General features: G+C 27.8%; 60 protein-coding genes (2 of these 60 cut by a window edge). 43 read left to right on the forward strand and 17 right to left on the reverse strand.

The genetic code is table 11. From position 1 onward, the window contains the following. Window positions 1-1,013 carry the 3' portion of a UvrD-helicase domain-containing protein gene (locus tag IR151_RS09310; protein WP_227434241.1) on the forward strand. 775 nt of this gene lie to the left of the window's left edge, so only the last 1,013 of its 1,788 coding nucleotides appear in the window; its start codon lies off the left edge, out of view; it ends in the stop codon at window positions 1,011-1,013. A 77-nt stretch (window positions 1,014-1,090) separates the two neighbouring features. Here IR151_RS09310 and lepB read toward each other — a convergent pair whose 3' ends face one another. Together lepB and IR151_RS09320 are read right to left on the reverse strand one after the other, a co-directional pair. After that, window positions 1,091-1,621, reverse strand: coding sequence for a signal peptidase I (lepB, locus tag IR151_RS09315; RefSeq protein WP_227434242.1), 531 nt, complete (start codon window positions 1,619-1,621; stop codon window positions 1,091-1,093). A 39-nt stretch (window positions 1,622-1,660) separates the two neighbouring features. Beyond that, window positions 1,661-2,485 carry an undecaprenyl-diphosphate phosphatase gene (locus tag IR151_RS09320; protein WP_227434243.1) on the reverse strand — a complete coding sequence of 275 codons (825 nt, stop codon included), beginning with the start codon at window positions 2,483-2,485 and terminating at the stop codon, window positions 1,661-1,663. A 255-nt stretch (window positions 2,486-2,740) separates the two neighbouring features. On the opposite strand from IR151_RS09320, the gene IR151_RS09325 reads away from it, so the two are divergent. The 3 genes from IR151_RS09325 to IR151_RS09335 all read left to right on the forward strand — a co-directional run bounded on the left by IR151_RS09325 (window position 2,741) and on the right by IR151_RS09335 (window position 6,000). Beyond that, window positions 2,741-3,652 (forward strand): tyrosine-type recombinase/integrase, encoded by a 912-nt coding sequence (locus IR151_RS09325; protein WP_227434244.1) that lies wholly within the window; start codon window positions 2,741-2,743, stop codon window positions 3,650-3,652. A 140-nt stretch (window positions 3,653-3,792) separates the two neighbouring features. Continuing rightward, a complete protein-coding gene (gene purB / locus IR151_RS09330; RefSeq protein ID WP_227434245.1) occupies window positions 3,793-5,238 on the forward strand; it encodes an adenylosuccinate lyase in 1,446 nt (481 codons plus the stop codon). Between the two features lie 309 nt (window positions 5,239-5,547). Continuing rightward, window positions 5,548-6,000, forward strand: coding sequence for a MarR family winged helix-turn-helix transcriptional regulator (locus tag IR151_RS09335; RefSeq protein WP_227434246.1), 453 nt, complete (start codon window positions 5,548-5,550; stop codon window positions 5,998-6,000). A gap of 87 nt (window positions 6,001-6,087) precedes the next feature. On the opposite strand, the gene IR151_RS09340 is transcribed toward IR151_RS09335, so the two are convergent. Further along, window positions 6,088-7,284, reverse strand: coding sequence for a pyridoxal phosphate-dependent aminotransferase (locus tag IR151_RS09340; RefSeq protein WP_227434247.1), 1,197 nt, complete (start codon window positions 7,282-7,284; stop codon window positions 6,088-6,090). 374 nt (window positions 7,285-7,658) lie between these two features. On the opposite strand from IR151_RS09340, the gene galT reads away from it, so the two are divergent. After that, complete coding sequence (gene galT / locus IR151_RS09345; RefSeq protein ID WP_227434248.1) at window positions 7,659-8,609, forward strand: galactose-1-phosphate uridylyltransferase; 951 nt, start codon at window positions 7,659-7,661, stop codon at window positions 8,607-8,609. Between the two features lie 135 nt (window positions 8,610-8,744). Next, complete coding sequence (locus IR151_RS09350) at window positions 8,745-9,497, forward strand: exodeoxyribonuclease III (RefSeq protein ID WP_227434249.1); 753 nt, start codon at window positions 8,745-8,747, stop codon at window positions 9,495-9,497. A 92-nt stretch (window positions 9,498-9,589) separates the two neighbouring features. On the opposite strand, the gene IR151_RS09355 is transcribed toward IR151_RS09350, so the two are convergent. Further along, window positions 9,590-10,366 (reverse strand): 3'-5' exonuclease, encoded by a 777-nt coding sequence (locus IR151_RS09355; RefSeq protein WP_227434250.1) that lies wholly within the window; start codon window positions 10,364-10,366, stop codon window positions 9,590-9,592. Between the two features lie 313 nt (window positions 10,367-10,679). Here IR151_RS09355 and IR151_RS09360 point away from each other — a divergent pair, with 313 nt between their 5' ends. Next, a complete protein-coding gene (locus IR151_RS09360) occupies window positions 10,680-12,578 on the forward strand; it encodes a glutamine synthetase (RefSeq protein ID WP_227434251.1) in 1,899 nt (632 codons plus the stop codon). Between the two features lie 144 nt (window positions 12,579-12,722). Here IR151_RS09360 and IR151_RS09365 read toward each other — a convergent pair whose 3' ends face one another. Next, window positions 12,723-13,853 carry an MGDG synthase family glycosyltransferase gene (locus tag IR151_RS09365; RefSeq protein WP_227434252.1) on the reverse strand — a complete coding sequence of 377 codons (1,131 nt, stop codon included), beginning with the start codon at window positions 13,851-13,853 and terminating at the stop codon, window positions 12,723-12,725. 189 nt (window positions 13,854-14,042) lie between these two features. Here IR151_RS09365 and IR151_RS09370 point away from each other — a divergent pair, with 189 nt between their 5' ends. The 8 genes from IR151_RS09370 to IR151_RS09405 all read left to right on the forward strand — a co-directional run bounded on the left by IR151_RS09370 (window position 14,043) and on the right by IR151_RS09405 (window position 20,824). Beyond that, complete coding sequence (locus IR151_RS09370) at window positions 14,043-14,375, forward strand: PadR family transcriptional regulator (protein ID WP_009889116.1); 333 nt, start codon at window positions 14,043-14,045, stop codon at window positions 14,373-14,375. Beyond that, window positions 14,362-15,291, forward strand: a complete 930-nt coding sequence (locus IR151_RS09375) for an HAAS signaling domain-containing protein (protein ID WP_227434253.1) — start codon at window positions 14,362-14,364, stop codon at window positions 15,289-15,291. Before IR151_RS09370 ends, IR151_RS09375 begins: the two co-directional genes overlap by 14 nt. After that, on the forward strand, window positions 15,284-16,357 hold the full coding sequence (locus IR151_RS09380; RefSeq protein WP_227434254.1) for a DUF4097 family beta strand repeat-containing protein: 1,074 nt from the start codon (window positions 15,284-15,286) through the stop codon (window positions 16,355-16,357). The genes IR151_RS09375 and IR151_RS09380 overlap by 8 nt, the downstream gene beginning before the upstream one ends. A 101-nt stretch (window positions 16,358-16,458) precedes the next feature. Then, complete coding sequence (locus IR151_RS09385; protein ID WP_227434255.1) at window positions 16,459-16,989, forward strand: hypothetical protein; 531 nt, start codon at window positions 16,459-16,461, stop codon at window positions 16,987-16,989. Window positions 16,990-17,114: 125 nt separating this feature from the next. Beyond that, window positions 17,115-17,822, forward strand: coding sequence for a lantibiotic protection ABC transporter ATP-binding protein (locus IR151_RS09390; RefSeq protein WP_227434256.1), 708 nt, complete (start codon window positions 17,115-17,117; stop codon window positions 17,820-17,822). A 1-nt stretch (window position 17,823) separates the two neighbouring features. Next, window positions 17,824-18,543 carry a lantibiotic immunity ABC transporter MutE/EpiE family permease subunit gene (locus IR151_RS09395; protein ID WP_227434257.1) on the forward strand — a complete coding sequence of 240 codons (720 nt, stop codon included), beginning with the start codon at window positions 17,824-17,826 and terminating at the stop codon, window positions 18,541-18,543. A 1-nt stretch (window position 18,544) separates the two neighbouring features. After that, window positions 18,545-19,300, forward strand: a complete 756-nt coding sequence (locus IR151_RS09400; RefSeq protein WP_227434258.1) for a lantibiotic immunity ABC transporter MutG family permease subunit — start codon at window positions 18,545-18,547, stop codon at window positions 19,298-19,300. 132 nt (window positions 19,301-19,432) lie between these two features. Beyond that, a complete protein-coding gene (locus IR151_RS09405) occupies window positions 19,433-20,824 on the forward strand; it encodes a sensor histidine kinase (RefSeq protein ID WP_227434259.1) in 1,392 nt (463 codons plus the stop codon). 80 nt (window positions 20,825-20,904) lie between these two features. Here the strand turns inward: IR151_RS09405 and IR151_RS09410 are convergent, their stop codons facing one another. Next, the gene (locus IR151_RS09410) at window positions 20,905-21,726 is read right to left on the reverse strand and encodes a pyridoxamine kinase (protein ID WP_227434260.1); all 822 of its coding nucleotides are present in this window, start codon (window positions 21,724-21,726) and stop codon (window positions 20,905-20,907) included. A gap of 250 nt (window positions 21,727-21,976) precedes the next feature. Between IR151_RS09410 and IR151_RS09415 the strand changes: the two genes are divergently transcribed. The 3 genes from IR151_RS09415 to IR151_RS09425 all read left to right on the forward strand — a co-directional run bounded on the left by IR151_RS09415 (window position 21,977) and on the right by IR151_RS09425 (window position 24,365). Beyond that, on the forward strand, window positions 21,977-23,131 hold the full coding sequence (locus tag IR151_RS09415; RefSeq protein ID WP_227434261.1) for an amidase domain-containing protein: 1,155 nt from the start codon (window positions 21,977-21,979) through the stop codon (window positions 23,129-23,131). A gap of 182 nt (window positions 23,132-23,313) precedes the next feature. Then, entirely contained in the window at window positions 23,314-23,514 is a 201-nt protein-coding gene (locus IR151_RS09420; RefSeq protein ID WP_227434262.1) for a cold-shock protein, read from the forward strand. Window positions 23,515-23,936: 422 nt separating this feature from the next. After that, window positions 23,937-24,365 carry a CBS domain-containing protein gene (locus tag IR151_RS09425; protein WP_227434263.1) on the forward strand — a complete coding sequence of 143 codons (429 nt, stop codon included), beginning with the start codon at window positions 23,937-23,939 and terminating at the stop codon, window positions 24,363-24,365. Window positions 24,366-24,513: 148 nt separating this feature from the next. Here the strand turns inward: IR151_RS09425 and IR151_RS09430 are convergent, their stop codons facing one another. The 3 genes from IR151_RS09430 to IR151_RS09440 all read right to left on the reverse strand — a co-directional run bounded on the left by IR151_RS09430 (window position 24,514) and on the right by IR151_RS09440 (window position 26,888). Continuing rightward, window positions 24,514-25,269: a peptidylprolyl isomerase gene (locus IR151_RS09430; RefSeq protein ID WP_227434332.1), complete on the reverse strand. Its 756-nt coding sequence runs from the start codon at window positions 25,267-25,269 to the stop codon at window positions 24,514-24,516. A 709-nt stretch (window positions 25,270-25,978) separates the two neighbouring features. Continuing rightward, window positions 25,979-26,485 (reverse strand): ImmA/IrrE family metallo-endopeptidase, encoded by a 507-nt coding sequence (locus IR151_RS09435; protein ID WP_227434264.1) that lies wholly within the window; start codon window positions 26,483-26,485, stop codon window positions 25,979-25,981. A gap of 82 nt (window positions 26,486-26,567) precedes the next feature. After that, window positions 26,568-26,888, reverse strand: a complete 321-nt coding sequence (locus IR151_RS09440) for an XRE family transcriptional regulator (protein ID WP_227434265.1) — start codon at window positions 26,886-26,888, stop codon at window positions 26,568-26,570. A 467-nt stretch (window positions 26,889-27,355) separates the two neighbouring features. Between IR151_RS09440 and IR151_RS09445 the strand changes: the two genes are divergently transcribed. The 14 genes from IR151_RS09445 to IR151_RS09510 all read left to right on the forward strand — a co-directional run bounded on the left by IR151_RS09445 (window position 27,356) and on the right by IR151_RS09510 (window position 38,462). After that, complete coding sequence (locus IR151_RS09445; protein WP_227434266.1) at window positions 27,356-27,796, forward strand: hypothetical protein; 441 nt, start codon at window positions 27,356-27,358, stop codon at window positions 27,794-27,796. A 251-nt stretch (window positions 27,797-28,047) separates the two neighbouring features. Further along, window positions 28,048-28,491: a DUF6838 family protein gene (locus IR151_RS09450; RefSeq protein ID WP_227434267.1), complete on the forward strand. Its 444-nt coding sequence runs from the start codon at window positions 28,048-28,050 to the stop codon at window positions 28,489-28,491. A 4-nt stretch (window positions 28,492-28,495) separates the two neighbouring features. After that, window positions 28,496-29,560 (forward strand): phage tail sheath subtilisin-like domain-containing protein, encoded by a 1,065-nt coding sequence (locus IR151_RS09455; protein ID WP_227434268.1) that lies wholly within the window; start codon window positions 28,496-28,498, stop codon window positions 29,558-29,560. A gap of 13 nt (window positions 29,561-29,573) precedes the next feature. Next, window positions 29,574-30,002, forward strand: coding sequence for a phage tail tube protein (locus tag IR151_RS09460; protein ID WP_009896262.1), 429 nt, complete (start codon window positions 29,574-29,576; stop codon window positions 30,000-30,002). 81 nt (window positions 30,003-30,083) lie between these two features. Next, the gene (locus IR151_RS09465) at window positions 30,084-30,530 is read left to right on the forward strand and encodes a phage tail assembly chaperone (RefSeq protein ID WP_227434269.1); all 447 of its coding nucleotides are present in this window, start codon (window positions 30,084-30,086) and stop codon (window positions 30,528-30,530) included. A 26-nt stretch (window positions 30,531-30,556) separates the two neighbouring features. Then, window positions 30,557-30,724, forward strand: a complete 168-nt coding sequence (locus tag IR151_RS09470; protein WP_227434270.1) for a hypothetical protein — start codon at window positions 30,557-30,559, stop codon at window positions 30,722-30,724. Then, window positions 30,724-33,039 carry a hypothetical protein gene (locus IR151_RS09475; RefSeq protein ID WP_227434271.1) on the forward strand — a complete coding sequence of 772 codons (2,316 nt, stop codon included), beginning with the start codon at window positions 30,724-30,726 and terminating at the stop codon, window positions 33,037-33,039. The genes IR151_RS09470 and IR151_RS09475 overlap by 1 nt, the downstream gene beginning before the upstream one ends. After that, window positions 33,039-33,461, forward strand: coding sequence for a hypothetical protein (locus IR151_RS09480; protein ID WP_227434272.1), 423 nt, complete (start codon window positions 33,039-33,041; stop codon window positions 33,459-33,461). The genes IR151_RS09475 and IR151_RS09480 overlap by 1 nt, the downstream gene beginning before the upstream one ends. A gap of 271 nt (window positions 33,462-33,732) precedes the next feature. Next, window positions 33,733-35,217 (forward strand): NlpC/P60 family protein, encoded by a 1,485-nt coding sequence (locus tag IR151_RS09485; protein ID WP_227434273.1) that lies wholly within the window; start codon window positions 33,733-33,735, stop codon window positions 35,215-35,217. Window positions 35,218-35,231: 14 nt separating this feature from the next. Continuing rightward, window positions 35,232-35,558: a DUF2577 family protein gene (locus IR151_RS09490; protein WP_227434274.1), complete on the forward strand. Its 327-nt coding sequence runs from the start codon at window positions 35,232-35,234 to the stop codon at window positions 35,556-35,558. Then, window positions 35,558-35,989, forward strand: coding sequence for a DUF2634 domain-containing protein (locus IR151_RS09495; RefSeq protein WP_227434275.1), 432 nt, complete (start codon window positions 35,558-35,560; stop codon window positions 35,987-35,989). Before IR151_RS09490 ends, IR151_RS09495 begins: the two co-directional genes overlap by 1 nt. Then, complete coding sequence (locus tag IR151_RS09500; protein ID WP_227434276.1) at window positions 35,982-37,034, forward strand: baseplate J/gp47 family protein; 1,053 nt, start codon at window positions 35,982-35,984, stop codon at window positions 37,032-37,034. Before IR151_RS09495 ends, IR151_RS09500 begins: the two co-directional genes overlap by 8 nt. Then, on the forward strand, window positions 37,031-37,648 hold the full coding sequence (locus IR151_RS09505) for a putative phage tail protein (RefSeq protein WP_227434277.1): 618 nt from the start codon (window positions 37,031-37,033) through the stop codon (window positions 37,646-37,648). The genes IR151_RS09500 and IR151_RS09505 overlap by 4 nt, the downstream gene beginning before the upstream one ends. A gap of 1 nt (window position 37,649) precedes the next feature. Next, window positions 37,650-38,462, forward strand: coding sequence for a phage tail protein (locus tag IR151_RS09510; RefSeq protein ID WP_227434278.1), 813 nt, complete (start codon window positions 37,650-37,652; stop codon window positions 38,460-38,462). 129 nt (window positions 38,463-38,591) lie between these two features. On the opposite strand, the gene IR151_RS09515 is transcribed toward IR151_RS09510, so the two are convergent. Beyond that, window positions 38,592-39,047, reverse strand: a complete 456-nt coding sequence (locus tag IR151_RS09515) for a hypothetical protein (RefSeq protein ID WP_227434279.1) — start codon at window positions 39,045-39,047, stop codon at window positions 38,592-38,594. Window positions 39,048-39,282: 235 nt separating this feature from the next. Next, window positions 39,283-39,693: a helix-turn-helix domain-containing protein gene (locus tag IR151_RS09520; protein ID WP_227434280.1), complete on the reverse strand. Its 411-nt coding sequence runs from the start codon at window positions 39,691-39,693 to the stop codon at window positions 39,283-39,285. A gap of 298 nt (window positions 39,694-39,991) precedes the next feature. Between IR151_RS09520 and IR151_RS09525 the strand changes: the two genes are divergently transcribed. Continuing rightward, entirely contained in the window at window positions 39,992-40,201 is a 210-nt protein-coding gene (locus IR151_RS09525) for a helix-turn-helix transcriptional regulator (protein WP_227434281.1), read from the forward strand. A gap of 37 nt (window positions 40,202-40,238) precedes the next feature. After that, a complete protein-coding gene (locus tag IR151_RS09530) occupies window positions 40,239-40,448 on the forward strand; it encodes a hypothetical protein (protein WP_227434282.1) in 210 nt (69 codons plus the stop codon). Between the two features lie 231 nt (window positions 40,449-40,679). Here the strand turns inward: IR151_RS09530 and IR151_RS09535 are convergent, their stop codons facing one another. The 3 genes from IR151_RS09535 to IR151_RS09545 all read right to left on the reverse strand — a co-directional run bounded on the left by IR151_RS09535 (window position 40,680) and on the right by IR151_RS09545 (window position 44,574). Beyond that, window positions 40,680-41,087 carry a helix-turn-helix domain-containing protein gene (locus tag IR151_RS09535; protein WP_227434283.1) on the reverse strand — a complete coding sequence of 136 codons (408 nt, stop codon included), beginning with the start codon at window positions 41,085-41,087 and terminating at the stop codon, window positions 40,680-40,682. A gap of 432 nt (window positions 41,088-41,519) precedes the next feature. Next, the gene (locus IR151_RS09540) at window positions 41,520-44,018 is read right to left on the reverse strand and encodes an MFS transporter (RefSeq protein WP_255621563.1); all 2,499 of its coding nucleotides are present in this window, start codon (window positions 44,016-44,018) and stop codon (window positions 41,520-41,522) included. Window positions 44,019-44,031: 13 nt separating this feature from the next. Next, window positions 44,032-44,574 carry a TetR/AcrR family transcriptional regulator gene (locus IR151_RS09545; protein ID WP_227434285.1) on the reverse strand — a complete coding sequence of 181 codons (543 nt, stop codon included), beginning with the start codon at window positions 44,572-44,574 and terminating at the stop codon, window positions 44,032-44,034. 260 nt (window positions 44,575-44,834) lie between these two features. Between IR151_RS09545 and glpK the strand changes: the two genes are divergently transcribed. Then, on the forward strand, window positions 44,835-46,349 hold the full coding sequence (gene glpK, locus IR151_RS09550) for a glycerol kinase GlpK (protein WP_227434286.1): 1,515 nt from the start codon (window positions 44,835-44,837) through the stop codon (window positions 46,347-46,349). A 113-nt stretch (window positions 46,350-46,462) separates the two neighbouring features. Here glpK and IR151_RS09555 read toward each other — a convergent pair whose 3' ends face one another. Next, the gene (locus tag IR151_RS09555; RefSeq protein WP_227434287.1) at window positions 46,463-47,092 is read right to left on the reverse strand and encodes a TrkA C-terminal domain-containing protein; all 630 of its coding nucleotides are present in this window, start codon (window positions 47,090-47,092) and stop codon (window positions 46,463-46,465) included. A 585-nt stretch (window positions 47,093-47,677) separates the two neighbouring features. Between IR151_RS09555 and IR151_RS09560 the strand changes: the two genes are divergently transcribed. Genes IR151_RS09560 through IR151_RS09575 form a run of 4 tightly spaced genes read left to right on the forward strand, consistent with a single transcriptional unit; the run spans window position 47,678 to window position 51,449 of the window. Next, entirely contained in the window at window positions 47,678-48,469 is a 792-nt protein-coding gene (locus IR151_RS09560) for a LamB/YcsF family protein (RefSeq protein WP_227434288.1), read from the forward strand. Between the two features lie 28 nt (window positions 48,470-48,497). Beyond that, a complete protein-coding gene (locus IR151_RS09565) occupies window positions 48,498-49,718 on the forward strand; it encodes an NRAMP family divalent metal transporter (protein ID WP_227434289.1) in 1,221 nt (406 codons plus the stop codon). Window positions 49,719-49,737: 19 nt separating this feature from the next. After that, window positions 49,738-50,433, forward strand: a complete 696-nt coding sequence (gene pxpB / locus IR151_RS09570) for a 5-oxoprolinase subunit PxpB (protein ID WP_227434290.1) — start codon at window positions 49,738-49,740, stop codon at window positions 50,431-50,433. Window positions 50,434-50,462: 29 nt separating this feature from the next. Next, window positions 50,463-51,449 (forward strand): biotin-dependent carboxyltransferase family protein, encoded by a 987-nt coding sequence (locus IR151_RS09575; protein ID WP_227434291.1) that lies wholly within the window; start codon window positions 50,463-50,465, stop codon window positions 51,447-51,449. A 202-nt stretch (window positions 51,450-51,651) separates the two neighbouring features. Here the strand turns inward: IR151_RS09575 and IR151_RS09580 are convergent, their stop codons facing one another. Then, a complete protein-coding gene (locus tag IR151_RS09580; protein WP_227434292.1) occupies window positions 51,652-52,218 on the reverse strand; it encodes a helix-turn-helix domain-containing protein in 567 nt (188 codons plus the stop codon). A 341-nt stretch (window positions 52,219-52,559) separates the two neighbouring features. Between IR151_RS09580 and IR151_RS09585 the strand changes: the two genes are divergently transcribed. The 3 genes from IR151_RS09585 to IR151_RS09595 are packed head-to-tail and all read left to right on the forward strand — an operon-like array spanning window position 52,560 to window position 56,917. Next, entirely contained in the window at window positions 52,560-53,627 is a 1,068-nt protein-coding gene (locus IR151_RS09585) for a mandelate racemase/muconate lactonizing enzyme family protein (RefSeq protein WP_227434293.1), read from the forward strand. A 19-nt stretch (window positions 53,628-53,646) separates the two neighbouring features. Next, window positions 53,647-54,807 carry a DUF819 domain-containing protein gene (locus tag IR151_RS09590; RefSeq protein WP_227434294.1) on the forward strand — a complete coding sequence of 387 codons (1,161 nt, stop codon included), beginning with the start codon at window positions 53,647-53,649 and terminating at the stop codon, window positions 54,805-54,807. A 13-nt stretch (window positions 54,808-54,820) separates the two neighbouring features. Then, on the forward strand, window positions 54,821-56,917 hold the full coding sequence (locus IR151_RS09595) for a CocE/NonD family hydrolase (RefSeq protein WP_227434295.1): 2,097 nt from the start codon (window positions 54,821-54,823) through the stop codon (window positions 56,915-56,917). Between the two features lie 96 nt (window positions 56,918-57,013). Here IR151_RS09595 and IR151_RS09600 read toward each other — a convergent pair whose 3' ends face one another. Next, window positions 57,014-57,358 (reverse strand): RidA family protein, encoded by a 345-nt coding sequence (locus IR151_RS09600; RefSeq protein WP_227434296.1) that lies wholly within the window; start codon window positions 57,356-57,358, stop codon window positions 57,014-57,016. A 301-nt stretch (window positions 57,359-57,659) separates the two neighbouring features. Here IR151_RS09600 and IR151_RS09605 point away from each other — a divergent pair, with 301 nt between their 5' ends. Further along, on the forward strand, window positions 57,660-57,671 hold the 5' end (the start) of the coding sequence (locus tag IR151_RS09605; RefSeq protein WP_227434297.1) for a DMT family transporter. Its footprint extends 888 nt past the window's final position; only the first 12 of its 900 coding nucleotides appear in the window; the start codon lies at window positions 57,660-57,662; its stop codon lies off the right edge, out of view.

A 57,671-nucleotide genomic window follows, 5' to 3' on the forward strand; every position in this document is an offset into this window, starting at 1 on the left:
TATATAAAGACAATAACAATTTAGAAGTTCATACATTTAGTTCCTTTATATTTAAATTAGCTAAAAAATATAATCTAATTATTGACTATAATATGTTAAAAAATGATTATGAAAAAACATTTAATAATCTTGTAAAGCAAGCACAAAACATTATAAAGAATAAAAATATGTTTAAGGCTATTTTTATTGATGAAGCAGAAAGTTTTTTAGATTATGAAATAGATTTTATAAGAGAGTTTTTATATAAAACAAAATTCATATTTAATGTGTATTCTTGTAACTCTTTAAATATCTTTAATAGACTAAATATATTTAGGAAACTATACAGCAATATAGAGTTTGATGATAAAATAATATTAAATAAAAATTATAGGCAAGCTAAAGAAATTGTTGATTTTACAAATAATTTTTCCAATAATTCTAACGCTTATATTAATGAATTAAGACCTAATACAAAGTTTAATACTTTTTTTAATACAAAAGCACTTAGAGGTGGTAATAAGTCGGTTGATATAATAAAAGTAAGTGATTTAGATGACCAAATAAGTTCTGTAATATGGGAAATCGAATATTTAATAAGCAAAAAAGGTCTTGATTATTCTGAAGTTGCTATTGTATATCCTTATAATAAGAAGAAATTAAAAAGTGGAAAAACTATTTATTTTCAATACATGTTAAAAAAGGCATTAGAAGAAGCACAAATTCCTTATATATGCGCAGAAGATAACTTAACAAACATAAGTAAGAAGATAGGAACGACAATAGCAAATATATATACAATAAAGAATTTAGAATATAAAGCGATAATAATATGTGAGTTAGAAATGTTGTATAATCAAACAATAAATGATACAGAGCAAGATTATCAAGTAAATGACTTTGTAGGTGATTTAAATAAGGTTTATTTGGCTATGAGCAGGGCCACTGACTATCTAAGTATAGTAACAACCTTTAATGAAGATGCAAGTGATATAATAAGAATTATTACAGAATCAAAAGAAGATAGGGAATAAAACATATTTTGAATTCAAAAAATTAAAAGAGACTGAATTGTGTAGAATAAATATTACCAACTCAGTCTCTTATTTTTTTAACTTACTTTTCCAATATTATCAAAAGGTAATAACCTTACCATGACCTTACCAAGAATTTCGTCTTCATCAACCATACCTACATCTGGGAATCTACTATCATTACTATTTTCTCTGTTATCACCCATTGCAAATAACTTTCCTTCTGGAACAACTGTGTCTATATCTCCAGAAGTATAATTATTATGTATATATGGTTCGGTTAGTAATTTGCCATTTACATATACTTTAGAATTTGATATTTTTATACTGTCACCTTCAGTAGCTATAACTCTCTTTATTAAATCTTTTTTCTTTCCAGTATCTCCATCAACTAAATTAGTTTTAAAAACTACAATATCACCTTTTTCAGGTTTACCAACTTTATATGATATTCTATTTAAAATTAGATAGTCTTTATCATCTAAAGTAGGATACATTGATTCTCCACTAACAATAGAAGGTCTTATAAATTGTAATATTACAAATGCAAGTACAATAGCCATGGCTATTGACTTAATCCAATCAAATATTTCCTTTTTAACACTCATAATTTTTCTCCTTATCATTTGTCATTAAATTAAAATACTCTAGAATAAAAAGAAATAACCAAGAACAACTATACCCAAAATTATTCTATAATAGCCAAAGACTTTGAAATCGTGTTTTTTGATATAATCCATAAAAAACTTAATAACTACGATTGAAACTATAAAAGCTACTACAGAGCCAACACCTAAAATAAGCCATTCAAATCCAGTAAATCCAAACCCAGCTTTTAAAAGTTTTAATGCACTAGCTCCAAGCATTGTAGGAATAGCTAAGAAGAATGAAAATTCTGCTGCTACGTATCTAGAAGTACCAAGTAATACTGCACCGATTATAGTTGAACCAGATCTAGATGTACCTGGAATAAGAGCTAGACATTGGAATAAACCTATACAAAGAGCTAGTTTATATGTAACTTGAGAAAAATCTTTATATTTTGGTCTTTTATTTCTATTTTCAAGTCCTATCATTATTATACCATATACAATAAGAGCAATTGCAACTACTGTTGAATTGAAGAATAATCTGTCTATATCATCCTCAAACAGTATACCAATAACTCCAGATGGTATAACTGCAATTATAACCTTAAGCCATAAGCGAACTGTTTCTTTTTTTTGTTTAGTATTTTTTGCACTATCAAAAGGATTTAACTTCCTAAAAAATATAACAAGTACAGCCAATATTGAACCAAATTGAATTACAACTAAAAATGTATTTATAAATGTAGATGAAAAATTCAATTTTATAAATTCATCAACTAATATCATATGCCCTGTACTACTTACTGGTAGCCATTCTGTAATTCCTTGAACTATTCCCAAAATGACTGCTTTAAAAACTTCAAGCAAACTAAATGTTTCCAAATTTAAATACCTCCAATACAAATTTATAGTAGCATATTTTATTCAAAGATTAATAAAATATGCCATCTTTTACTAACTTATAATACCATAGTACTGTGTAGTGCACAATGGAAGATTGATATTTTCATAAAACCTTCATAATTTAAAATCATAAACTTGAAACTTGTCTATTGAATAAGGGGTATATATGAGAGGGAAATATATGGTATAGTAAAAGTATAACTATTTTATTTTATGAAAAGGAAAGGAGTTATTATGTATAGTACGAAAATATTGGATGATTATGAGTATGAAACTTTTAATGTTTTTTCTACAAAATTAAACCCAAATACAAAACACGATTATTTATCAAAGGTTATGTTATTTAAAGAGTTTCTAAAAGGAAAGGAATTAATTTATGTAACAAAAGAAGATTGTAAAAATTTTGTGGACTATATACAAACCAAATATGCAAAATCAACTTGTGAAAAGATATATAGTTATTTACATAGTTTTTACAACTTCTTAAAAAAAGAAGGATATATAGATATAAATCCATTTAGACATGTAGAAAAACCAACAGTAACTAGAATAAAGACAAAGGATGATGTTTTAAGCATACAGGAAATAAATAAGCTTATAGGTATTTTGCCAAAACTGAATATAAGAGATAGAGTGATAATAGTCTGTCTAGTTACTACTGGGTGTTTATTAAATGAATTAGTTAGCTTAAAGTGGAAAGACCTTATGGTAGATGAAAACGATAACTCGTATGTTAGACTAGGAAAGGGAAGAAAAGAGAGAGTAGTAAAGTTACATCCATACTTTTTTAGGCTTTTAGAAGACTACAGAAACTATTCTGGACTTCCAGAAGTAATAATACCTAATGATGATTTTATTTTTACAACTCAAAAAAGCAATTCTATAACAGATAGAAATGTCAGATTGATAGTAAAAAAAGCATTAGATTTAGCAGGACTTTCTCAATATTCAGCAAGAGACTTTAGACATTCATTTGCAGCAATAAGTTTAAGACTTGGGGCAGATGAGAGTGACGTAAAAAATCAACTTGGCTGGAGTGATAAATACTATGCAATTAGGTATAAATATGTATTGAATTTTGTTGATAGCGAGATTGTGGATTATTTAATTGAAAAAGATAATCTAGATATAAATAAAAAATATTAGCACATAAAAAATAATCTATATAAATATGAACAAAAAATAAAAAAGCCTTGTTATAGTTCGTAAAATTATATATAATTATTTATGTACTAATATGTACATAATAACTATACAACAAAAGATTTAAGGAAGGTGCTAATATAATGATAGATAACAAATATACTACGTACTCAAATCCGCTTACAGATAGATACTGTAGTAAAGATATGAGTTATATATTTTCTCCACAATTTAAATTTTCTACATGGAGAAGATTATGGGTTGCTCTTGCTGAAGGCGAGCATGAGTTAGGAATCAATATAACTGAAGAACAATTAGATGAGTTAAGAGCTAATATAGATAATATAAATTTTGATGAAGCTAGAAAAATAGAAAAAGAAGTAAGACATGATGTAATGTCTCATGTAAAAGCGTATGGTTTACAATGTGAAAAAGCTAAAGGAATCATTCATTTAGGAGCAACATCTGCTTATGTTGGAGATAATACAGACGTTGTACAAATGAATGAAGCACTAAAACTTTTAAGAGTAAAGCTTGTAAATTTAATAAATAACTTAAAAGAATTTGCACTTAAGTATAAGGATATGCCAGCTCTTGGTTTTACGCACTTTCAAGCAGCACAACTTACAACAGTAGGGAAAAGAGCTTGTTTGTGGGCTCAAGATTTAATTCTTGATTTAGAAGACTTAAATTATAGAATAGACAATATGAAATTAAGAGGAGTTAAGGGGACTACTGGGACTCAAGCAAGTTTTTTAAGTTTATTTGAAGGAGACCATGAAAAAGTAAAAGAGTTAGATAAGAAAATCTGTAACAAAATGGGATATAGTTCTTCTTATGCAGTAAGTGGACAAACATACACTAGAAAACTGGACTATCAAGTAGTAAGTGTATTATCAGGAATAGCTCAAAGTATGCATAAAATGACTAATGATATAAGACTTTTACAAAGTCTAAAAGAATTAGAAGAGCCGTTTGAAAAAAATCAAATAGGTTCATCAGCAATGGCTTATAAAAGAAATCCAATGAGAAGTGAAAGAATAGCTTCTTTATCTAAATATATAATATCTGAATCTATAAGCCCTGCAATGGTACAGGCTACTCAATGGTTAGAGAGAACATTAGATGACTCAGCCAATAAAAGATTAGCTATACCTCAAGCTTTTATGGCAGCAGATGCTATACTTGAAATAGGTATAAATGTAACTGATGGGTTAGTAGTATATGAAAATATGATAAATAAACGTGTAAATGAAGAACTTCCTTTTATGGCTACAGAAACAATACTTATGGAAGCTGTAAAAAGAGGTGGAGATAGACAGGAATTACATGAGATAATAAGAGAATATTCTATGAAAGCTGCTTATAGAGTTAAACATGAAGGTAAAGATAATAATTTAATTGAGCTTATAATGAATGATGATTCATTTAAAATGAGTAAGGAAGAAATATTATCTATAATGGACCCAAAAAACTTTATAGGAAGAGCTCCAGAACAAGTTGTAGAATTTGTAAATGAAGTTGTAGAACCAGCTATAAAAGATTATAAAGAAGATTTAGGAAAAGTAGATGTGGATTTAAGAGTGTAAGTTTTATAGATAAAATATAATTAAAAATGGCTATCTTATTTATAAATAAGATAGCCATTTTAATGGGCTAGCGTCTGCTCTTCACCGCTGTGAAGAGTTCTTCCTTATTTACTATATCATGAATTTAATAAAATAGCTATATAAATAATATTTAATCAGAGAAATATTATTAAAAATAAGAAAAACAATAAGATTACTAATTAAATTTAATCATTATTTAAAAACTATTGTACTTGCAATATTTTTAATGTAAACTGAAATAAGTTAGTTAGATAATTTAATAAATTTTAAAACAACTGAGGTGATTGTATGAAATACGTAGTAAAAGATACTATAAGTTTTTTGGTAAAAACATTTCCGAAGATTTATTCTAGCTTATATTTAGAAGACCTAAAAAAATTCGCACCAGACTATAATGTAAATAAAACACAATTAAGAGCATTAGTATTTATAAGAAATTATGGAGTAATAAGCATGACTGATTTATGCTCTAAATTAAATATAGAAAAAGGCAGTCTAACTAGTATGGTAGATGATTTAACAGAAAAGAAATATGTAACAAGAAAAAGAGATTTAGTTGATAGAAGAAAGTATTTAATTGATATTACAGAAGAAGGAGATAAGATAGCTTCTGATTTTATGGATAAATTGAGTGATGGATTAGAAGAGAAGCTTTCTAGACTAACTGAAGAAGATAGAAAGAACTATCTAGGAGCAATAAATACTCTTCAATATATATTAAATAAAGACGAATTTAGATAGAAAACTATGAAAAATCCCCTTTTCAAATATTGGTTGAAAAGGGGACTTTTTATCTGATAAAATTTACATAAAGTAAACTTTTAAAATTTATTTGTGTAAAGCTACATATTGCTCTAAACCTTCTTTTAATAATGTAGCAGCTCTATGAAGGTCAGTTTCATTTAGGATGTAAGCTAATCTTATTTCGTCACGTCCTAAACCTGGAGTAGCATAGAATCCTTCAGCAGGGCAAACCATAACAGTTTCATTATTTTTACTGAACTCTTTTAACATCCAGATTGTGAAATCTTCTGCATTTTCAACTGGTAATTTAGCAACTATATAGAATGCACCAGTTGGTTTTTTACATATAACACCTTCAACTTTCATTAATTCATTGTATAATACGTCTCTTCTTTTTTTGTATTCTTCATTAACTTCTTTGAAGTAAGAAGCTGGAGTTTTGTATAATTCAACAGCTCCTATTTGTTCTAATGTAGGAACACAAAGTCTTCCTTGACACAATTTAAGTATTTGAGCTATAAGACCTTTATTTTTACAAGCGATAGAACCAATTCTAGCACCACAAGCACTGTATCTCTTAGAAACACTGTCTATTATTATAACTCTGTCTTGTACACCTTCTAAGTTACCACAGCTAGTATACTCAAGTCCATCATAAACAAATTCTCTATAAACTTCGTCTGCTATTATCCATAGATTTTTTTCTTTAGCTATTTCAGCTAGGATATTAAGTTCTTCTTTTGTATAAATTGCACCAGTTGGATTTCCTGGGTTAGAAAGAATTATAGCTTTAGTTCTATCATCTACCTTAGAAGCTATTTCTTCTTTTGATGGAAGGTGGAAACCGTTTTCTGCTTTTGTTGTAACAGCATTAACTTCCACGTTTACACATTGACCAAATCCATTGTAGTTAGTATAGAATGGTTCTGGAACTAATAAATTATCTCCTGGGTCACAAACAGCCATCATAGTGAAAAGTAAAGCTTCACTACCACCATTAGTCACTAATAATTCATCTTTTTCAAAATCCATGTTGTAAGTTTTGTAGTAATTTTGAAGTGCTTCTAATAATTCTGGAATACCTTCAGAAGTAGCATATTCTAAAACTTCGCTATCAAAGTTTTTAACAGCATCAAAAAACCCTTGAGGAGTTTTTATGTCTGGTTGACCTATATTTAAGTGATATACTTTGATTCCTTTATCTTTTGCTGCTTGTGCAAATGGAACAAGTTTTCTGATTGGAGAGGCTTGCATTGCACTAACTCTGTTTGAATAATTCATTTTAATACCCCCTATTTAATTTAAATACGTATATTGTATTATGTAAATTGTATATTGGAATACAAGACATCTTTACAAGATAATAATAACATACTTATAGGTAAAAATCATCAAAAAAAATTAATATAGCTTTAAAATAAACTTTTAACAAATTACAGTGAAACACTCGTATTTATACTAATAAATTATATGTACATAAACTTATTTATAGTATGATAATATATGGATATATTAGTTATAATTTTTTTGTATTAGAAAATTAAAATACCTAATACTAAATATGTAAAATTATAAAAAATATTATAAATTTATTTAACAGATACAATAAATATCATATAATTATATTAAAGGCTATTAACTAAGAGGTGTTAATTATGAGAGAATTAAGAATAGATCCAATTACTAATGATGTTGTTATATTTGCTACTGATAGGCTGAAAAGACCATTAGATACAATTGATGTACCAAATGATGAAGAAGAAACGAATGAATACGATGAAGGATGCCCATTTTGTAAGGGAAATGAAGCTTATGCAACAGATACACTATTTGAAATAAAAGGTGATGAAGGTTGGCTTGTAAAATCTATATATAATAAATTTCCTATAATTGATGATTTGGCAAGAGATATATATGGTATTCATGAGGTAATGATAGAAAGCAATAAACATAACAGCAGTTTTTACAATATGAATCAAAAAGAATTTGAAGATGTTTTTTTTATGTATAGAAATAGATTTAAAGATTTGTCGAAAGATGACAAAGTAGAATATGTGAGTATTTTTAAAAATTTCTTGAGAAAGGCTGGAGCATCTTTGATGCATCCACATGCTCAAATACTATCTATGTCTTTTATTCCACCTGAAATTACAAATGAATTGTTGGTTTCAAAAGAGTATTATGATAGTAATAAAAGCTCTTTGTATAATGACTTGGTAGAAAATGAAATAAGTTTAAATAAAAGAGTGGTTTATAATGGAGACGCTTTTTTAGTGATTATACCATATGCAACTAAGTACAGTGGAGAAGTAAGAGTAATATTTAAAGACAACATAAAGTTTGATGAATTAACAGATAATAATGTAAAAGAGATTTCTATGATATTCGAAAAGTTATTTAAAAAATTATATAATATAAATGGGTATATGCCATTTAACTTATGTATCCATACTCATCCAACAAAAATTGAAACAAAATCATACTTTAATGTCCATATGCACATAATACCAAGAAAGTATAACCTTGGAGGATTTGAACTTGGAACAAATATGTATGTTTCTTCAATGAATCCTGAAGAATTAACAAAAAAATTAAAATTTGATTAAAGTATGTATCTTTTAGGTATTAAAGAAATAATGATTTTAAAATAAATTTATAGTATATTAATGTTAAAATAAAAACAAATAGAAAAATAAATAAAAAAACTAATAGAAAATTGCTATTTAGATGAGGAGTGGAATATGAAATTTATATCGTGGAATGTCAATGGGATAAGAGCGTGTGTTGGGAAAGGATTTTTAGACTTTTTTAGAGATATTGATGCAGATATATTTTGCTTACAAGAGACTAAATTACAGGAAGGGCAAATAGAGTTAGATTTGCCAGGTTATTTTCAGTACTGGAATTATGCAGAGCGAAAAGGCTATTCAGGTACTGCTATATTTACAAAAAAAGAGCCTTTAAAAGTAATGTATGGAATAAATATAGAAGAACATGATAAGGAAGGTAGAGTTATAACTTTAGAATTTGAAGATTTTTATTTTATTACTGTATATACGCCAAATTCTCAATCTGAATTAAAGAGATTAGAATATAGAACTAGATGGGAAGATGACTTTATAGATTATTTAGTTAAATTAGATAATCATAAGCCTGTAATAGTGTGTGGAGATATGAATGTTGCACATAAAGAAATAGACTTAAAAAATCCTAAAAACAATACAAAGAACGCAGGTTTTACAAAAGAAGAAAGAGAAAAATTCTCTAAATTATTAGATAGTGGATTTATAGACACATATAGATACTTTAATCCTGATAAAGAAGGAGTGTATAGTTGGTGGTCATATAGATTTAATGCAAGAAAAAATAACGCTGGATGGAGAATCGATTATTTTTGTGCATCTAAAAAATTAGAAGATAGATTGACAAATGCAAATATACATACTGAGGTATTGGGGTCAGACCATTGTCCAGTAGAATTAGAGATAATATAGAAGTTTAATCAGGATAAAAATTGGGCTGTAGATGTAAATTTAAAGTTAATTATTCTTTTAATCTACATGCCTTTTTTTAACCTAAATAAATTTCACTTATTTTTTCTTTGCTTAGAGTTTTCTAATTCAAATTGATTTGTTTTTCCCATGTTGTAAGCTAAATTAATAATTTTTTTCTCATCTTTAGTCAAATCACGATTTAGAATTTTCTTAAACTCATCAAATAATTTATCATAGTCAACTCTTTTTTTATTAGAATACTTTATAGATTTAGATTTAATATTTGTATACACATATATATCAGGTACTATGCTTGGATTATATATCTTAATAAAAACCTTCGCTGTATAATATGCATCATTTAAAGCGTTGTGATAAGACATTTTTTCATCAAGTTCCAATATAGAAATAGCATTTTTCAAGCCAATACTTTTTCCTGCTGGATTATTAAAATATTTAGATGCATGTTGTTGAATATTAATATAAGACTTAGGTAAAATATCTGATGCTAGCTTATGATAATTGATATTTCTGTATAACTCCTTTAAATCTCCAACCCCCCAAACACATAGTATAGGGTCGTGTGATGCTATGAATTTTATGAAATTGTTGTAAACCTCAGGAAAAGTAGGTGAATCGTTAAAATCAGAGTCTTTAATATTGGTCATACGACTAATAAAAGGGTGCATTGCCTTGTATAGTGTAGGTTTAATATAGCTATTAAATGTATCTACTATATTAAATTTAGAATCCAGTTTAATTGCTCCTATTTGTATAATTTCAAAAGGACATTTTTCATTGGACACAGTTTTATTGAGTTTTTTGTCAAATCCTTGGTTGAATTCCAAATCGAAAATTATGTATTCCATAAAGTTTATCTCCTAAATTTTTGTATTATTACTAGTATAGATTATATTATAAGCTAAATTAAATTTTTAAACAAAAATACTTTTATTTTAGTATACCCCATATTTATAAAAATGTTAAACTATTGTATGTATAATATTTTTCCAAGAAAAAATATTGCGAACTTTTTGTACTTGATATATAATAATATAAATAAAAACACGAATAAAACACGAATATTTTGCAAGAAAAATTCATAAATATAAGGAAAAATGAATTTTATCTTGTATATTTAATAAAATAAAATTTACACAAAAATCATAGGAGAGTGAAAAGATGGAGAGTTTATTATATGTAATAGAGAAAGATAAGCATACCAATGAAGAAATAAGAGAAATCCTAGAGAGCAATAAAAACATAAGGTTCGTTTCTTTAATGGGAGTTGACTTAGGAGGAAATGCAACAGATGAAAAAATTCCTGTAGAATTATTTTTAGAGGATATAGATAAATTCTTAGAATCAGCTATACAAACTGATGGTTCAAGTGTTGAACTTTACAATATAGCAACATTGAATAATGCAAAAGTAGACTTAATGCCAGATAAAAGTTGTCATTGGTATGTAGATTACAATATGGAATACATAGATGAAGAAGTAGGGTTGCCTGTAGGAACATTAAAGATACCTGCATTTCTAATACACGATAATAAAAAAGTATGTTCTAGGGGAATTCTTCAAAAAGCAGATAAATATTTTAAGAAATCTATGTTTGAAATATTTAGAGAATATCCACATGTAATAAACAATATAGGAATAAACTCAGTAGATGATATAGAAGAAATAATGTTAACAGCAGCTACAGAACTCGAATTTTGGGTTAATACTCCTGAAGATAAAGCTGACTTAGAAAAATTATATGTATCACAAAGCTTAAAAGAACAATACTGGAAAAGAACTCATGGTATTATAAGAACTTGTCTGGAACAAAGTTTAATAATACTTCAAAAGCTAGGTGTAAGCCCTGAAATGGCTCATAAAGAGGTTGGGGGAATTCAAAGTTCTATAAGTATAGATGGAAAAACAAACCATGCTATGGAGCAATTAGAGGTTTCTTGGAAGTTTTCTACACCACTACAAGCGGCAGATAATGAATTATTAGTAAGAGATGTTATAGAAGATGTATTTACATCGCATGGATTAGAAGTTACATTTAAAGCAAAGCCAATTCATGGAGTTGCAGGAAGTGGTGGTCATACACATGTAGGAGTAAGTGCAAAATTAAAAGATGGAAGTATAAAAAACTTATTTGCTCCAAAAGATTTAAAAGAAGACTATCTAAGTGAATTAGGGTATGGAGCTCTTATGGGACTTCTTTATAATTATGAAGTATTAAATCCGATTGTAACAGCTTCTAATGATGGATTTAATAGACTGGTTCCTGGATTTGAAGCACCTGTATGTATAGTTACATCTTTAGGTCATAGTTATGAAATGCCATCTAGAAATAGGTCGGTACTTGTTGGGTTAATAAGAGATATAAAGAATCCAAAAACTGTAAGATTTGAATTAAGATCACCAAGTCCTCTATCTAATACTTACCTAGTAATAGCAGGATGTTATCAAACAATGTTAGATGGTATAAAAGCAGCAGCTAAGAGTGGACTTAGTACTAAAGAACTAGAAAAAGAATTATCTAAAAATGTGGGAGAAGAAAGTTTCTATTTAGAAAAAGACAGAGCATATAGAGATGAAAATGATGTATTTGAACATTATAATTTAGAAGAAAGAAATGCAAGATTTGGAACACCTCCAGCAACAGTTTATGAAAATATGAAAAACCTAGAAATATATGCTTCTAAATTAAAATCTTTAAAACAAGGTGATGTATTTACTGATAGTATAATAGAATCATTTAAAGTTGGGGCAATAGATAAGTGGCAAAAAAAATTAAAAACTAGAATAATAGAAGCTGGAATTCAAAAGATAAGAAGTATTGTAAAAGTACACACAAAAGAAAATATGGATGCACTTGATGAAGTAGTTTGGAATTCAATATCAGACTTAAAGTTTAATATTATGAAAGATACTTTAACTAGGGAATCACTATTTACTAGAGTAAGAGAGGCTGTAGAAAATAAAGATTATCAAACTGCTTCGGATTTACAAATAGAACTAAAGAGAAGCATGGAAGAAATACAACAATTATATATGCAATACAAGAAAAATATATATTAAGATAAAGTAGTAATAATTTGATTTTGATGTTATAAAGGCAATTAAGTATGATTAAATCATTTTGAGTTAAATCTCAAATGTAAAAACCATACTCAATTGCCTTTAATTTTGGATTTTAAGTTTTACAATAAAATTAATATAAAATTAATTATATTGATTATCTATTAATTCTGATATATAATCAGCAATTTCATCTGGATGAATGACTGTTTTAAACTCTTCTAGATTCTTTTTCATAAAATTTATTATAGAATCAAACTCATTTGATACTAACTTATAAAATATGTTTTTTAGGTCTAGGTCATCACTATAAATCATTCCAAGTCCTTTATCTATTATAAATTTAGCATTTTCAATTTCTTGACCAACTTTTGGCATTTTAACAAGTACTGGAGTTTGAGACTGGATTGCTTCAAATATAGTTGCTCCTCCAGGTTTAGTCAACATTAAGTCACATTCTTTTATCAGATTGTACATATCATTTACAAATCCAAGTACTTTTATATTTTTTAGAGGTTTTTTATGAGTTAAATTATCATATAGTTTTTTATTTTTACCTGTAACTATTGTAATCTCTATGGAATTAATATGTTCTTCAATGAAGTCATCTATCCAATGCATAAAATCCTCATCTATATCAAATAGACCTCTTCCTCCACCCAAAAGCAATAGCCTATATTTTCCATAACAAGGTTCTTTACTTTCAATCTGGAATCTCTTATCTACAGGAACACCAGTAACTTTTATGGAATCTGGACTTATTCCTTTTTGAAAAAATCTATTTTTTATCTCTGGAGATGGAACAAAATATAAATCTGTATTTTCAAAAACCCATTCCATACTGTCTACAACATCTGTGATAACTGTCAATGTTGGTATATTTATATCAGGGTTTTTTATCTTGAAATTATTTACACAAGCAGCAGCTAGTGGAAATGTAGAGATAATCAAATCTGGATTTATATCAGAAATATACTCAGAAAGTTTAGGTGTATATAATTTATGAGAGAAATCATGTCTTGAGTCAAACGATTTCTTAAAATAATAATAATAATTATATAATCCAGGAGTATATTTTGTATTGTTTTCATAAAGCTTCACCATAGGCTTATTCATCATAGGTATACTTGCATTTATAAAGTTTTGTATAACAACATTGTAATTACTATATTTTTCCATGATACATTCTTTAACTGCTTTTGCAGCACTTATATGACCAGCACCAAATTGAGCTGTTAAGATTAATATAGTTTTATCTTCTTTTGTTTTAGACAATTTATCACCACTTTCATAAAATATATCTGATTAGAGTATTATACATTTACATAAGAATTTAATCAATAATAATATTAAAAAATAACTATTGTGTAAAACATAGTACTGTGTTATTATAAAAACATAAGAAGTTTTAACATAGTACCTTGTAAAACACAATACTGTGTATTTAAAGAAAGGATGGAGTATATGAACACACAATTTAGAAAGGGTGTCTTAGAAATTTGTGTACTTGCTCTAATATCTAAAAAAGATATGTATGGATATGAAATAGTACATAATATTTCCAAAGTAATAGATGTAAATGAAGGAACGATATATCCTATTCTAAGAAGACTGACAAAAGATTTGTATTTTGAAACGTATATACTAGAATCTAATGAGGGTCCTGCTAGAAAATACTATAGAATAACTTCACTAGGAAAAGAAAACTTATCCAATCTGATGGAAGAGTGGAGAGAATTTGTAAAAGCTGTTGAGATTTTAATAAGTGAAGATGAGGGAGGTAATGAACTTGAATAAAACTGAGTTTCTGGAAATTTTAAAGGATTATCTAAAAAAGGATTTTTCTGAGAGCGAAGTTAATGATATATTGAGAGATTATGAAGAATATTTTGTAGATGGGATTATAGAAGGAAAGAGTGATATGGAAATAATAGCATCACTTGGTTCACCAAAATCTATAGCAAGAGAACTTATTCTACAGACAAAAGAAAAAAACATTGAAGATGAAAAAATAATAAACACAGATATTTTAAATGATAAGTTTAGTAAATTCAAGTTAGATATGAAAAAGGGTTATTCTATTTTAAAAGATGAAGCTAAAGAAAAGTACAATAAATCGAAAGAAAGAGTAAATGATAAGCTTACTCCAAGTATAGAAGAAGGTGTCGGAGGAGTATCTAGAGAAGCTATAAAGATTTTATTAGTATTTTTATCCTTATTATTGATTATTCCAGCATTTGCATTTGTATGTGCTATTATTACAGTTGCTATTGGGTTAGTATGTACATTGATTGCTTTTGTCATATCAATTCCATTTGTGATTAAATTTATTTCAATGGTTCCAGATGTTACAATGTTTTGTATATTTGCGACTATAGCATTTATAGGTTTAGAGATACTGGCATGGCAAATTTTACTGTTTGTTATAAAGTTAGGTAAACAATTGTTAGGCAGTTATATAAATTGGATAAAGAGAAAAAACATTTATATAAATGCAAATAAAAAGATGGAAAAAAGAAATAAGGATACTTTAAGTGAGAAAGATTTAAATAAAGATAGTAATGAAGATTTATATGATGATTATTGTAATATAGAAAAAGAAGAGAATATAAAGGAATCTGATAATTACAACGATGATAGTATAAATTTTGAGGCAATGTATAAAGATTTTGAAGAAATAGATGATAAGAAAGGAGAAGATAAACATGAATAAGAAACTTGCCATATTTGCTGCGGTTTTATTGGTAATAGGTATAATTGGAACAACATGGTCAGGGATTTTAGTTATGCCAAGCTTAATAAACTTTGGACTCGAAAAAGAAGCTGAATTCAAAAAGGAAAATAAACTTTATCAAGAAAAAGTAAATATTGACAAGTTAGATGTATCTGTTGGCAATATAAATGTTACGATAAAGAGACATTCAAGTGAAGATGTACGTGTGACAACAAGAGGAAACAATGAATTTTACAAATATAATGTAACTTTAAAGGATAAGACATTAGTTGTAAAAGGTGAAAGAAAATATGAAAATCGTGTTAAAAAAATTAAAAATTTTGACCAATTATTCAATACATCTATAAATAATATGTTTTCAGGAGATTATAGGGAAATAGTAATCTATGTACCAAATAATGTAGATATAAATGTATCAAGTGTAGATTCATCTTTATTAGTATATGATAATGTAGCTTCAAGCAATATAACATATAAGACTTCTTATGGAAGATTTGAGAGAGTTATAACTGAAAATAATATAAATAAACTAGATACATTAAACTTAATATCTAGCAATAATCTTGAATTATCTACAAAATCAGTTTTAGGTGTTAAAAACGTAAATATAGAAACAGAATCATTAGATATATCTTCAGAATATGAAGACATATTTGTCAATAATGTAGAACAATATATACCTGAAAATATAAATATAAAAGAAAAAATAGGTAGAAATTCACATTACGATAACAACTTTAGCATATATTGTGATTTTCCAATTGCTAAAAATTTAGATATAGAGGTTCCAAATTCTAAAGTAAGTCTTAGTCTACCAGTAAATAAGTATAAGTTTAATTGCGATATAAAATCTAAAGAAAGAATAGAAGAAATTAATGATGAGTCAGAAGAATACAATGATAGTTCAATTGAATATGAACACAGTGAAGAAAATCATAACGCATATAAAAATATAAGAGAAATAAAAGGGCTTTTAAATGAAAACTTGTCGAATTTAGAACAAGAGTATACTATAAAAATAAATTCAAATAAATTAGAAATGTAAATAATTCATTACTATAATTAATAAATTGACCTAAAAGTATAAAAATATAGTCTATACTATGGTATAATAAGTATCGAAATAGAATTGGGAGAGGGATACTTATGAATAAAATAGCAGTAAGTTTTTTAATAATTGCTACTACTTTATTGAGTACAGCATGTATGGATTATAAAGTTGACAAAGTAGAATTGGTTGATTCTAGAGATTCTGCAGTTGTAAAGAAAGGTGAAGATATCAAAGAAGAAACTGATACAATTAATCCTAGAAGAACAGCTAAAATACCTATAGAGATAGTTTCAAAGGATGAAAAGATAGTAAAATACTTACAAATAGATGAAGAAAGTACATTAAAAGAAAAACTACAGTTAATCTTAGATACTTTATCACATGAGTATTTTAATGGTTTAGATATGGAAGTAGAAGTTCAGGAAAAAGATAGTCTAGTTAAGATAAACTTAGTTGAACCTGATGAAAAGGGGAGAGTTTCTTGGAAAGATGATTATTTAAATGAACAAAATATAATATATACTATAAATAATATTATCAAAAATGTCATTCAAGAAGATGATAATAGTATTTGGATTGAAGAAGTAGAGATATACTACAATGGAGAATTAATAGAGTTAAAATAAGAAATGATGTGTTTTATTTAAAAGCACATCATTTTTTTATAATTTTTTAATTCTTATAAAATCCTTATATTTATGATTTAGAATGATTCTTGTAAATAAGTTTGACAAAAGAAAGGATGAAAATTATGAGTAATTATATTTTGGAAGTAAAAGGAGTTTCTAAAAAGTTTAAGGAGCAGGTTGCAGTTGATAATATTTCAATTGCAATTAAACATAATTCTATTTATGGATTATTAGGACCGAATGGAGCTGGGAAATCCACTTTATTAAAAATGATAACAGGAATCTTAAACCCCACTTCTGGGAAGATATTATTTGAAGGTCATAGATGGACTAGAAAAGATTTAGCAAACATTGGGTCTCTTATTGAATCACCTGCGATATATGAGAATTTAACAGCAAGAGAAAATTTAAAAGTTCATACTACATTACTTGGTCTTCATGACTCTCGCATTGAAGAAGTTTTAGGGATTGTTGATTTAAGAGATACTTTTAAAAAGCGTTCAGGTCAGTTTTCTCTGGGTATGAAGCAACGTCTTGGTATTGCTATTGCATTATTAAATCACCCAAAACTTTTAATCTTAGATGAGCCTACAAATGGACTTGACCCTATTGGAATTGAGGAACTTAGAGAACTGATTCGTTCTTTTCCAAAACAAGGAATTACAGTTATTTTATCAAGTCATATTTTATCTGAGGTTGAGCAAGTTGTAGATGAAATTGGAATAATTTCTAATGGAGTAATAGGGTATCAAGGAGAAGTATCAAGGGAACAAAATTTAGAAGAACTTTTTATGAAAGTCGTAGCTGAAAATAGAAAGAGAGGTAAGTAACATGGAAAGATTTGTTAGAGCAGAATTCCTAAAGATGAAAGGAACTTTTGGAATGAGATTGTCTTGGATAGCCCCAATATTTTCTATACTTATCTGCTTTGGATTAGGTGGAGGACAAAATGGTGCTTACAATTGGTGGTATACTATGTTTCTTCCAGGAGCAATAACTTTGATTTGTTCTTTAGTAGTACAAAAAGATGAAAAAAAGAAGTATCGAGGTGTATTGTCATTGCCAGTTGACAAAAAAAATATCTGGACTGGAAAAATACTTTATTGTACCATTATACTTTGTATATCTTCAATTATTTTCATGATAGGGATAGTTTTTATTGGAGTAGTTTATAAGAAAACTATTTTAATAAATCAAAATATTATTGGAACTATAGTACTTATCTTACTATTTATGTGGCAAATTCCACTTTGTATGTTTTTAGCCTCAAAATTTGGTTTGTTTATTACAGTTTTAATAAATATGTTTTTCACTGTATTTGGAGTAGCTGTTTTTTCAACTACAAGTTCATGGTGCTTATTTCCATATTCAATTCCATCAAGATTAATGGCTGCAATATTGCATATTTTACCAAATGGACTTCCTGTACCAGAAGGAAATGAACTTTTAAGCACTAATGTCATTTTACCAGGGATATTAATATCTATTGCCTTATTTATATTATTTACTTTAGCTACAAGTGCTTGGTTTAAAAATAGAGAGGTGAAATAATATGGCACAACTAATAAGACTATTTAATTCTGACTTGATAAAACTAAAAAGAACTTACATAGTACTAATACACTTTTGTATTGCATTAGTAGGAATAGGCTTATTTTTAGGATATTACAATATTTCAGGTTATGATAGTATATCAAAGATAGTAGCATATTTACAAGTTATAGCTATAGCTTTTCCTTTATTATCAAGTATTATGTGTTCAATGTGCGTTGAACAAGAATATTACTCAGGAAATTATAAGCATATACTAACATCATCTAATCCAAAATACCTTACAATTATAAGTAAATATGTAATTTTAATATGCCTTGGTTTTGGAGCAACATTAGTTTCTGTGTTAGGTTTTGAATTTGGTATAGATACTATTTTTAATAATAATCATTTTACACTAAGTTTTTATATGATTTCAATTTTAATTTTAGCAGGAAGTAATCTATTTGAATATATATTACATTTATTCTTAAGTTTGAGATTTGGAAAAGGAACATCAATTGGAGTAGGTATAGTGGAGACTTTACTTTCAGCACTATTACTAACTGGACTAGGAGATGGTATATGGCAGTATATTCCTTGTGCATGGGGTGTTAGATTTGTAAGTGTTTGGGCATCTTTTTCAAGTTCTAAAGAAATTGAATCAATTCAAGAGTTTCAGTCAATAGGTTTAATTTGTGGCTTTGCAACTATTTTTGCATTTGTAATTTTATGTATTTGGTTTTCTAAATGGGAAGGTAAGAAATCTGAAGAATAAAATAATTAATTGTTTATTTAGATTATTTGTATTATTATATTATAGTATAATTTGATAACAGAAAAGAGATAAAAATAATCAGATATACAGTTGCTTAGGTGTTAATTAAACTGTTTGGAGGATATGATACGAATGTTTCGGAAAAAAAATTCTAATAATAAAAAAGTTGTAAAGTTAAGAACTATTTTTGTAAGATATTTGTCTGTATTCTTTGTTACAACAATTACTTTGGGAGTTCTTTTAGTATTTTTGTTTTCTGTGTTATTATCATTAGGAGTAGTGTTGCCATCCAATTATACAGAAAAGCAAATCTACAAATATAAAGATGAAATTATTTCAAGTGAAAAAGTAACTAAAGATATAATACCAGATTTTTGTGACTATGGAATCTACACTTTAGATGGTAAATTGACTTCGGGAACTTTTAATAATAAAGAAGCAAAAAAAACTTGGAATTTAATGAAAGGTATTGAAGTAAAAAGTGGACATTCGTCAGACAATTATATAAAACTTTTTAGACAAAATGAAGTATGTATAATAAGATATGATATAGTATCAGAATTCAATTCTCCAGCTTTAAGAAAATATTTGCCAAAGCCAGAAGTATTAGGGATAATTATTTTTGTTGTAGCATTTTTTATTGAAATGGTTATACTATCAAAATCTTTTGGTAAAAAAATTAATGCAAAAATGGACCTTTTGAAAAATGCTACAGAAAAAATACAACAGCAAGATTTAGATTTTACAATAGAATCTAGTGATATTTATGAAATTGATAATGTTCTCTTTTCTATAGAAAAAATGAAGCTAGCATTAAAAGATTCTCTAGAAAAGCAGTGGAGACTGGAAGAAACTCGAAAAGAACAGATATCTGCATTAGCACATGATATAAAGACCCCATTAACCATTATACATGGAAATGCGGACTTATTGATTGAAATAAATGACAATCCTGAGTTATCAGAATATATGGAATATATAGCAAATGGTGTTACTCAGATAGAAAAATATATTAACACTCTAATATACATATCTAAAGCAGATAAAGGTTATACAATTAATAAAGAAAGTATTAATATTGATAAATTTATAGAGGATGTTTTGGTGCAAATAGAAGCACTGGCCAGTACAAAAAGTTTAGATGTGGAATTTTATAAGCAAGATGATTTACCTAAGAATATAACAATAGATAGAGAATTATTATTTAGAGCTATTATGAATATAATTTCAAATGCTATTGATTATTCAACAAATCAAAGTAAGTTATATTTTGATGTATTAGTAAATCAAAGATATTTAAAATTTGTAATTACAGATTGTGGAAGAGGTTTTTCTAAGGAAGATTTATCAAAAGCTACAGAACAGTTTTATACAGGCGATTCGAGTAGGAACTCTAAATCTCATTATGGTATGGGTCTATACATTGCAAATACTATTATACAAAAACATAATGGTAATTTAAATGTTGAAAATTCTATAAAAACTAGTGGAGCAATGATAACAATTGAAATACCAATAATTTAATAATTATATCCATTTTATAAATACCTAAATTTTATATACTTGGTAGGTATTTGTAAAATGGATAATTTTTGTGGTTAATTTTATATATTAATTAAATCTGATAAAAAGTTTTCGAACATCACTCCATCATTTCTATCAGTGTCAAATTGAGACGTATAATTTATCGTTTTATATATAAAATCTGTTGCAGTATTAACAGCTATTCCTAAGTCATGGTTATTCACTAGCATACCACAAAGTATAGATGTAAATATATCTCCAGTTCCACTATAAGAACAGTTATTGTATTTAACAGAAGTAAAGAATATATGGTCAGTATCTCTATCATAAGCTAAATTTAATATATTATCATCTTCTAATATACCTGTGATTACAACTTTACTAGGTCCTAAAGAAGATACAGACTTTGCAATATTTATAAGTTCATCTCTATTATAATCCTTTTTTGTATAGTCATTTCCAGTTAAGAAACAAGCTTCTGTTAAATTAGGAGTAGTTAAATCTGAATGTCTAACTAATTCTTTAATTTCATGTCTCATTTCTTCTGTAAAGATTGGATACATAATTCCATTATCGCCCATTACAGGGTCAACTACGATAAAAGCATTTGGATAATCATTTATAAAGTTTGCCACTATTTCAATTTGATGTTTTGAACCTAAAAAACCACTATATATACTATCAAAGTTGACTTTTAAATTTTTCCAAACAGTTGAATATTTTACCATCTCATCAGTGCAATCTAAAAATGTAAACTCAGGATAACCAGTTTGACTTGAAAGTATAGCTGTTGGAAATGGACAACATTGAACCTTTAATGCTGAAAGTATAGGTATAGCAACTGATAATGAACATTTTCCTATTCCAGATAAGTCATTAATTGCTGCGACTTTTTTTTGCATAAAAAACCCTCCATTAGTATGTATTAATCATAATGATATCAAAATATTTATATACATATATATTACTATAAAAAAAAGAAAAAAGTAGATTATAAAATAAAAATTTGTAAAAAAAACAGTGTATCAATACAATTAATTTTTAATATTGGACATAATAAGATAGAGAATTATTAAATATGAAAATTATTGTATATAATAATAGCTTTTTTGTGAATTTATTCGTAAGGTGTACTATTTGGGAGGTGTAGCTTTGAAAATACTGAAAAATAAAAATAAGTACATCAAAGGTATAATGGCATTTGTATTTTTATCTTTAGCTACTACAGCAGGTGTATTTTTAATTAATGATTTAAGTATGAAAAATATGAAAGAAAAAGTTATAGAATCTGCTACTGTTGAAGGTGATGATGTAAAAGACCAGTATAAGTTATTGCTTGAAAATTTATTTGACTACAGAAATAAGGCAATATTAGAGAAAAATGAAAATATTTTAAAAGGTCTTTATGAAACAGAAAAAAAGTTTGGTCTTTGGGCTTATGAAAATGAAGTAAAAAAGATGAAGTATTTAGAAAATTGGTCTAGTAAACAAGGTGTAAAGTTTAAAGACATAAAGACAAGAGTCAAAGTTAAAAAAATAAAAGAAAAAGAAAAAGACTTATATGGCATAATATGTTCTGTATCAACTGAGTATAAGTACTCATATGAAAATCAAAAGGACAAAGAAAATGTATTTAGAATAGGTACATATCACTATCTAAATGTAAAAATCATAGATAATCAATATGTAATAACTAAAGAGTGGTATACAGACCCTTTTGCAGATTCTTTAAATTTAGAAAATATAAAATCTGATGATATAAGAAGCTATATTGGTCAACAAAATGCTGTAGAGTTACAGCTTACAGAAGAGCAAAAGAAGGCTATAGATTATGCACATAAATACTGTGGAGCAGCAGCAGATGAAGAACATGGTATGAAGTTTAATCCAAATTATAGAGATTATAATCCAGAAGGTGGAGATTGTGCCAACTTTGCATCACAGATAATGTTTGAAAGTGGAAAGTTTAAGAAAAATTCAATCTGGAATTATAGTGAAAGAGCAGGAACAAAAGCATGGGTAAATGCGCAAGCTTTTAAAAATTATGCTCTCTATAGTGGAAGAGGTTCATTAATAGCTAAAGGTTCTTACGAAGATGTTTACAAAGAAGCTTATAATCTACGTCCTGGAGATTTTGTAGGATATGAAAAAAAAGGTAGAATAACACATGTTTCGACTGTAACGGGATTGGATTCAAGAGGATATCCTTTGGTAACCTGTCATAATACTGATAGAATGCTTGTGCCATGGGATTTAGGTTGGAGTGATAAATCTATAAGATTCCATATAATAAAAATAAACTATTAAAAATTTATAAAGAAAAATAAAGTATAAAAGATAACAATGATTTAATATTATAAATTAAAAAAAATGATTGTTAATGTATAAAAATAATAATAATTGACAAACATAGCTATATATGATAAAGTAGTAATAAGGTTACAGAAAAGAGTAGCTAAATAATTGTGTTTTTTTAGGAGGATTTATTAATGAAAACTGGTGTAGTTAAATGGTTTAACAATGAAAAAGGATTTGGATTTATATCTGTAGAAGGTGAAGGAGATGTTTTCGTACATTTCTCAGCTATAACAGGAGATGGATACAAATCATTAGAAGAAGGACAAAGTGTTGAATTCGAAGTAGTGGATGGAGCTAAAGGTCCTCAAGCTGCTAACGTAGTTAGATTATAATTAAAAATTCATATATATTAGTATTCTAGTAATATGACAGATAAGCCGCTAATCGTTTAGCGGTTTTTTCAGTTTTTTGTAAACTAAATTAATTGCAAAATAAATTAAAATTATTAAAATAAAGGCATTAATAATAAGATAAATATGTTAAAATTAATAGTGTAGAGTAAAATTATTATGGCTAAGTTTAAGTCAATTAACCTCTAGTTAATTTTCTATAAAAAGAATAAGTGACGCTGATAGACCATATAAAAATATTAATAAAGTATAGACATTTAAAGCTATTAAAAGAAAAACGCTTGTTACAGCGTATAGTATCTAAAAAATACTTAGAAAATGAGAAAGGAGAAAGTTACTGCAAAAAAGTAACATTATAAATATTGGATAATATTTATAAGTTTTCGGTAACGGTGGGTAGTGTAATGAACATATTATTCTTTCTAACACCAAAAAGTGAAGTAGCATATATATATGAAGACTACACTATAAGGCAAGCCCTAGAAAAAATGGAATATCACAAATACTCTGCAATTCCAATAATAAGCAAAGAGGGTAAATATATTGGAACTATAACAGAAGGTGATTTTTTATGGACATTAAAAAACGATTTAAATCTGGACCTAAAAGGATTGGAAGATGTTCCAGTAACAGATATAAATAGAAAAATGGATAATTCTCCTGTTTCCATCAATGCAGATATTGAAGATTTAGTAATAAAATCTTTGAATCAAAATTTTATTCCTGTTATAGATGACCAAGATACATTTATTGGGATAATAAAAAGAAGAGATGTAATAGGTTATTGTTATGAGATAATACGTGGATATAAAAATTTAGCAGATGATAATTAGAAAATTTTTTGAAACTTTTCAAGTTTCTACTTCTATTCTTTGTAATAAAAGAATAATAATATGAAATTAAATTCTTAAACTTTAATATAAAGGCTGTCTTTTCTAAAAATTATAGATAAGACAGCCTTTTTTATCTGTTGTTTTATTATTAGTCGTTGTATTTTACAAGATTTCCATATTTAGCATTAAGAGAATTTATTTTATTTCCATAAACTTCATTTTGTTTTTGGTATAATAAACTTTTTTCAACTTCATCTTTAACTTCATCAAATGTAGATTCTGTACTTTCTTGAAGGTCTTCTAACTTTATTATATGGTATCCAAATTGAGTTTTAACTGGTTCACTTACTTCACCTTTAGCCATAGAGAATACAGCTTCTTCAAACTCAGGAACCATTTGTCCTCTACCGAATGTTCCTAAATCACCACCCATATCTTTAGATGGGCAAGAAGAATGTTTAACAGCAGCATCTTCAAAAGATATTTCTTCTGATTTTATTTGAGCAAGTATTTCTTTAGCTTTTTCATCACTATCTACTAGTATATGTTTAGCAGTTGCACTTTCTGGTTTAGAAAAAGAACTCTTATTAGCTTCAAAGAATTTTACTTTTTCATCTTCTGTTACATCAACACTAGATAAAACTTTATTTATAGCAAATTGCTTTAATACATTTGCTTCTATTTTTTTCATTTCTAACTTAAACACTTCTTCTTCATCTAATTTTTCGTCCTTAGCATCTAAGAAGAATAGTTCTTGGTTTACTAAATCATTTAATAAATGTTTTTTTCCTTCTTCAGTTTTAAATTGCATTGCTTGATAAGGATCTAATGATTTTAATGCATTTTCAATATCAATATTAGTTATCTCTTTTTCTCCAACTGTTACTAAAACTTTTTTTTCCATATTTTCCATAATAGTTAACTCCTTTTATAGTGTATTTCATTATTAATATAAAGCTACCAACTTAAATAATATCAGAAAACGATGTATATGTCTAACATTTAAAGTCATATTAAGTCAAATAGACTTAGATTTAATAGAACAAGGTGATTACAATCAATAGAATTGAGGCCATAATTCCCACTATTCCTTCTTCATGTTTAAATTTAAGTGTTTTTACTATTGAATAATAAAAATATATTCCAGTAAAAACTATCTTTAGATACAAGAAAAATAAACTCTTTGGATATATCAAGAAACTAAAAAGAGTAAATATAAACGCAAGTAAAGTGCTTATCCTGTAAAAGAAATCTATTTGTGTAATGTCTTTATATTTTATTATAAATATTGAGTATAAAATGATGTAAATAATTGCAACAATTGTATAAGCAGTAAATAATGTATTTTCAAGAGTACCATTTGAAATTACTATCCACTTATACCACATAATTGGCCAAAAAAATAGTGCTAAGAACTTAAAATAATTATCAAAAAACTTTTCTTTATACATTCATCAAACAACCTTTCTTAAAAAAGCATGTATTTGTTTTTAGAATTTTAAATAATGTGCTATCATTATTATATATTAATATTGAGTTTATAGAAACCAAAATTTGCTAAAATAAATATATAGATTTTTGCTATTAAGTCAATTAAAATTACTACCATTTTATTATGAAATTGGATCAAATATGTAGAAATATGGCAAATTAGTTAATACAAGATATTTATTATTACCAAGTGGTAAAGTTTGTTTTTTTAATGATAAGAATTCCAATCTTTTTTGAAAAAATTTGATATCTACATTAAGCATATCAGCCATTTCATAAACACAAGTAATACCAGAATTAATTATATTTATTATATCTTCTTCTGTAATTAAAAATTCACAAGCCCATTTTAAAGCTTTATTTTCACATTTATCTATAATGATTTTTGTGTAATAATCATTATAAGAGGATATATAGTATCCAAAACTAGTGAAATGATGTCCAAGTTCCTCTGCTAATATGGATGTAAGTTTATTTGTATTTTGTTTTAAGTTACTGAGTAATGATATAACTTTTATACCATGCCTGTTTATATATAATCCTTCTAAGTCACCTGCAATATGAGTGGTATAATGAATTATTATCTCTTCCTGAGAAGCTAATTCAAAAAGTTTATCCAAATTATTCATAAAAATCCCCCTAATATAGAATGTATGTTTGATGAAAAGTTATATTAAAAGAGCAGAGAAATAAATCTGCTCATTATATAGTTTATTTTTTTTTATATTTATTTAGTAAAAATTCTATATAATCATTAAGTTGTTCTTGAGCTTCTTCAGGTAAGTCTTCGTGTGGATTTTTTCTATGTGCCGCAACAGTGTCAATATTTTCCTTAACCAAGGTTCTTCCAAGAAGGTAATCAACTGATACATTAAATACATCAGCCAATTTATTTAAAATATGTTCATCAGGAAATCTGTTTTCTGTTTCATAGTATCCTAAAACTCTTTGAGAAACTCCTACTTTTTCACCAAGTTCTCTTTGAGTAAATCCAAATTCCTTTCTAAGTTCTCTTAATCTTTTGGCAAACATTATAACACCACCTTATGTATAAATTATAACAAATTGTTCTAAAAATTAAAACTAATAAAAGAAAAAAGAATGATTTTTTCTAAAAAATATTGATAAAGAACAAATAATTCTATATAATGAATATAGATAAGAACAAAATATTCTTAATTATACTAGGAGGAGAAAAGTATGTTTAAAAATAATTTAAAAGGTTACAGAGAATCTATAAGGTTGTCGCAAACTAAATTTGGAGAAAGCGGGAATTACAAATAATTATATATCAAGAGTAGAAATAGACATAAAAAGTTATGATTCATTTTGCATAAAAAATTCTGTTATTTCAGAACAAAATATGAATAAAATTTTTTGAATATATATAGAACAAAATGTTCTTTAAAGTTTGTGGAACTTGCAATAAGGCTATTGATTAGAAACTATCATTATAAAGTTAAGGCTAAAGACAATAAAATATAAAAAGGAGAAATACAATGGATAATAAAAAAGATATATTACTTAAGGAAGTAGATGAAAGATTACATAATTACAAGTATTTGGATGTAAAGATAAAGAATATTAACCTAGATATAAAAAGATGTGAAAATGAATACTTTGGATGTGGAGCTGTAGTTTATACTGAAAAAACTAGTACTACATATAATATAAGTTCTTCTGTTGAAAATGAAGTTATAAAAAAAGAGGAGAGATTAAGAAAATTAAAAATGGAAAAAGATGATATAGAAATAGAAAAGGAAAAAATAGAAAATGCTCTAACTTGTCTAAATGATATGGAGATGGAATTTTTTAATCTCTTTTATAATAGTAAGACTAAAAATAATATGACCTATATTTCTATGAAATTGCATTTAGATAGAACTTCTTGCTACAACTTAAAGAAAAAGATGATTTGTAAATTAAGTGAAATATTATAAAAAACATAACACTTTTACAACACTTTATACACACTATAGCAACAACACCCACTGAAATACATGAGATAATGTTATTGTGAAAGAAATCTATAGTGAGGGAGGTGAGGAATTGAGAAACATGATATTACCTAAAAATATAGAGGGAACATAACAATAGAGAAATTAGATGTATCTTTAAAAATTACTTATGCTACTCATAAGAAGTTTGCCACATTAAGTAAAAAAATATTTAGTGATAGCGTGGTGATTATTTGCTTAAAAACAAAGAAATATTAGAAACAATTATTGATATACTTAAAAAAAGTTTTGATGAAAGTATTTTTATTGATGATGAAAGTATGCAAGGTTCAGAAGGGTCTTGTTTTTTTGTAAGTATGGTATCAGTTCTTTGTACACCCATAATGTTAAAGACAAACAACAAAGATGTTGTTATGTCTATAAAGTATTTACCAAGACCACAATCAAATAATATAAGAATGTATGAAGTTTCAGATGAACTTGATAAGCTATTTAATAGAACTGTAAATGTAAGAGATAGAAAATTAAATATAGCTAAAATTGAACAAAGCATTAAAAAAGAGGAGTCAATTTATACATTGAACTTTTCAATTACATTAAACTTTCTTGATAGTGTATATGAAGAAGAAGAAGTATATGAAAATATGGAAGAAATAAATTTAAACTTAGGAGAGTGATAGTATGGCTATAGGATTACCAAGTATCAATATATCATTTAAGGAGCTAGCTACAACTGTTAAAGAGCGTTCAGCTAGAGGAATAATTGCAATGGTGCTTAAAGATACCAAAGCACTAGGATTTAATGAAATACATGAAAAAGAAGATATACCAGCTGATTTATCTGCTGAAAATAAAGACTATATAAATATGGCTTTGATGGGAAATGTCAATGCACCAAATAAAGTACTAGTTTATGTGTTAGGAGGAGAGGAAGAGGTTCAAAGTGCCTTAGACTTTTTAGAAACTAAAGAATTTAATTATTTATGTATGCCTAAAGCAATAGAAGCTGATAAGAATGTCATCAAAAGCTGGATAATTAAACTTAGAGATACAGATAAGGTTAAAGTTAAAGCGATATTGGGCAAAGTTGCAGGAAATCATGAGGGAATAATTAATTTTACTACAGAAGATACATTAGTTGGAACAAAGAAGTATAGTGCTGAGGAGTTTACGAGTAGAATAGCTGGTATTATAGCAGGAACACCTTTAAGTCAATCAATAACTTATACTAAGCTTGGTGATGTTATTGATATACCTAAAAGCACTAAAGCTGATGCAGAGTCAAAAGTTAATAATGGAGAGCTTATCCTTATTAAAGAAGCTGGAGCTATAAGAATTGCTAGAGGAATAAATTCTTTAACTGATTTAACTGAAGAAAAAGGAGAGATGTTCCAAAAAATCAAGATAGTTGACACTTTGGATATTATAAATAATGATATAAAGAAAGTAATAATAGACGATTATATAGGCAAGATTCCTAATAGTTATGATAATAAATGTATATTAATAGTAGCTATAAAAGAATATCTAGAAGAATTAGAAAAAGAAGAATTAATAGAAGCTGGTTCAATTATAGATATAGATATAGAATCACAAAAACAGTATTTAAAATCTAAAAATATAGATATATCTAATATGAAAGAGCAAGAACTAAGAGAAGCTAATACAGGTTCAAAAGTATTCTTAACATCAAAAATAAAGATGTTAGATGCTATGGAAGATATAGATTTATCAATAGAAATATAGGAGGATTATTAATATGGCAAATATGGAAGCTAGAAATGTAATGAGTGGTACTTGGGGAGAACTTTGGCTTGATGGAGATAAAGTAGCAGAAGTAAAGAAATTTCAAGCAAAGATGGAATTTACAAAGGAAGATATTATAATAGCAGGTCAAATGGGAACTGATACGAAGTATATGGGATATAAAGGAAAAGGTTCAATAACTTTATATCATGTCAGCTCAAGAATGCATAAATTAATAGGAGAAAAGATAAAAAGAGGTTCTGAACCTAGATTTGTAGCTATATCTAAGCTAAATGACCCAGATTCTTATGGAGCGGAGAGAATAGCAGTAAAAAATATAGCTTTTGATGACTTAACTTTAGCTGATTGGGAAGTTGGAGTAAAAGGAGAAATAGAAGCTCCTTTCACATTTACTGAGTATGACTTCCTTGATATAATTTAGTTTTATCTGGATAGTTAGTAAATATATAGTTAATAAATGCTGTTAGTTAATAGAAATTGATTGATAAAGGAGTAGATAATAATGAGTGAAAATGGATTATCAAAAAATATAAATATAGTAGACTTACTTTTAAATGTAGATACAGAAAATTTAGAAAGACCAAGTACTATAGTTGAACTAAAAAGATTATCTAATATATTTGGCCAAGAGTTTAAAGTAATGTGTAGAGCATTGACAATAAGTAAAGATGAGGAGATACAAAATACTTGTCTTAAAATTGATGAAAATATGAAAACGGATATAGACTTACCAGAGATGCAGATGCTTACAATTATAGAAGGTGTTTGTGATTTAGATGGAAAGCTTTTATTTAAAAACAAGGAATTAATGAGTAAATTTAAGGCTCCAACTCCAAAGGAATTAGCAAGAAAGCTATTGTTACCAGGTGAAATTACTAATCTATACAGAATCCTTCAAGATGTAATGGGTTATGGTAAAAATGCAGTCATAGAAGAGGTAAAAAACTAATAGGGACGGATACCAAGACCACAATAATGTATTATTATTGGAAGACAAAAGGTATTAGACCGTCCCTTTTTTATGCAATGGATAAAGGCGAATTAAAGCTTATTGAAGCTTTTTTCGCCTTAGAAATTGAAGAGGAAGTTGAAAAAATGAAGCATGGATACGGAGTTTGTCCTTTGACAGGAGGTGGTATATAGTGGGTAATGTAAGAGAAGAAGGTATAAATATGTATCTTACAGATAATTACACTCCAAAAATGAAGCAAATCATATCAGTTACTGAGACTTTTAGAAGAGTTACTGTATCTGTTTCTCCTTCAACAAATGCAATGGCAAATAATATTAAGAGTTCTATGGCTAGCGCAAGTAGTAGTATAAGTAGTGTAAATTCTTCTATAAAAAAAATGAAAGATAGCATAAAAAGTGTAAATTCTTCTATAGAAAAAATGAATGCAAGTATGAATAATTCAACTTCATCAAGTAAAAATTTTAGTGAAGATTTAGGGACAATTGGAAGAGAGGCAGAAAAGGCTAGAAGTAAGTTAGTTAGATTATCACAAATTGCAAATAGTAAAAAAGGAAGGGATACACATCCAAATGCAAGATCCCAAAATAATAATTCTGAGGTTAATAAAGACGAGCGTAATAAACCTACAAAAATAAAAACTGTACAAGAGATTGTTCAGCGAGTTAAAACTAGAACAATAGATGTTCCCAAAAAAATGGTTACTGATAAATTACCTGGACTTAAGAATAAAATTTTTAACAGCAGAGTAGTGATGGATGTAAAAGGAAGTAGCAGCGTCCAAAATATACTAAATATATTAAGTAAAATTAAAAATAGTAAATGGATTAGTGCCATTTCAGTTAAAGACTTAGCTAAAAATGTTTTAATAGGTACCTTATCAAAATTAAAGCAATTTGCTGGGAGAGTGTGGAGTGGAGCTATTTCAATAAAAGATAAAGCAAGTAGTGTATTAGGAGGAATAAAAGACAAAATATCTGATATTACTAATGGATTTTCAGTAGGTGAAGCTGTAAAAAAAGGTGTAGATTTAGTAGGTAAAGGGCAAAATCAAAAAGCTGTTTTAACTAATGTTGTTCAAAGAACTACAGGAATTAAAAATAAGGCTAAAGCTAAGTCTGAAGCTAATGATTATTACGATGATATAGTAAAAGATGTTGCATTAAAAACACCCTTTGATCCTAGTGAAGTTATTTCAATGAGTACTAAGGCAATGATGATTGGTGGAGGAGACGCTGGTAAATCAAAGAAGATAACTCAGGCTATGGTAGATGTCAGAGCATTAAATATGGATACCAGTAGTGAACAAGATGTGTCAGCAGCTTTTGTAAGTGCATCAAAGGGTAATATGGATGCACTAAATACTTTGGTTGGAGAAAATTATAAAACATTTGATGATGCACTTAAAGGTATAAAGGAGAAGCAAAATGGATTAGCTAATGAAATGGCTTCTACAATTCCTGGTTTATTATCTAGTGCATCAACTTACATTGATATGGGATTGAATAACATGATTGAACCATTTGATACTATATTACAAGGTGGATTAGAAAAGATAAATTCATTTTTAGAAAAAGTACCACAAAGTTTGGGTGGATTTTCTCAAAAAGTAGCAGATGTAATGAATGGAAAAAAGATTGCTGAAAATAAACAAAATCCAATTGAAACTCAGACAGCTACAGCACTAGGGCATATTCCAGGGGCAATAGGTAATACAGGTCAGATGCTTGCTCAAAATATTGATTTTACAGCATTAACAAATTCATTACTTCCTATAGTAAATCTTGTTAACGGATTATTAGACAGTATAAACAATAAATCACCAGTTGCACAAGGTATAATAAGTATATTTGGTACTGTAGTAACAACTGCATTTCAATTGATTGGACCTGTTGTAGAAGCCGTCAGCCCAATTATTACAAGAATTTTTACTTTTTTAGGAGAATATGCTCCTCAAATAAATAATTTTATAGAAACATTAGGAGTTATATGGAAAACAGTATGGGAGACATTAGGGCCTTTGTTAGAAACGGGATGGAAAATTGTAGAGCCAATATTAGGAGCTTTCTTTAACATATTAGATAAAGTGTGTAAAATAGTTAAAGATATATGTAAGTGGTGGCAAACTATGGTTAATAAGATAAAGAATGGAAGTATTACAGGAACTGTTTTAAAGTTAGTGGAAAAAAGTAAAAAAAATTATAAAGAGGATCCATATGCTGGAACAAAGGCTGGTGATTCTGGTAAAAATAATGCATTTGGTTTAAATTATGTACCATACAATGATTTCTCAACAAGACTTCATGAAGGTGAAATGGTTTTAACTAAACAAGAAGCAAATCAATATAGAAGTGGAAAAAATGGTGGAAATATAAGTATAGCTAAATTAGCTGATACAATAGTGATTAGAGAAGAAGCTGATATTGAAAAAGTAACATCAAAATTAGTTGCAAGCATACAAATGGCACAACTAGGAGGTGTTTTATAATGGAAATGTGGCTTAGACAAGCTGAAGATAGATTCAGATTTCCAGTAATACCATCCTCAATAAGTATAAATGGAAAAGCAACTATAAACTCATCAAATATACTTAAAGTTGGAGAAATAGCGACCTTTGGAGGAGTAGCCCTTAGAAGTATAAATATATCTAGTTTTTTTCCAAATAAGGAATACTCTTTTTGTAATTATAAAGGATTTCCATCACCGTATGATTGTGTAAATAAAATTCAAAGGTGGATGAATGAAGGTTTCATATTGAGATTTACAGTTACAGAGACAAATATAAATATGGAAGTGATAATAGAAGGTTTTAGCTATGAAGAAAAAGATGGTACAAGAGATGTGTACTTTTCATTGGATTTAAGAGAATATAAAAGACTACAGATACCTAGAGCAAATCCTAAAAAGTAGCGTAATTGTTATAAAAAATTACTCAAAGTTTAAACAAAAAGGTAGGTGATTTTTTATTATAAAGATTTGGGTACACATAAAAAACGGAAATATATATGATATAAGCAATATTGTAGATACAGTTTCTTGGTCTGGAGACTATAAGTCTCCATCACGAACATTAGAGTTTTCAATAGTACAGTCAGCTTCAGATATTAATTTTCAGCAGATTGATATTCCAATAGCTAGTACGATTTGTTTTTATGTAGATGAAAAAGAACTTTTTAGAGGAATGATAATTAATAGGTCTAAAGACTCAAGTAGTGTTAACATCAATTTTACAGCTAAAGATATGGGATTTTTACTTTTACAAAGTGAAGTGTCATATAATTTTAAGGACAAGTTAGTAGAGGATATTGCAAAGCAAGTATTTGCAGATAATAAGCTTGCAATTGGTAATATACCAAAGACTAATGTAAAATATACTAAAATGTTTATATCTGTAAATGGATATGATACCATAATGAGTGCTTATACAGAAGCAAGTAAGACTACAAAGAAAAAATATATGATAGAAGCTAATCTTGATAAATTTAATGTTATTGAGAAAGGAACTGTTACATTAAATGTTACTTTTGAAGAAGGATTTAATCTTATCAATACAACTTTTTCAGAAAGTATGGAAAATGTAAAAAATAAGGTATTGGTAGTTGACCAATATGGTAATAAGATTAGTGAGAAGGTTAATGATTCGATATTTAAAGAAGTAAATGTAATAATGCAAAAAGTTATACAACAACAAGAAAATAGTACAACAGATGTAGAAAGTGAGTTTAAAGGAATTGAAAGGACTTGTTCTCTAAAAGGATATGGAGACATAAGCTGTGTAACTGGTAGAGGAGTAAAAGTAAAAGATTCATATACTAAGTTAGTAGGGTTATTTTATATAGATACAGATAAACATACATGGCAAAATGGAGATTATCAAATTGAACTAGAACTTAATTTTCAAAATATTATGGATGAAAAGTCTGTAGGGCAAGATGAGCAAAAGGAAATTGTTGATAGTGGTGATGGTATTATGAATGGGAATGAGGTTAAAGCTTTATTTACTGCATATTATCCTGCAAATAATTCTATGGAAGGTGGACTTTATGATGCACAAGGAAATAGACTAGACCCTAAAAAGAATACTTGCGCAGCACCAAAGAGTATAAAATTTGGAACAAAGATACAAGTAAAGGGAACTGGTACATCTAGAGATGGAAAAGTTTATACTGTTACTGATAGAGGAGGAGCAATAAATATAAAAAATGGAGTGTATCATTTTGATATATTGATGGCTAGTAATAAAGAATGTAATGCTTGGGGTAAAAAGAATGGAAAAGCAGTTATAGGAGATGGCACTTACTCTATTAATTCATCAGGAAAAGCTAAGACAGTTATAGATGAGGTTATGAAGCATAGAGGAAAAGCTTATAAGTGGGGTGCCACTGGTCCAAATAGGTTTGATTGTTCTGGTCTCATGGTATATTGTTTCAATAAAGTAGGGGTAAAATTACCAAGAACATCTAAAGAACAATCTAGATATGGAAAAGATGTAGGTAAAAATAATTTACAACCCTCAGATTTAGTGTTTTTTGGAAAAGAAGTTCATCATGTTGGGATGTATATAGGTAATGGAGAATTTATACATGCTCCAGGTACTGGAGATGTGGTAAAAATAAGTAAATTAAGTAAGAGAAAAGATTTTCATAATGCAAAAAGAGTTCTATAAAAGGTGGTGATATAGTGGCTAATCCAATCAATGAATTTATTGGAATAATGAGAGAAGAAGGTAAATTTCATAATGAACCTTCTTTTTTTGTTGGAATAATAGTAAATAAATTGCCTGATTTAAAAGTATCAATGAACAATATAGTTTTAGATAAAGATAATTTACTTATAGACTGTTGGTTGTTTGATAGAGCGACAAGGGATTTTATAACAAAACAGTCTGATAATCATACTCATGAATTGAATGAACCACTTACTAGTCAACTCAATAAAGGAGATACAGTAATAATGTTTAAAGTTGGAGAAAAATTTGCAGTAGTAAGTAAGTTGGTGAGTTTATAATGTCTAACATAATATTTCCATTTATAGGTGTTCCAGAGGATTACAGAATTCCTAAAAAAGAAGAATTAGGATTATTCCATGAAGTAGCATGGGACTTTGAAAAAGACGAGCCAATATTAGAAAATGGGGATTTTAAGACTGTTGAAAAAAATGAGGCCATAAGAGTTTGGGTTTATAAGTGTATAAAAACAAATAAATATGAACATGAAATTTACTCAGATGATTATGGAACTGAATTGACTGATTTAATAGGGCAAAAGTACAGCAAAGGTCTTACAGAAAGTGAAGCATCTAGATATATAAAAGAAGCTTTATTGATGAATCCATACATTCTACAAGTAAATGTATTAAATACTAACTTTAAAAAAGATGTATTAAGTGCAGATATAAAAATATCCACTATCTATGGGGAGGTGGAAATAAATGTATAGTGAACAAACCTATGAAGTAATAAAAAATAGAACTCTTAAAAATATAAATCTAGATGTTTATAAAGGAGAAGGCTCTTTTTTAAATGATATGGTTTCTGGAAATAACTTTGAACTTGCTAAAATGTATGTTGAACTTTCTAATATACATAAAATGGCTTTTATTGAAGATACTTATGACCAGTTATTAGATAAAAGAGTAAATGAGTTTGGTGTATATAGAAAACTTGGTAGTGAAGCTACTGGGGAAGTAGAGTTTATAGGGGATAATGGTGTAGAAATAGCAAATGGAACAATTATCTCTTATAAAGATTTATTATTTGTAGTAATAAAGGATGTTGTAATTGGTGATGAAGAAGGAAATATAAGTCCAGTTCAAGCATTAGAAATTGGAACTAAATACAATCTACCATCTGACTGTGAATTTAAGTTAAATGACACTATATTTGGTGTTGAAAAGATAACAAATATAAATAAATTTTCAGGTGGTACAGAAATTGAAACTGATGAAGAATTGAGAGAAAGATTTTTCAAAATACAAAAGAATCAGGCAACAAGTGGAAATAAAGCTCATTATGAAGAATGGGCTCTAGAGGTTGATGGTGTATATAATGCAAAGATATATCCAAGGTGGAATGGCGCTGGAACAGTTAAAGTTCTTCTATTTGGTCAAAATAATCAGTCTGTTGAAGAAGAAATAATAAATAAATGTAGAGAACATATTGAAGAAGAAATGCCAATAGGGCCAACCTTAACAGTAACTACTCCAGTACCTATAAATATAAGTATAAGTGCTTCTATGGAATTAGAAGGGGGATACACTTTGGATATGGTAAAAAATAGCTTTTTGGAAAATATAAATCAGTACTTTAGAACCATAACTGGAGAAATTGTTTATACAAAAATTTTGGGTATTTTAATAAGTACTTCTGGAGTTCATGATTTAAGTAATTTACTTGTAAATAATTCAACAGATAACATAAAAATTGAGGATGATAAAATACCTAGTGTTACAACTTTAAATTTTAGTGAGGTGGAAGTTTTATGAAATTAATTGATAAACTTCCATCATTTTATAAGAATTATATAGTTGAAGCAATACAAAACTCTTATGATACTGAATTATCTTTATTGAAGGAAAATATTGATGATACTATAAATCAAATGTTTGTTGATACATCCACATGGGGTCTTGATATGTGGGAACAAATACTTTGCATTCAAAATAATGAAGATTTAAATTATGAAACTAGAAGAAGTAACATAAAAGCCAAAATACGAAGTCTAGGAACAACTAAAATAAAGGTTATAAAAAACATATGTGAGGCCTATACAAAGACTAATGTTGAAGTAGAAGTTCTTAGCAATGAATTTATATTTATACTAGAATTTGTAGTTAATAATTGTAGTTATAATTCAATTGTAGAGTTAGATAAAGTATTAGAAAGTGTAAAGCCATGTCATTTAGAACATAGGTTTAAAATGATTTTGTTGAATAAAAATGAATTGTTTTGTGGAACTGCTGTAAATACAGGAGAAACAGTTACTGTATATCCATGGACACCATCAAATATAGATATATTTGGAGAAATAAGTATTACTACAGGAAATGATAGAAGTATGGAAAAAGTAATATTATATCCTAAACAGGAGGCGATATAAATTGGCAGAACAAAAATATTATACAATTTTGACTAAAGCAGGTAAAGCATCTATTGCAAATGCTACTGCTCTTGGCAAGAAAGTAGACTTAGTGAAGTTACAACTTGGAGATGGTGGAGGAAATGAATACAATCCAACAGAGGAACAAACATCTCTTAAAAAGGTTGTTTGGGAAGGTGGTATAAGTAATGTAAAAATAGACGATGAAAATTCTAATTGGATAGTTATAGAAACTGTAATACCAGGTAGTATTGGTGGATTTATGATAAGGGAAGTTGGGATATTTGATTCAGATAATAAGCTTATAGCTATATCTAAATATCCAGAGACTTATAAACCAACTGTTGATTCTGGAAGTGTAAAAGATTTAATTATAAGAATTATTTTGGTAGTTTCTAATACATCAAGTGTAAATTTAAAGGTTGACCCAACTGTTATTTTAGCAACTTTGAAAGATATGCAAGAACTAGATAAGAAAATAGATATAACTAAAACATTTTTGACAAATGATATAGAAGCTGCTAAAACAGAGTTAAATACTAAAATTGATGACAATAAGATAGAGATTAATAACAAAGTAGGGGATACAACTTTACTAAATACGACAGATAAAACAAGTCTTGTAAATGCAGTGAATGAGGTAAAACAAGGTCTTGATAGTATAGAAACAACAGCAGAGAAAACAAGTTATGATAATACAGTAAGCAAACTTAATTCTACTAATGTCCAAGGGGCAATAGATGAGTTATGTGTTAGTGTAAACACTGCTAGAGTGAGTTTAATAAATGATATAAAAGATATGTTACCAATTTAAAGGTTATAACTTTAAATTGGTAACAATGGTTAGTAGAAGCAACAACATATACTAGTAAAATTAAAAAAATATATAAATATAAAAGAGGTAGCATTTAATGCTACCTCTTTTTATAATTAAACTATAAAATTATTGTCTGTTAACTAAAATAGCTATTTTAGCATCTGGATTATAACTTATTTGAACCATTTGATTTTTCTTAATATGTTCAAGGTCTTCACCACCATAAGCAATTTGTAATTTAACTGGTAGTTTACCTTGTTTTATAATAGCAACATACTCTTTTTTACCTTTTTTCTCTAAACTAATCAAATTGCCAACATAAGGTTTAAAGTTTTGATACTTTTTACTAGAATTTCTTATGTAGAAGAAAGCACCAACAGCAATAACTAAATTTATGCCAAGTGTAACCCAAGAATTGATTTTCAGCATAGCTCCAGCGATTATTATCACGAACATTAAAACGATAGGTAATATAGCCTTCTTAAGAAGTAATTTACCCATTATTTCATTAGCCTTTTTCTCAGGGCCACTCATAGTTTTTGATCTAGCAAATGATTGCGCGAATTTGTCTTTTAAGCCCATTTTATCCTCCTAATTTTAATAAATATTTAGTTATAATAACGAGAGATTACTTGAAACTAAAAATTTACTACATTTATATTATGTTTGACTTTTGTATAAATAATTACATTCAAGTAAAGCAAAATATACTAATTATTTTATCATAAAACTATAAAAAAGAAAATAAATGAAATAAAAATATTAGAGCAAAGAAATGATGTAAAATCGTATCAAAAGCAACATAAAAATTATTTATCTATTTTTTATCTTTATTTTTATCATATTCAGTTTTTTCAAAATCTTTCTCTTTTTCATATTCATGAAGTTTTAATTCAATCATACCTTCTATTTTTGCTCTATCATAATCACTTAGTTTTCTAAAATTTTTTAAAAGTTTTATTTCATTAGAACTGATGCTATTAAATGGATAGTTTGGTGAGGAATCGCAAATTAAATTTGATTCTTGTGATATATTATCTCCATTTAATAGCCAGTCTACAGAAACATTAAATATATCAGCTATGGATTTTAATATCTCATAATTTGGTTTTCTAATATTTCTTTCAAATTTACTCAAATTATCACAGTTTAACATTTCTTCTAATTCATATTGCTTAAGGTTCTTTGTTTTTCTTAAATAAACAATTCTTTCTCCTAAAGTATCCATAAACACTCTCCATTCAATTAATGTCAGAAAGACTTTTTAAAATATAGATAGTTGCAACTTTAAGGTCAAAATGACATAAAAAATATTGACTTAAGGTCAAAATGACTTTATAATTAATTTAATGATACGAAATTACATCCTAATTTTAGCACAAAGTAATCAAAAAATCTTATTTAGTATTAAATAAATTCATGTACTTAATATTTGTACATATTTAAAAAATATACTAAACAGAGGGAGGTGTATAAGTTTAAAAATAAAAATAAATATAAATTATTTAGAAAGGGAACTTGATTAAATGGATACTCGAAAAAAATGGATACCTTTTTTGGGAATACAGGTCAAGCAAAGGCTTATTGAATTAAACATGACTCAAAGGGAATTAGCAAAAAAAGTCGGTGTTAATGAAAACTATTTGTCAGCTATTTTAAATGGCAGAAGGACAGGAAAAAAATATAAATCATCAATTTATCAATTGCTTAATATAGAATACTCAGAAGAAGATTAATATTAATAACTAATATATGAAGAAGGGACATATTCTTATGTGTAAATTAGATTCAGATGGAGTAATAGAGTGCTGTAGAGCAATTGATGATTTTATTACAGCTCTCAATGGTGTACGAAGTTTAAACATGGAAAAATTGGATATTTTAACTAAATATTCTACTTCATGCTCAATCCTTCTTAAAGAGGAAAATTACGAAGGATGTACAATTGTATATAAAAAGATGTTGGAAGAATTAAAGACGTAAGTAATATATTAATTAGAGATAGAAAGAATTACATAGTGATATAGAATATTTTTAAAAACATATAAAAAACATATAAACTAAAATATGGATATGTTAATTCAACTACAATAAATGTATTTGTAATTAAATCATAGTTTATTTGAGCAATTTAATATCCATATTTTAGTTGCCAATTTATCACAAAAAAAGAATCTCTACAAATGATGTAAATTCGTATCAAATTATGTATGTTTAAACTGGTTTATCGTTATCCTCAGTAGGAGAATGTTTTTCTAATTCTTTATATTCAGATATCTTAAACTCTAGCATTCCTTCTATTTTTATTTTATCACGTTCATTCAATTGCCTATAGAGGTTTAATACCATCATTTCATCATCAGTTACATGTAGATTATACAAATAATCTTCCTTATTTTCTTTAACACTATTATTGGAGTTTACTTTTTCTTTTCCATATAGAAGCCAGTCAGTGCTAACATCAAAATAATCAGCTATTGACATTAATATATCGCAATTAGGCTTTCTACCTCCAGTTTCAAACTTACCTAAGTTTTCAAATTTTAAAATGTCCATAAGTTTACGCTGGGTAAGTTTTCTAGAGTTTCTCAAATAAGCAATTCTTTTTCCTAAAGTATCCATGAAACACACTCCTTTCTTTTTATAAATAAAGTCTAAATGACATTAAAAATCGAGGTATATTCCTTTTGTTTTATAAAATTACTAAAATAAAGTCTAAATGACATTTTGCTTAAATTAATATACTCATACTATGATTTTAACATATTATAATTGAAAATATATGGTTTATTTTGATTTATAGATATCTTTTAATAGACAAAAGTAGATATTGAAAATAAAGTAGTTTCAATAATATATTTTATAGATTACTTTTAAAGTATATTTGGGTATGAAAATATAATTTTCTAATAATGAAGAATATATAAAAATTATATTAAGGATAGATATTAGAAATAGAATAGTATTATACTGTAGTTTATATTAGTTAAAGATAAAGAATTTCAAAGGTTTAAAATATAATATAGGCTTACAATATAATACTATTGGATTTGTTTATCTAGTTTTGTTTTCTTTATAGAATAACAATACTATGAATGCAAGTAAATTTACGCAAAAAACTGTTATATACATCTGTCTAAATCCTAAATTTAGAGTAGATTGTAGTGTATTTTCTATTTTTGTTTTATTGTTTTCTATAGAATTTATATAATCTAGTTTTGACTTATTAAAAGCTTTTGGTATTTCATCTTTTAATTCCTGTGTTTTTGCTAGAACTAATTGAAGCGATTTTTTCTGTTGTTCCATTGTGTCAAAACCTTTTTCCATGTCTTGTTTTTTATTTATGGAATCATTTAATTTTCTCTGAAGTTCTTTCTTTTGAGATTCCATGTTTTTAAGTTTTTTACTTAATTCTTTTCTTTGAGATTTAGTTTTTTGCAATTTGGTGTTTAACTCAGCTCTTGCTTTTTTTAGTTGTTGTATTTGAGAATTTAGAGCTTCTTTTTTTTCATTTAAATTTGGTTTATTCTCACTAGAATTGTTATTTTTATTTTCTGTAGAATCATTTTTATTACTGTTTGAGTCAGAATTACTAGTGTCATTTTGCTCTTGATTATTTGATGAATTTTCATTATCAGAAGGAGTAGTACCTTGTGGTATTGTAGGTATTTTATTATAAGCAAGTGTCATTTCATTTATAGCTTTATCTTGTTTTTTTATACCTTGTTCCATACCTTTTATGCCTTTATCAGTGCCAGCGATACCTTTTTTTATTCCAGCTATTCCTTGATTAATACCAGTTCTAGCTTTTATCATATTGTCAATACCAGTTTGAATTCCTTTGATGCCACTGTTTAGTTTGTTTTCACCTTCTTCAATGCCATTTATTCCACTTTGAGTACCATCTATTCCTTTTTGGACATTTAATTCTATTTTCGTAATTACAGAAGGAACTTTTTCATCAAACATTGTTGTTGATATTTCTTTTGTGATGTTGGTAATATTGGTTGTATCTGCTGATTGAACTTTGTCTAGTAAGTATTTTGGGAGTTTGCCATCTGTCATATCCATATTAATACTTGATGAATCGTTCATGTTTGGTATAGAAATATTTTTCAAATTCTTAGCCATTTCTGGGTCTGACTTTAAATCATCTATCATAGTTTCAAGTTCTTCAAGTTGAACTATTTTAGGTGTTGATGGTTTACCAACTATATCCATAATATTATCCTGTACAGATAATCCTGCATGTGCTATAAATCCAATCATTATTGCAGGTGAAATTGAAGTTCCAATTGAACGTATCAGAGACAGTGTTGCAAGTGCAGAATTAGATTCTTCTATTTTTGTATTTGAAAGCATCATGTAATTTAAAGGTGTTCCCATAGTAAATCCCATTCCTAATCCCATAAATATAAGACTTACACATACACTAAATACTGTATTGGTTTTTAGTGCAATTAAAATCAGATAAAGAGAGCCTATCATAGATACTGAAAATCCAAGTAACAGTATCTTTTTTGCGCCAAACTTATCAATAAGTTTTCCGCTCAAAGGAGCAGCAATACCTGCAAATAATCCTAATATAGCAACAAAATATCCACCAGAACCAGCATTTATTTTTAATGCATTTTCAGCATATTGTGGAACAAATACCATACCCATCATTCCAATACCAACAATTAAAGATAAAATGAGTACTATTAGTATTCTTGGATTTAAAAAATATTCGAAATTCAAAATAGGGTCTTTAGCTTTATTTTCAACAAATATAAAAATAGGTATAAGTATTATAAATGTCAATAAATAAGGATAAACTGATGTATCTTGTAGAGAATTTTTAAAATTAAAAAAGTCTATATTCATAAGACCATATAACAAAGATACTATTATACATATCAACATTAATGTTCCTAATTTATCAATTTTCTCTGTAGATGTAGACTTATTATTTTTAATACATAGTATTCCTCCAATAATTATAACCAAGCATATTGGAAGGTTAACAAAAAACAACCACTTCCAATTTTGAGTTCCAAATATACTTAGTATTGTACTACCTATACTTGAACCTAAAATATTTGCTATACCATAAGTTGCTCCAACTAAACCTAAAGCCATACCTCTTTTGTTTTCTGGGAAAGTGGTTCCAAATTCTGCTGTAGCAATTGGCATAATTCCGCCTCCACCAATAGCTTGTATAACACGGCCAATTAGTAAAATGTAAAAGTTGGAAAATAATGATGATAATCCACAGATTAATGAGCCACTACCAAATAGAAATATACTAACTAAATATACATATTTTCTTCCTATTTTGTCTGCTAATTTACCAGAAATAGGGATTACAGATGCATATGTTAGTGTATATATAGTAATCATCCAAATTCCTGTTTTTTCATTTACACCTAGGCTATTTTGTATAATTGTTCTTGCTGGTGATACTATTCCAGTATCAATAGCTCCCATAAATATACCTAAAAGATAAAGAGTGAGTACTAAAAATAACTTTGGATTATTATCTTTGCTTTGAACACTAGTATTAGAATTCAAGGTAAACACCACCTTAATGTATTAATTTTTCAATATACGGATTTAAATCTTCAAATTCTATATGAAGATAGGTTGAGTATGAAAAAAACATTTTGATTATGATATTACATACTAATTTATCATTATTAAAGAAATCTTCTTGCTGTAAAGCTTCATATACTTTATTTGAAAGTTGCTCATGAAAATCATTTTTTTGTTTTTTCATTTCGATAAATCTTTTCATTTCAAAAGTATCTAAAAAATCGTCATATTGAATATTATGAACTTTGTTTATAAAATTTCTTATTTCTGTAAAGATAATATTTAGTTTTTCAATGTAATTATTACTATTTTTATTAGAGTATTCAATTCGCCTTATCAATAAATCCCATTCTGATTTTATAATATATTCTATTATTTCTTGTTTTGATTTGAAGTAATTATACACTGTACCTGCACTTATACCACACCTTTGGGCTATTTTTCTTATGCTAATATTTGAGTAATCTTCTTCCAAAATCATATCTCGAGACACTTTTAGTATATCTTCCTTTACATTTTCTAAAATCTTAGGCATATGACCACCTCTTTCATTAAAATTATTATGAACACTGTTTATTATAAACCTTTAAAATTTATTAATCAATATGCAAGCTATAATGTATAATATTAATATATAGATATGGCGTAAAATAGATGCCTTATTATATAAGTATTTAATCTAATTAGATTTATATTTTTTATATTTAAGCAGTAATATGTACTAAAATTATGTAATATTAGATTTTTCTTTTTAATAAGTTAATAATATTATTATATGATAAGGAGAATAAAATAATGGAAAAGAAATATGTAATGGCACTAGACCAAGGGACAACTAGTTCAAGAGCTATATTATTTAATAAAAAAGGCGAAATAGTAAAAATTGCGCAAAAGGAATTTAAACAGATTTATCCAAAAGCTGGCTGGGTAGAACATGACCCTATGGAAATATGGGGTTCACAAAGTGGGGTAATGAGAGAGGTAATAGAAACAGCAGGTATAAGACCAGAAGAAATTGCTTCAATAGGTATAACTAATCAAAGAGAGACGACCATTGTTTGGAGTAGGTATACTGGGAAACCGATTTATAACGCGATAGTATGGCAATGTAGAAGAACATCAGAAATCTGTGATGTACTCAAAAGTAAAGGATTAGAGGAATCAATAAAGGAAAAAACTGGTCTTTTGATAGATGCATATTTTTCAGCAACAAAGATAAAGTGGATACTAGATAATGTAGAAGGTGCTAAAGAAAAAGCAGAACAAGGCGAATTGTTATTTGGTACTATAGATACATGGTTAATATGGAACTTAACACGTGGGAAAGTACATATAACAGATTATTCAAATGCATCTAGAACAATGATGTACAATATAAATAACTTAGAATGGGATAAAGATATATTACGAGAATTAGATATACCAATAAGTATGTTGCCAGTAGTAAAACCTTCTAGCTATGTCTATGGGCATACAGATGAGCGTATGTTATCAGGGGCTAAAATACCTATTGCTGGATGTGCAGGAGACCAGCAAGCAGCCTTATTTGGTCAACATTGTATTGAAGAAGGTACTGCAAAGAATACTTATGGAACAGGTTGCTTCTTACTTATGAACACGGGTAGCAATATAGTTAAATCTAAACATGGTTTGCTTACAACGATTGCTTGGGGTGTTGATGGAAAAGTAACTTATGCATTAGAAGGAAGTATATTTATTGGTGGAGCATCTATCCAATGGCTTAGAGATGAACTTAAAATGATTGAATCTGCAAGCGACAGTGAATTTTATGCAAATAGAGTAGAAGATACTAATGGTGTGTATGTAGTACCTGCATTTACAGGTCTTGGTGCTCCATATTGGGATATGTATGCTAGAGGTTCAATATTGGGTCTTACAAGAGGTGCAAAAAAAGAGCATATAATTAGAGCGACATTGGAATCAATTGCATACCAAACAAAGGATGTATTAGAAGCAATGCAACATGATTCAAAATTAAAATTAAAGTCATTAAAGGTTGATGGAGGAGCCAGTAATAATAATTTCTTAATGCAATTCCAGTCAGATATACTAAATGTAGATATAGATAGGCCTAAAATAGTAGAAACTACAGCTTTGGGGGCTGCTTATTTAGCAGGATTGTGTGTAGGATTCTATATTGGAAGAAATGAAATTACATCAAAATGGTCAGTCGAAAAAGAGTTTAATCCAAATATGGGTGAAGAGAAGAGACGTCGATTATATAAAGGTTGGAAGAAAGCTGTATCAAGAGCTTTAAGTTGGGAAAAAGAAGATGAGTCAGAAATTTAAAGGTTAGATGTGTTTAAACTTAAAAGTAGGGCTTTGTAAAGCTCTACTTTTTTATTTTTACTTTTTTATTCTCAAATTTATATTTCTGCATAGTTGTAACCAAATAGTATAGTCTATTTTTCATTTTCGTATAAAAACATTGGTATAGAATTATAAATATGCTGGTCTCCAACAACCAAAAGAATATCTCCCTCTAAAAATTCAATATATGGACCAGGAGAGATTATAAGTTCCTCACCTCTTTTGATTGCAACAATTGTAGCTCCTGTATTTTGCCAAAACTTAGTTTGTGCAGCTGTTTGGCCAATGTACTTACAATTAGAATTTATTGTGAACTGAACGGGCACTAAGGGGTTTATTATTTCTAGTCTATTAGAATAATCTATAATTTTATTTATAGTATCTAAGATTTCATTTTCTAGATTTGATTTAGTATCTATTAAATTGTAAAGTGTTGATTTATATGATGATATATTTGTAATGTCTCTATATTTTTTTATAAAAGAAGAAGCTTTGTCTGGTGATAGTACAATAACACCTTTACCTTTTATGCTTTTAACAACGCCAATATCTTCTAAAATTTTAACAGCTCTTCTTATAGTTTCTGGTGATACATTGTATTTACCAGCCAAAACAGAGCGTCCAAACAATACTGAATCTTCCTGTATTTCACCTGTATATATTTTATTTGCAATATCCAAAGCTATCTTTTGGTATATCGGCATAGTATAGTTTTTTTCCATTGTTTTTCCTCCAATATAAAATTTATGTTAAAAAATATATAATCTTAATAATACTATTGTATAATTTATAAATTTATATGTCTACATTATGTACAAATATTGTCGTCTTTTTAAAATAATATTTTAACATGCATTTAGTATACATATTTAAATTTTTCCATTCAAAGTATGAAATGAAGTATTTAAGGGAATGTAGAGACATTCTATGGACAAAAATAGATAATTATATAGATGAAATAAACAAATGAATGAAAAAAAACACTTCTGTCTTGCATACAAAGTTATTAAAATTGAAAAATGCTTTAAAAATGAAAGTTAAAAGCTATAATTCATCTATAAATAATTAATTATTAACTAAAAAATGGGAAAAATGTTTTTGAAAAAGAAGTACAAATGAATGTCGATTTAAATTAATTGCAAAAAGATTCCTTAAATGGTAAAATTATATTAATTAAATGTATTAAAATAGTTGAAAAAATAGATTGCATACAAGTAATAAAATATTTCATGCAATATATATAATAAACAAAATTTAAAAATTAAAACTACTTATTCTATCAAAATGTTAGCAAGGGGGGTCATAAATTGTATAAAGTAGATTTAAATAGCGATTTAGGAGAAAGTTTTGGAACATATAAGATTGGTTTAGATGAAGAAGTCTTAAAATATATTTCATCAGCTAATATAGCCTGTGGATTTCATGCAGGAGATCCTAGCCATATGGATAAAACAGTAAAACTCGCTAAAGAAAATGGAGTTAAAATAGGAGCACATCCAGGGTTTTTAGATTTAATAGGATTTGGAAGACGTGAGATGAAAATAACAAAACAAGAAGCTAAAGATTATACAAAGTATCAATTAGGAGCATTAATGGCATTTGCAACTTCAAATGAATGTAATATACAGCATGTAAAGCCACATGGAGCTTTATATAATATGGCTGCAAAAGATAAAAATTTAGCTATGGCGATTTGTGAAGCTATATATGAAGTTAATAAAGATATTACATTGTTAGGGTTATATAATAGTGAAATGATAAATTCAGCTAAAGAGGTTGGACTTAAGTTTGCAAATGAAGTATTTGCAGATAGAGCCTATGATAGCAACGGATTTTTGGTTCCAAGAAATGTAGAGGGAGCCGTTATACATGATACAAAAACTGCAATAGATAGAGTTGTTAAGATGGTAAAAGAAGGAACAGTGGAAACTATAACTGGCGAAATTATACATATTAAAGCGGACTCTATATGTGTGCATGGAGACAATCCAAAAGCAATAGAGTTTGTTAAAGAAATAAGAAAACGTTTTGAATTAGAAAGTATAGAGGTTTGTCCATTAGAAAATATGGAAGTTTGTTCATCAGAGGACACATTGTAAGACTGATAATATGAGGGGGAAATAAAATATGAGTACAAAAAATATTACAGATAACGAAAAAGGTAAAAAAGACGTTGGGGCACTTATAGGGGCCGCATTTATAATGGCAACATCAGCAATTGGGCCAGGATTTTTAACTCAGACAGCGCAGTTTACTCAAGATTTTGGGCCAAGTTTTTCATTTGTAGTACTAATTACAACTATCCTTTTTATAGGAGCTCAAGTGAATGTATGGAGAGTAATTGGTGTATCAGGTCTTAGAGGTCAAGATATAGCAAATAAAATAGTACCTGGCTTAGGTTACCTTGTAGCTTTTTTAGTAGGCCTTGGTGGATTAGCTTTTAATATAGGAAATGTTGGTGGAGCTGCACTTGGTATGAATGTAATGTTTAATATGAATATGACATTAGGAACTGTATTAAGTGGATTAATAGCAATATTTGTATTTATGTCAAAAAATTCAAATTCTTTAGTAGATAAGATAACTAAGTTTTTAGCATTAGGTATGATAATTATAGTTGGATATGTAGCAATATCAAATCATCCTCCTGTTGGAGAAGCAGTTTATAGAATGGTAAAACCAGAAAATCCAAAGACACTGATATTTCCGATAATAACTCTACTTGGAGGAAGTGTTGGAGGATATATAACATTTGCTGGAGGACATAGATTAATAGATGGTGGAATAACAGGTGAAGAAAATATAAAAGAAATAACTAAATCATCTCTTTTAGGGATATTAGTTGCAACTATGATGAGGGTACTTTTATTTTTAGCAATATTAGCAGTGGTTTCAAAAGGGATTCAACTTGACCCAGAAAATCCAGCAGCTTCAGCTTTTAAATTTAGTGCAGGAGCGATAGGATATAAATTCTTTGGGCTTGTATTATGGTCTGCTGCAATTACATCAGTTATAGGAGCTGCTTATACATCAGTTTCTTTCTTAAAGACGCTAAATCCTTTCATAGCAAAAAATGAAAAGTATTTTATAATAGCATTTATAGCTATATCAACACTTATAATGGCGTTTATAGGAAAGCCAGCAACTTTATTAATTTTAGCAGGAGCTTTAAATGGTTTAATACTTCCAATAACTTTAGGAATAATGCTTATAGCATCTAAGAGAAAAGATATTGTTGGTGATTATAAACATCCTACATGGCTTTTGATATTTGGATTAATAGTAGTTTTAATATCTGCTTATGCAGGGATAACTTCTCTTAGTAGCCTGAGTACTTTATTTGCTTAATTTAAAAGAGGTGACATTTATGGAAACTAGATACTTGCTATCAGGAGACAAAGCAGTAGTTGCTGAATTTGGAAATGAAATATCGGAAGATATAAATAAAAAAGTAATTTCGTTTATGAGAGCGATAGAAATATCAAATCTTAAAGGTATTGTTACAGAAATGGTGCCAACATATAGGTCACTTATGATAAGCTACAATCCCTTGAAAATAGATTTTGATAGTTTAATTGAAAGCTTAAAAAAAATAGAAAATAATTTAGAAAGTATAGAGCTGCCAAAACCTAAAATACATGAAATTCCAGTATGTTACGATAAGGTATTTGGTATAGATATTGAAACTGTTGCAAGTTACAATAATCTGACTGTAGATGAAGTCATAAATATACACACAGACAGAGAGTATTTAATATATATGTTGGGATTTACTCCTGGATTTCCATATTTAGGTGGAATGGATGAAAGAATAGCTACACCTAGATTAGAAGTACCAAGAACTAAAATTTATGGTGGAAGTGTGGGAATAGCTGGTTCTCAGACAGGTGTATATCCTATAGATAGCCCTGGTGGATGGCAAATAATTGGTAGAACACCTTTAAAACTATATGACGAAAATAGAGAAGAACAAATTTTACTTCGAGCTGGAGATTTTATAAAGTTTGTTCCAATAACTTTAGATGAATTTATAGAAATTGAAAAAAATAATTTAAGTGTTTAAAAATAGTGATAATACAGGGAGTGGTATATATGGGATTTAAAGTAGAATTAGGAGGTTTCCAAACATTAATACAAGACAGAGGTAGAGTTGGATATGGACAATATGGTGTATCTGGGTGTGGAGCAATGGACGAATATGCACATAGAGTGGGAAATATATTAGTTGGAAACTCTGAAGATGAAGCTTCTTTGGAGGTTCTAATGTTAGGTCCTACAATTACCTTTGATGAATATACACAAATAGCAGTAACTGGTGGAGATTTAGGAGCTAGAATAAATGGAAAAGAGATTCAAAATTGGAGGTCATATCAAATAAATCCTGGTGACATATTATCATTTAGAGGTGTAAACTCAGGGGCTAGGGCATATGTATCAATAGCTGGTGGAATAGATGTTCCACTTGCAATGGGAAGTAAATCAACTTATACAAGAGCTAAGATTGGTGGATTTGAAGGTAGAGCACTTAAAAAAGGTGATTATATAAATACTTTTGCTCAAGAAAAAGATTTTACAATAAACAAAAAATTAAATTCAAAATACATTCCAAATTATAGTTCAGAAATAGTACTAAGAATTGTAAAAGGACCTCAATTTGATGCTTTTTCTAAAGAGGAAGTAGAAAAATTTCTATTAAATGAATATAAAGTTACAAATGAAATAGATAGAATGGGTTGTAGATTAGAAGGAGATAGTATAAAGCATATTAATGGAGCAGATATTATATCTGATGGTATTTCTTATGGAGCTATACAAGTACCTGGACACGGGAAACCTATCATAATGTTATCAGATAGACAAACTAGTGGTGGTTATACTAAAATAGGAAATGTTATAAGTGTAGATTTGTGTAAGTTAGCACAATCAAAGCCAAATGATGTAGTAAAGTTTGATTTTGTAGATATATATGAAGCTCATAGATTATTGAAAGAACAAGAAGATAAGATTCAAGATATATATAAAAGTATGAAAAATATAAGAGTTGTTAAAGCCAAAGTATTAAACGATATAGCGGTTTAATTTAAATTTAATTAATATTAATTTTTGTTACAATTTAAAGTACAATTTAGAAATAGCTATTTACTATTTGCCATTATTAAAATGGTTTGAATTAGTCAAATAGCTATTTTTATTTGAGTAAATACATTAATTTTAAAAGAGCTTACGTTTTGGTTTTATGTATTAAAACATTTTACATATTAAACAATTGTATTGTAGATATTTACTTGGACTTTATTGGCCAAATGGGAGGTGATATAACACCATATCCACGAGCTGGTTTATCTTTACTTGGATTGATAATTTTATGAGGAGTATTAGCTTTTATAAATGTTGAATCCCCAGGATTTAATCTTACTATATTTTCACCTATACAAATATCAACTATACCACTTGTCAATACAACCACTTCTTCTGATGCATGAGAGATATAGTCTTTAGTATCTTCACTTTCTGGTTTAAGTTCAAATTCTAAAAATAAGATTGAAGGTGCAAAATCAGCTGTTGGCATTGGAGATACTATCTCATAAAACATTTCACTTTTTGGAAACTTCATCATAACTCTATCTTCTTTTCTGATGACTAAATCATCCGTGTTATTATCATCCATAAACATATATAAAGGAGTATCTAAAACTTCAGCGATTTTTCTTAATGAAGACAGGGATGGTTCAATAGCATCTCTTTCGATTTGAGATATATAACTTATAGATAAGTCTGTCAATTTGGAAACATCACTTAGTGTTTTTTTCTTGTTTTTTCTTATATTTCTCATCTTTTCCCCTAGCATAAGAACCTCCAAATAATAAAATTTATACAAAATATTCGATTAAAACAAAGTAATTATAGCATAACATAGAAGTAGTAGCAAGAAAGATGAATGGAAGATTTTAAGAATTAGCAATTAGTGGGGTGCAAATAAAATCTTATAAAAATAAATTGTTGATGAATTAATATAATGCAGAAAAATTTAATATAGGATTATTAATTTTAAAGGTATTATTGTAGGATATTTTAGAAAAAATTAAATTTTCAGTAAATTATATTGACAGATACATTGAAGTAATAATATAATTTGAAGTATAAAAATAAAAAAATTAAATTATTACTTCAAAAAATGAGGAGGTTAACATGAAAATAACAGATATTAAATTTGAAAAATTAAGAATCAAATTAAGAAAGCCTGTTGTAGTTTCGTTTGGAACAATTGAATATGGAGAGAGCATAATCTTAAAAATTGAGACTGATGAAGGTTACTGTGGATTTGGAGAAGCTGCTCCTCTTGCAGCAGTTACAGGTGAAGTTTTAGATACTGTAATTTCTATATTAATCATGTTTAAAAAGGAACTTATAGGTAAAGACCCATTAGATATTGAAACTATACATACAATTATGGATGGAATCATAATAGGTAATACTTCTGCCAAAGCAGCAATTGATATAGCTTTGTATGACCTTAAAGGTAAAATTATGAATGTACCTCTTTATAAAGTTCTTGGAGGATATGATAACAAAATTCAAACAGATGTAACTATAGGTATAGATAAACCAGAGAAAATGGCAGAAGAAGCACTGGGAAGAGTTAGAGAAGGTTTTAGAATATTGAAACTTAAAGCTGGAATAAGACCTGAAGAAGATATTGAAGCTGTAAAATTAATTAGAGAAGCTGTTGGAGATAATATAAGAATTAGAATAGATGCAAATCAAGGCTGGAATGTAAATAGTAGCATAAATACTATCAAAAAACTAGAAGAATTTGGCGTTGATGCGATTGAACAAGCACTTCCACATTGGGATTTAGATGGAACTGCTTACATAAGAAATAAGAGTAATACTAAGATTATGATAGATGAGTCATTACATTCACCAATAGATGCAATTAAAGCTATAAAGAAAAATGCAGTTGATACATTTAATATCAAGTTAATGAAATCTGGTGGAATTTACCCTGCAATAAAAATCAATAATATAGCTGAAGCAAGTGGGGTTAATTGTATGTTAGGATGTATGCTTGAGACAAGGATTGGTATAACAGCAGCAGCAAATTTAATAGCATCTAAGAAGAATATAACAGAAGCTGACCTTGATAGTTTTATGTTTTGTGAAGAGTTAGAAAGTATATCTGGAGGATTTGAAATGGATGGAGATATTATGAATCTTATCGACAAACCAGGTTTAGGAATAGAAGTAAACTTATGATGAAATTAGGGGGTTAAATATGAATACACTTTTTTCAAGTACAGGTAGTATACTTGCAATAATGACAGCTATGGTTGCATTTGGATTTTACTTACAAAAATATAAAGTAACTAAGAGTCTAGGACCAGCACTTACAATAATCATAATGGGAATAATACTTTCAAATTTAAAGGTAGTTCCAGTAAGTACAGAATTGTATGGAACTATTTCTACATATGCTATACCAGTTTCTATGACTATAATGTTGATGAGTGTTGATTTAAAAGAAATGACAAAGCTATCAAGAGAGCCTTTAATAGCAATTTTTGTGGCAGTATTGACAGTAAGTATAATGGCGTTTTTATTTGGATTGGTATTTGCAGGTGAAATATCAGAAGGATGGAAAGTTGCAGGGATGTTTGTAGGTACATATACTGGAGGAAGTGCTAATCTTACAGCTATTGGAACAGGTCTTAATGTAAGTAGACAAACTCTAGCAGCAGCGAATGCAGCTGATTATGTAATTGGAGTTCCAACATTAATATTTATGTTTGCACTTCCAGCAATATTAAAAAATTCTAAGAAGTTTCAAAAGTTTTGGCCATATCATTTAGAAGAATCAGAGTTAGAAGATTGCCAGAATGAAGAATTTATGGAATCAAAAGAGTGGAGCATAAAAGATATCGCTTGGATGCTGGCTATAGGCTTTGTTGTTACAGAGGTTGCAACAATTCTTTCAGGATATTTTAGTTCAAGCTTTAGCAGTGCAGCAAGAATTCTTTTAGTTACAACAATTTCAATTATAATTGCTCAATTAAAACCAGTAAAAAAATTAAAGGGGAATTTAGATTTAGGATTGTTTGTTGCATTATTCTTTTTATGTACAATAGGATTTTCAGTAGATATAAAAGAATTTTTAGGTTCAACTTTTACTATAACATTTTATTGCTTTAGCATAATCTTTGCTTCATTTGTCTTCCATCTATTTGTAACTAGAATGTTAAAGATAAAGTATCAATATGTAATACTTTCTATAGTTGGAGCAATTGCTGATGGTCCAACGTCAGCTTTAGTAGCCGCTTCAGCAAAATGGAATTCGCTTGTAAGTGTAGCTGTAGTGATGGGGGTAATTGGTGGAGTATTAGGAAATTATGCAGGTATATCGGTGGCATATGCAATAAAAATGGTTCTTGGTCTCTAGGAGGTGAATTTTATTGAAAAAGTTTAAGTTATATATATCTGGTTTGTATAGTGGTAATGTAGTATTTGATGAAACATTACTTATTGAAAAATTAAATCCTTTTACAAATGAAATCGAAGAAATAAAACCTATGAATAAAGATGAAGGAATATATTATTTAAATCTTACAAAAATAGATTTAAACTTCTTATTTGAAAACTTTAATGTTTATAGTAATAGCTTAATAAACACAGATAAAAGTATGGTTGTAAATGAGTTAGGAGAAACATATTCTAAGTTTAATGACTATATCTGGGTTCAAAGAAATAAAAAATTTCCTTTAGATGTAATTATTTTGGATAATAAAATAGTTGGTTTTATATGCTTGTCCAGGGAAACTTGTACTATACTAATTATGGATGAATATGAGGATTATACGATATTAAAAGAGTGGAAGAAAACACATAAGAATGAAGCGATATATCCTATAAAATTTGATGGAAATTATATGATTGATATGAAAGATGGAATAAAACTTTCTACAGATGTATATCTTCCTAAGTTTGAAGACTCTACTAAAAAAGTACCTACAATTCTTATGAGAACTCCATATGGAAAAGAAAATGACAAAGAAATATATTATAAGTATGTACAAAGGGGATATGCTGTTGTAATACAAGATGTTAGGGGAAGAAATGAATCAGAAGGTAAGTGGGAGCCTATGATTTATGAAAGAGAAGATGGAGATAGTACTATAAATTGGATAGTAGCACAAGACTGGTCAAATGAAGTTGTTGGAATGATGGGAGCCTCATATCTTGGTTATGTTCAATGGGCAGCTGCATCTTCAGGAAACAAACACCTAAAAGCTTTAATTAGTATAGTTACAGCAGGTAGTCCTTTCATTGACATACCAAGAAAAGGTGGAGCTTTTGTATCTGGAATGCTTGCATGGGCATTTATGGTATCAAGAAGTAAAGTCGATAGAAGTAAAATGCTAAGAGATGACTGGGATGATGTTTTAAATATAAGACCGATACAAAATATACCTATTGAAGCACTTGGATATAGAATAGAATTTTTAGAAGAGTGGATAAAAAGAGTAGAAAAGGATGAATATTGGGATAGGATGGATTGGCATCTAAAAAAAGATAAAATAAATGTGCCTGCATTAGTCATATCTGGATGGTATGATGATAATGGTATGGGTACTACAGAAGCTTTGGATGTAATAAAAAATTATGAAAGAGGAAAGAGAAAGGCTATATTAGGTCCATGGATGCATAATTCAAACACGATAAGGGATATAAATGATATTCCTTTTGGAGATAATTCATTGAGATATGATGTAGACTATAACTATCTATTATGGTTTGATAAATATTTAAAAGGAGTAGAAAATGATATAGATAAGACTGCTCCAATAGAGTATTATTCAGTAGGTTCGAATGAATGGAAGATGGCAGATAATTGGCCAATAGCAAATAAAATAGATAAAAGTATCTATTTAATAAGTGGTGGAAATGCTAATACATCTTTAGGAGATGGAAAACTATCTTTTGAAGAATGTTCAAAAGAAAATTATGATAGTTACATATATAATCCAAAAGACCCTTCAATACAGTTGATTGATATGTCAGAAAATGAAGTGGGAGTTCCAAATAATTATAAAGATTTGGAGAAAAGAAGTGATATGTTGTGCTACACATCAGATGCTTTTAGTGAAGAATTTACTATAACAGGTGATATAAAGTTGGAATTTTTTGCATCAAGTTCGGCAAAAGATACTGATTGGGTTATAAAAATTATGGATGTGGATTTAGATGGAAACTCAATTAAATTAGCTGATGGTATACTAAGTGCTAGATTCAGAAATAGTTTTTACAAGTCAGAATTTATGGAAGAAGGAGAAATTTATAAGTTTACAATAACAACTTCAAAAATATCAAATACATTTAAAACTGGGCATAGAATTAGGTTAGATATAACATCTAGTGCGAAAAACTTTATATTCCAAAATAGTAACACTGAAGATAGTTATAATAGTATTGAGTATATAAAAGCAAAAAATACAATTTATCATGGAGGAAAATATCCATCTAGGTTGATATTGCCAATAGAAAACAATTAAATTGATGAATTAAATAATAAGGAGATGTAGTATTAATCAATACTATATCTCCTTATAGGTTAAAGTAATTATATTTGCTTATTAAATTTAAAACAATTATTTTGTAGCAGCAACAACGCTCATTTCAACTAATAAGTGTTCTCTAGCAAGTCTAGCTTCAACACAAGCTCTAGCAGGTTCAAATCCTTTTTCAACCCAAGCATCCCATACAGAGTTCATAGCTTCAAAGTCCTTCATATCTCTTAAATAAATGGTAACAGATAGTAAATGTTGTTTGTCTGAACCATATTTGTTTAATAAATCTTCTATTTTATTTAAAACTTCAGTAGTTTGCTCAACTACTCCTCCTTCAGCATGAGTTTGTCCACATAAATAAACTGTATTGTTGTGAACTACAGCTCTACTCATTCTTCCAGTTCCTTCATATCTTTTTATTTCCATATTTTAAATACCTCCATAATTAAAAAATCCACTAAAAATCTAAATAATAAATTAAAAAAAGTCTATACTATATAAAATTATATTATATATTTGGCAAATAATCTATAAAAAGATATAACTTTTTACTTATAATTATTATTGTTATTAATTGAAAAGATTTATTAGTTACTTGACATAATTTATACTTTTAATTATAGTATAAATTGGAATATTTAGATAATTATTATTTAATTTATAAATTTTAGTTTTTTAAGTAGTTTTTAAATATAGGTTTATGTATTTGTATAGAAAAGAGGTAAATATGAGTAGTACA

The organism is Clostridioides sp. ES-S-0006-03, assembly GCF_020662275.1.
Classification (GTDB): domain Bacteria; phylum Bacillota; class Clostridia; order Peptostreptococcales; family Peptostreptococcaceae; genus Clostridioides.

Bases quoted from the DNA above. Each gene is read 5' to 3' on its own strand.
- IR151_RS09485 (WP_227434273.1), top strand. From the start codon at position 33,733: ATGATAATTAATAGGTCTAAAGACTCAAGTAGTGTTAACATCAATTTT.
- IR151_RS09340 (WP_227434247.1), bottom strand. From the start codon at position 7,284: ATGAATTATTCAAACAGAGTTAGTGCAATGCAAGCCTCTCCAATCAGA.
- IR151_RS09465 (WP_227434269.1), top strand. From the start codon at position 30,084: ATGAGTGAAAATGGATTATCAAAAAATATAAATATAGTAGACTTACTT.
- pxpB (WP_227434290.1), top strand. From the start codon at position 49,738: ATGGAAACTAGATACTTGCTATCAGGAGACAAAGCAGTAGTTGCTGAA.
- IR151_RS09480 (WP_227434272.1), top strand. From the start codon at position 33,039: ATGGAAATGTGGCTTAGACAAGCTGAAGATAGATTCAGATTTCCAGTA.
- IR151_RS09405 (WP_227434259.1), top strand. From the start codon at position 19,433: ATGTTTCGGAAAAAAAATTCTAATAATAAAAAAGTTGTAAAGTTAAGA.
- IR151_RS09380 (WP_227434254.1), top strand. From the start codon at position 15,284: ATGAATAAGAAACTTGCCATATTTGCTGCGGTTTTATTGGTAATAGGT.
- IR151_RS09555 (WP_227434287.1), bottom strand. From the start codon at position 47,092: ATGGAAAAAAACTATACTATGCCGATATACCAAAAGATAGCTTTGGAT.
- IR151_RS09505 (WP_227434277.1), top strand. From the start codon at position 37,031: ATGAAATTAATTGATAAACTTCCATCATTTTATAAGAATTATATAGTT.
- IR151_RS09445 (WP_227434266.1), top strand. From the start codon at position 27,356: ATGGATAATAAAAAAGATATATTACTTAAGGAAGTAGATGAAAGATTA.
- IR151_RS09370 (WP_009889116.1), top strand. From the start codon at position 14,043: ATGAACACACAATTTAGAAAGGGTGTCTTAGAAATTTGTGTACTTGCT.
- IR151_RS09495 (WP_227434275.1), top strand. From the start codon at position 35,558: ATGTCTAACATAATATTTCCATTTATAGGTGTTCCAGAGGATTACAGA.
- IR151_RS09590 (WP_227434294.1), top strand. From the start codon at position 53,647: ATGAATACACTTTTTTCAAGTACAGGTAGTATACTTGCAATAATGACA.
- IR151_RS09360 (WP_227434251.1), top strand. From the start codon at position 10,680: ATGGAGAGTTTATTATATGTAATAGAGAAAGATAAGCATACCAATGAA.
- IR151_RS09565 (WP_227434289.1), top strand. From the start codon at position 48,498: ATGAGTACAAAAAATATTACAGATAACGAAAAAGGTAAAAAAGACGTT.
- IR151_RS09545 (WP_227434285.1), bottom strand. From the start codon at position 44,574: ATGCCTAAGATTTTAGAAAATGTAAAGGAAGATATACTAAAAGTGTCT.
- IR151_RS09420 (WP_227434262.1), top strand. From the start codon at position 23,314: ATGAAAACTGGTGTAGTTAAATGGTTTAACAATGAAAAAGGATTTGGA.
- lepB (WP_227434242.1), bottom strand. From the start codon at position 1,621: ATGAGTGTTAAAAAGGAAATATTTGATTGGATTAAGTCAATAGCCATG.
- galT (WP_227434248.1), top strand. From the start codon at position 7,659: ATGAGAGAATTAAGAATAGATCCAATTACTAATGATGTTGTTATATTT.
- IR151_RS09350 (WP_227434249.1), top strand. From the start codon at position 8,745: ATGAAATTTATATCGTGGAATGTCAATGGGATAAGAGCGTGTGTTGGG.
- IR151_RS09455 (WP_227434268.1), top strand. From the start codon at position 28,496: ATGGCTATAGGATTACCAAGTATCAATATATCATTTAAGGAGCTAGCT.
- IR151_RS09435 (WP_227434264.1), bottom strand. From the start codon at position 26,485: ATGAATAATTTGGATAAACTTTTTGAATTAGCTTCTCAGGAAGAGATA.
- IR151_RS09525 (WP_227434281.1), top strand. From the start codon at position 39,992: ATGGATACTCGAAAAAAATGGATACCTTTTTTGGGAATACAGGTCAAG.
- IR151_RS09425 (WP_227434263.1), top strand. From the start codon at position 23,937: ATGAACATATTATTCTTTCTAACACCAAAAAGTGAAGTAGCATATATA.
- IR151_RS09585 (WP_227434293.1), top strand. From the start codon at position 52,560: ATGAAAATAACAGATATTAAATTTGAAAAATTAAGAATCAAATTAAGA.
- IR151_RS09325 (WP_227434244.1), top strand. From the start codon at position 2,741: ATGTATAGTACGAAAATATTGGATGATTATGAGTATGAAACTTTTAAT.
- IR151_RS09580 (WP_227434292.1), bottom strand. From the start codon at position 52,218: ATGCTAGGGGAAAAGATGAGAAATATAAGAAAAAACAAGAAAAAAACA.
- IR151_RS09575 (WP_227434291.1), top strand. From the start codon at position 50,463: ATGGGATTTAAAGTAGAATTAGGAGGTTTCCAAACATTAATACAAGAC.
- IR151_RS09390 (WP_227434256.1), top strand. From the start codon at position 17,115: ATGAGTAATTATATTTTGGAAGTAAAAGGAGTTTCTAAAAAGTTTAAG.
- purB (WP_227434245.1), top strand. From the start codon at position 3,793: ATGATAGATAACAAATATACTACGTACTCAAATCCGCTTACAGATAGA.
- IR151_RS09385 (WP_227434255.1), top strand. From the start codon at position 16,459: ATGAATAAAATAGCAGTAAGTTTTTTAATAATTGCTACTACTTTATTG.
- IR151_RS09335 (WP_227434246.1), top strand. From the start codon at position 5,548: ATGAAATACGTAGTAAAAGATACTATAAGTTTTTTGGTAAAAACATTT.
- IR151_RS09400 (WP_227434258.1), top strand. From the start codon at position 18,545: ATGGCACAACTAATAAGACTATTTAATTCTGACTTGATAAAACTAAAA.
- IR151_RS09600 (WP_227434296.1), bottom strand. From the start codon at position 57,358: ATGGAAATAAAAAGATATGAAGGAACTGGAAGAATGAGTAGAGCTGTA.
- IR151_RS09440 (WP_227434265.1), bottom strand. From the start codon at position 26,888: ATGTTTGCCAAAAGATTAAGAGAACTTAGAAAGGAATTTGGATTTACT.
- IR151_RS09530 (WP_227434282.1), top strand. From the start codon at position 40,239: ATGTGTAAATTAGATTCAGATGGAGTAATAGAGTGCTGTAGAGCAATT.
- IR151_RS09515 (WP_227434279.1), bottom strand. From the start codon at position 39,047: ATGGGCTTAAAAGACAAATTCGCGCAATCATTTGCTAGATCAAAAACT.
- IR151_RS09460 (WP_009896262.1), top strand. From the start codon at position 29,574: ATGGCAAATATGGAAGCTAGAAATGTAATGAGTGGTACTTGGGGAGAA.
- IR151_RS09430 (WP_227434332.1), bottom strand. From the start codon at position 25,269: ATGGAAAAAAAAGTTTTAGTAACAGTTGGAGAAAAAGAGATAACTAAT.
- glpK (WP_227434286.1), top strand. From the start codon at position 44,835: ATGGAAAAGAAATATGTAATGGCACTAGACCAAGGGACAACTAGTTCA.
- IR151_RS09355 (WP_227434250.1), bottom strand. From the start codon at position 10,366: ATGGAATACATAATTTTCGATTTGGAATTCAACCAAGGATTTGACAAA.
- IR151_RS09470 (WP_227434270.1), top strand. From the start codon at position 30,557: ATGTATTATTATTGGAAGACAAAAGGTATTAGACCGTCCCTTTTTTAT.
- IR151_RS09500 (WP_227434276.1), top strand. From the start codon at position 35,982: ATGTATAGTGAACAAACCTATGAAGTAATAAAAAATAGAACTCTTAAA.
- IR151_RS09520 (WP_227434280.1), bottom strand. From the start codon at position 39,693: ATGGATACTTTAGGAGAAAGAATTGTTTATTTAAGAAAAACAAAGAAC.
- IR151_RS09395 (WP_227434257.1), top strand. From the start codon at position 17,824: ATGGAAAGATTTGTTAGAGCAGAATTCCTAAAGATGAAAGGAACTTTT.
- IR151_RS09375 (WP_227434253.1), top strand. From the start codon at position 14,362: ATGAACTTGAATAAAACTGAGTTTCTGGAAATTTTAAAGGATTATCTA.
- IR151_RS09535 (WP_227434283.1), bottom strand. From the start codon at position 41,087: ATGGATACTTTAGGAAAAAGAATTGCTTATTTGAGAAACTCTAGAAAA.
- IR151_RS09410 (WP_227434260.1), bottom strand. From the start codon at position 21,726: ATGCAAAAAAAAGTCGCAGCAATTAATGACTTATCTGGAATAGGAAAA.